Annotated in this window: 50 protein-coding genes, 5 pseudogenes and 1 other annotated feature; of the genes and pseudogenes, 41 read left to right on the forward strand and 14 right to left on the reverse strand. The window is 39.5% G+C overall.

Translation table 11 applies throughout. The features are described 5' to 3' along the window. The first annotated feature begins 710 nt into the window (after window positions 1-710). Both CHI14_RS03220 and CHI14_RS03225 read left to right on the forward strand, forming a co-directional pair. On the forward strand, window positions 711-1,901 hold the full coding sequence (locus tag CHI14_RS03220; RefSeq protein WP_095286990.1) for a glycine C-acetyltransferase: 1,191 nt from the start codon (window positions 711-713) through the stop codon (window positions 1,899-1,901). A 37-nt stretch (window positions 1,902-1,938) separates the two neighbouring features. Then, a complete protein-coding gene (locus CHI14_RS03225; protein WP_095286991.1) occupies window positions 1,939-2,898 on the forward strand; it encodes an L-threonine 3-dehydrogenase in 960 nt (319 codons plus the stop codon). A gap of 552 nt (window positions 2,899-3,450) precedes the next feature. On the opposite strand, the gene CHI14_RS03230 is transcribed toward CHI14_RS03225, so the two are convergent. Further along, complete coding sequence (locus CHI14_RS03230) at window positions 3,451-3,630, reverse strand: H-type small acid-soluble spore protein (RefSeq protein WP_095286992.1); 180 nt, start codon at window positions 3,628-3,630, stop codon at window positions 3,451-3,453. An 11-nt stretch (window positions 3,631-3,641) separates the two neighbouring features. After that, window positions 3,642-3,812, reverse strand: coding sequence for a hypothetical protein (locus CHI14_RS29860; RefSeq protein ID WP_167301697.1), 171 nt, complete (start codon window positions 3,810-3,812; stop codon window positions 3,642-3,644). A gap of 411 nt (window positions 3,813-4,223) precedes the next feature. Between CHI14_RS29860 and CHI14_RS03235 the strand changes: the two genes are divergently transcribed. The 5 genes and pseudogenes from CHI14_RS03235 (at window position 4,224) to CHI14_RS03260 (ending at window position 8,528) form a co-directional block, all read left to right on the forward strand. Beyond that, window positions 4,224-4,913, forward strand: coding sequence for a glycosyltransferase (locus CHI14_RS03235; protein ID WP_095286993.1), 690 nt, complete (start codon window positions 4,224-4,226; stop codon window positions 4,911-4,913). Window positions 4,914-5,011: 98 nt separating this feature from the next. Then, the gene (locus CHI14_RS03240) at window positions 5,012-5,776 is read left to right on the forward strand and encodes a glycosyltransferase (protein WP_095286994.1); all 765 of its coding nucleotides are present in this window, start codon (window positions 5,012-5,014) and stop codon (window positions 5,774-5,776) included. A 487-nt stretch (window positions 5,777-6,263) separates the two neighbouring features. Beyond that, window positions 6,264-7,010 carry an SDR family NAD(P)-dependent oxidoreductase gene (locus CHI14_RS03250; RefSeq protein WP_095286995.1) on the forward strand — a complete coding sequence of 249 codons (747 nt, stop codon included), beginning with the start codon at window positions 6,264-6,266 and terminating at the stop codon, window positions 7,008-7,010. A gap of 135 nt (window positions 7,011-7,145) precedes the next feature. Beyond that, a pseudogene (locus tag CHI14_RS03255) lies at window positions 7,146-7,364 on the forward strand (winged helix-turn-helix transcriptional regulator); the annotation flags it as partial. 765 nt (window positions 7,365-8,129) lie between these two features. After that, complete coding sequence (locus CHI14_RS03260) at window positions 8,130-8,528, forward strand: hypothetical protein (protein ID WP_095286996.1); 399 nt, start codon at window positions 8,130-8,132, stop codon at window positions 8,526-8,528. 298 nt (window positions 8,529-8,826) lie between these two features. On the opposite strand, the gene CHI14_RS03265 is transcribed toward CHI14_RS03260, so the two are convergent. Together CHI14_RS03265 and CHI14_RS03270 are read right to left on the reverse strand one after the other, a co-directional pair. After that, window positions 8,827-9,492 (reverse strand): outer membrane protein assembly factor BamD, encoded by a 666-nt coding sequence (locus tag CHI14_RS03265; RefSeq protein ID WP_095286997.1) that lies wholly within the window; start codon window positions 9,490-9,492, stop codon window positions 8,827-8,829. A gap of 16 nt (window positions 9,493-9,508) precedes the next feature. Next, window positions 9,509-9,970, reverse strand: a pseudogene (locus tag CHI14_RS03270) (zinc-dependent metalloprotease family protein); the annotation flags it as partial. A 1,031-nt stretch (window positions 9,971-11,001) separates the two neighbouring features. Between CHI14_RS03270 and CHI14_RS03275 the strand changes: the two are divergent. Both CHI14_RS03275 and CHI14_RS03280 read left to right on the forward strand, forming a co-directional pair. Continuing rightward, window positions 11,002-12,027: a leucine-rich repeat domain-containing protein gene (locus tag CHI14_RS03275; protein WP_095286999.1), complete on the forward strand. Its 1,026-nt coding sequence runs from the start codon at window positions 11,002-11,004 to the stop codon at window positions 12,025-12,027. A 129-nt stretch (window positions 12,028-12,156) separates the two neighbouring features. Then, window positions 12,157-12,741, forward strand: coding sequence for a hypothetical protein (locus tag CHI14_RS03280; protein WP_095287000.1), 585 nt, complete (start codon window positions 12,157-12,159; stop codon window positions 12,739-12,741). 193 nt (window positions 12,742-12,934) lie between these two features. Here the strand turns inward: CHI14_RS03280 and CHI14_RS03285 are convergent, their stop codons facing one another. After that, complete coding sequence (locus CHI14_RS03285; RefSeq protein ID WP_170948006.1) at window positions 12,935-13,465, reverse strand: SUKH-4 family immunity protein; 531 nt, start codon at window positions 13,463-13,465, stop codon at window positions 12,935-12,937. A 681-nt stretch (window positions 13,466-14,146) separates the two neighbouring features. On the opposite strand from CHI14_RS03285, the gene CHI14_RS03290 reads away from it, so the two are divergent. From CHI14_RS03290 to CHI14_RS03300, 3 genes and pseudogenes are all read left to right on the forward strand, one after another. Continuing rightward, the gene (locus tag CHI14_RS03290; protein ID WP_170948007.1) at window positions 14,147-16,216 is read left to right on the forward strand and encodes a winged helix-turn-helix domain-containing protein; all 2,070 of its coding nucleotides are present in this window, start codon (window positions 14,147-14,149) and stop codon (window positions 16,214-16,216) included. Window positions 16,217-16,281: 65 nt separating this feature from the next. Further along, a complete protein-coding gene (locus CHI14_RS03295; RefSeq protein WP_095287003.1) occupies window positions 16,282-16,947 on the forward strand; it encodes a DUF4386 domain-containing protein in 666 nt (221 codons plus the stop codon). 64 nt (window positions 16,948-17,011) lie between these two features. Continuing rightward, window positions 17,012-17,224: pseudogene (locus tag CHI14_RS03300) on the forward strand (TraB/GumN family protein); the annotation flags it as partial. A 347-nt stretch (window positions 17,225-17,571) separates the two neighbouring features. Here CHI14_RS03300 and CHI14_RS03305 read toward each other — a convergent pair. The 4 genes from CHI14_RS03305 to CHI14_RS03320 form a co-directional block, all read right to left on the reverse strand. After that, window positions 17,572-20,097, reverse strand: a complete 2,526-nt coding sequence (locus CHI14_RS03305; protein ID WP_170948008.1) for an FtsX-like permease family protein — start codon at window positions 20,095-20,097, stop codon at window positions 17,572-17,574. Then, window positions 20,090-20,794 carry an ABC transporter ATP-binding protein gene (locus CHI14_RS03310; protein WP_095287005.1) on the reverse strand — a complete coding sequence of 235 codons (705 nt, stop codon included), beginning with the start codon at window positions 20,792-20,794 and terminating at the stop codon, window positions 20,090-20,092. Before CHI14_RS03310 ends, CHI14_RS03305 begins: the two co-directional genes overlap by 8 nt. Before the next feature lie 104 nt (window positions 20,795-20,898). Then, window positions 20,899-21,933: a sensor histidine kinase gene (locus tag CHI14_RS03315; RefSeq protein WP_095287006.1), complete on the reverse strand. Its 1,035-nt coding sequence runs from the start codon at window positions 21,931-21,933 to the stop codon at window positions 20,899-20,901. A gap of 2 nt (window positions 21,934-21,935) precedes the next feature. Beyond that, window positions 21,936-22,616, reverse strand: coding sequence for a response regulator transcription factor (locus CHI14_RS03320; protein ID WP_095287007.1), 681 nt, complete (start codon window positions 22,614-22,616; stop codon window positions 21,936-21,938). A gap of 400 nt (window positions 22,617-23,016) precedes the next feature. On the opposite strand from CHI14_RS03320, the gene CHI14_RS03325 reads away from it, so the two are divergent. The 9 genes from CHI14_RS03325 (at window position 23,017) to CHI14_RS03365 (ending at window position 31,687) form a co-directional block, all read left to right on the forward strand. Next, entirely contained in the window at window positions 23,017-24,300 is a 1,284-nt protein-coding gene (locus tag CHI14_RS03325) for a radical SAM/SPASM domain-containing protein (protein WP_095287008.1), read from the forward strand. After that, window positions 24,301-25,347, forward strand: a complete 1,047-nt coding sequence (locus CHI14_RS03330; protein ID WP_095287009.1) for a radical SAM/SPASM domain-containing protein — start codon at window positions 24,301-24,303, stop codon at window positions 25,345-25,347. Further along, window positions 25,348-25,605: a hypothetical protein gene (locus CHI14_RS03335; RefSeq protein WP_212676973.1), complete on the forward strand. Its 258-nt coding sequence runs from the start codon at window positions 25,348-25,350 to the stop codon at window positions 25,603-25,605. It begins immediately after the preceding gene. Between the two features lie 112 nt (window positions 25,606-25,717). Continuing rightward, window positions 25,718-26,743 carry a S8 family serine peptidase gene (locus tag CHI14_RS03340; RefSeq protein WP_095287011.1) on the forward strand — a complete coding sequence of 342 codons (1,026 nt, stop codon included), beginning with the start codon at window positions 25,718-25,720 and terminating at the stop codon, window positions 26,741-26,743. Continuing rightward, the gene (locus CHI14_RS03345) at window positions 26,740-28,473 is read left to right on the forward strand and encodes an ABC transporter ATP-binding protein (protein WP_095287012.1); all 1,734 of its coding nucleotides are present in this window, start codon (window positions 26,740-26,742) and stop codon (window positions 28,471-28,473) included. Before CHI14_RS03340 ends, CHI14_RS03345 begins: the two co-directional genes overlap by 4 nt. A 298-nt stretch (window positions 28,474-28,771) precedes the next feature. Continuing rightward, window positions 28,772-28,960, forward strand: coding sequence for a hypothetical protein (locus CHI14_RS03350; protein WP_095287013.1), 189 nt, complete (start codon window positions 28,772-28,774; stop codon window positions 28,958-28,960). A gap of 232 nt (window positions 28,961-29,192) precedes the next feature. Then, on the forward strand, window positions 29,193-29,540 hold the full coding sequence (locus tag CHI14_RS03355; RefSeq protein ID WP_095287014.1) for a cupin domain-containing protein: 348 nt from the start codon (window positions 29,193-29,195) through the stop codon (window positions 29,538-29,540). Window positions 29,541-30,281: 741 nt separating this feature from the next. After that, window positions 30,282-30,659, forward strand: coding sequence for a MerR family transcriptional regulator (locus CHI14_RS03360; protein ID WP_095287015.1), 378 nt, complete (start codon window positions 30,282-30,284; stop codon window positions 30,657-30,659). A gap of 284 nt (window positions 30,660-30,943) precedes the next feature. Further along, window positions 30,944-31,687, forward strand: coding sequence for an SDR family oxidoreductase (locus CHI14_RS03365; protein ID WP_095287016.1), 744 nt, complete (start codon window positions 30,944-30,946; stop codon window positions 31,685-31,687). Between the two features lie 90 nt (window positions 31,688-31,777). On the opposite strand, the gene CHI14_RS03370 is transcribed toward CHI14_RS03365, so the two are convergent. After that, the gene (locus CHI14_RS03370; protein WP_095287017.1) at window positions 31,778-32,101 is read right to left on the reverse strand and encodes a hypothetical protein; all 324 of its coding nucleotides are present in this window, start codon (window positions 32,099-32,101) and stop codon (window positions 31,778-31,780) included. 13 nt (window positions 32,102-32,114) lie between these two features. On the opposite strand from CHI14_RS03370, the gene CHI14_RS03375 reads away from it, so the two are divergent. The 4 genes from CHI14_RS03375 (at window position 32,115) to CHI14_RS03400 (ending at window position 36,788) form a co-directional block, all read left to right on the forward strand. Further along, entirely contained in the window at window positions 32,115-32,687 is a 573-nt protein-coding gene (locus CHI14_RS03375) for a TetR/AcrR family transcriptional regulator (protein WP_095287018.1), read from the forward strand. Between the two features lie 81 nt (window positions 32,688-32,768). After that, on the forward strand, window positions 32,769-33,791 hold the full coding sequence (locus tag CHI14_RS03380; protein ID WP_095287019.1) for an MBL fold metallo-hydrolase: 1,023 nt from the start codon (window positions 32,769-32,771) through the stop codon (window positions 33,789-33,791). A gap of 106 nt (window positions 33,792-33,897) precedes the next feature. Beyond that, window positions 33,898-34,947 (forward strand): aldo/keto reductase, encoded by a 1,050-nt coding sequence (locus CHI14_RS03385; protein WP_095287020.1) that lies wholly within the window; start codon window positions 33,898-33,900, stop codon window positions 34,945-34,947. A gap of 1,469 nt (window positions 34,948-36,416) precedes the next feature. Then, window positions 36,417-36,788: a VOC family protein gene (locus CHI14_RS03400; protein ID WP_095287022.1), complete on the forward strand. Its 372-nt coding sequence runs from the start codon at window positions 36,417-36,419 to the stop codon at window positions 36,786-36,788. 101 nt (window positions 36,789-36,889) lie between these two features. On the opposite strand, the gene CHI14_RS03405 is transcribed toward CHI14_RS03400, so the two are convergent. Continuing rightward, entirely contained in the window at window positions 36,890-37,777 is an 888-nt protein-coding gene (locus tag CHI14_RS03405) for an NAD-dependent epimerase/dehydratase family protein (protein WP_095287023.1), read from the reverse strand. A gap of 1,072 nt (window positions 37,778-38,849) precedes the next feature. Between CHI14_RS03405 and CHI14_RS03410 the strand changes: the two genes are divergently transcribed. The 6 genes and pseudogenes from CHI14_RS03410 to CHI14_RS03435 all read left to right on the forward strand — a co-directional run bounded on the left by CHI14_RS03410 (window position 38,850) and on the right by CHI14_RS03435 (window position 43,262). Then, complete coding sequence (locus CHI14_RS03410) at window positions 38,850-39,047, forward strand: hypothetical protein (RefSeq protein ID WP_095287024.1); 198 nt, start codon at window positions 38,850-38,852, stop codon at window positions 39,045-39,047. A 180-nt stretch (window positions 39,048-39,227) separates the two neighbouring features. Next, entirely contained in the window at window positions 39,228-39,719 is a 492-nt protein-coding gene (locus CHI14_RS03415) for a hypothetical protein (protein ID WP_095287025.1), read from the forward strand. A gap of 784 nt (window positions 39,720-40,503) precedes the next feature. Continuing rightward, window positions 40,504-40,920, forward strand: a complete 417-nt coding sequence (locus tag CHI14_RS03420) for a nucleoside 2-deoxyribosyltransferase (protein WP_095287026.1) — start codon at window positions 40,504-40,506, stop codon at window positions 40,918-40,920. Window positions 40,921-40,939: 19 nt separating this feature from the next. Beyond that, entirely contained in the window at window positions 40,940-41,215 is a 276-nt protein-coding gene (locus CHI14_RS03425; protein ID WP_249280989.1) for a GNAT family N-acetyltransferase, read from the forward strand. A gap of 708 nt (window positions 41,216-41,923) precedes the next feature. After that, a complete protein-coding gene (locus CHI14_RS03430; protein ID WP_095287028.1) occupies window positions 41,924-42,511 on the forward strand; it encodes a GNAT family N-acetyltransferase in 588 nt (195 codons plus the stop codon). 254 nt (window positions 42,512-42,765) lie between these two features. Beyond that, window positions 42,766-43,262: pseudogene (locus CHI14_RS03435) on the forward strand (N-acetyltransferase family protein). Between the two features lie 401 nt (window positions 43,263-43,663). Here CHI14_RS03435 and CHI14_RS03440 read toward each other — a convergent pair. Further along, window positions 43,664-45,007: a DUF2252 domain-containing protein gene (locus tag CHI14_RS03440; protein ID WP_095287029.1), complete on the reverse strand. Its 1,344-nt coding sequence runs from the start codon at window positions 45,005-45,007 to the stop codon at window positions 43,664-43,666. A 751-nt stretch (window positions 45,008-45,758) separates the two neighbouring features. Between CHI14_RS03440 and CHI14_RS03445 the strand changes: the two genes are divergently transcribed. Together CHI14_RS03445 and CHI14_RS29865 are read left to right on the forward strand one after the other, a co-directional pair. Continuing rightward, a complete protein-coding gene (locus CHI14_RS03445) occupies window positions 45,759-46,193 on the forward strand; it encodes a GNAT family N-acetyltransferase (RefSeq protein ID WP_095287030.1) in 435 nt (144 codons plus the stop codon). A 596-nt stretch (window positions 46,194-46,789) separates the two neighbouring features. Continuing rightward, window positions 46,790-46,945, forward strand: a complete 156-nt coding sequence (locus CHI14_RS29865) for a hypothetical protein (protein WP_170948009.1) — start codon at window positions 46,790-46,792, stop codon at window positions 46,943-46,945. A 17-nt stretch (window positions 46,946-46,962) separates the two neighbouring features. Here CHI14_RS29865 and CHI14_RS03450 read toward each other — a convergent pair whose 3' ends face one another. Then, window positions 46,963-47,775, reverse strand: coding sequence for a PaaX family transcriptional regulator C-terminal domain-containing protein (locus CHI14_RS03450; RefSeq protein ID WP_095287031.1), 813 nt, complete (start codon window positions 47,773-47,775; stop codon window positions 46,963-46,965). A gap of 136 nt (window positions 47,776-47,911) precedes the next feature. Here CHI14_RS03450 and CHI14_RS03455 point away from each other — a divergent pair, with 136 nt between their 5' ends. Then, the gene (locus CHI14_RS03455; protein WP_170948010.1) at window positions 47,912-48,889 is read left to right on the forward strand and encodes a YbhB/YbcL family Raf kinase inhibitor-like protein; all 978 of its coding nucleotides are present in this window, start codon (window positions 47,912-47,914) and stop codon (window positions 48,887-48,889) included. A 23-nt stretch (window positions 48,890-48,912) separates the two neighbouring features. Next, complete coding sequence (locus CHI14_RS03460) at window positions 48,913-49,830, forward strand: AEC family transporter (RefSeq protein ID WP_095287033.1); 918 nt, start codon at window positions 48,913-48,915, stop codon at window positions 49,828-49,830. A 691-nt stretch (window positions 49,831-50,521) separates the two neighbouring features. Here CHI14_RS03460 and CHI14_RS03465 read toward each other — a convergent pair. Continuing rightward, window positions 50,522-51,067 (reverse strand): annotated as a pseudogene (locus CHI14_RS03465) (TetR/AcrR family transcriptional regulator); the annotation flags it as partial. A 109-nt stretch (window positions 51,068-51,176) separates the two neighbouring features. On the opposite strand from CHI14_RS03465, the gene CHI14_RS03470 reads away from it, so the two are divergent. The 6 genes from CHI14_RS03470 to CHI14_RS03495 all read left to right on the forward strand — a co-directional run bounded on the left by CHI14_RS03470 (window position 51,177) and on the right by CHI14_RS03495 (window position 56,342). After that, window positions 51,177-51,503 (forward strand): DUF2513 domain-containing protein, encoded by a 327-nt coding sequence (locus CHI14_RS03470; protein ID WP_141236632.1) that lies wholly within the window; start codon window positions 51,177-51,179, stop codon window positions 51,501-51,503. 541 nt (window positions 51,504-52,044) lie between these two features. Further along, the gene (locus tag CHI14_RS03475) at window positions 52,045-52,971 is read left to right on the forward strand and encodes a hypothetical protein (protein ID WP_095287036.1); all 927 of its coding nucleotides are present in this window, start codon (window positions 52,045-52,047) and stop codon (window positions 52,969-52,971) included. Window positions 52,972-53,028: 57 nt separating this feature from the next. Continuing rightward, window positions 53,029-53,436 carry a hypothetical protein gene (locus CHI14_RS03480; protein ID WP_095287037.1) on the forward strand — a complete coding sequence of 136 codons (408 nt, stop codon included), beginning with the start codon at window positions 53,029-53,031 and terminating at the stop codon, window positions 53,434-53,436. A 287-nt stretch (window positions 53,437-53,723) separates the two neighbouring features. After that, a complete protein-coding gene (locus tag CHI14_RS03485) occupies window positions 53,724-54,449 on the forward strand; it encodes a hypothetical protein (RefSeq protein WP_095287038.1) in 726 nt (241 codons plus the stop codon). Window positions 54,450-54,835: 386 nt separating this feature from the next. Beyond that, window positions 54,836-55,066, forward strand: a binding site (T-box leader). Window positions 55,067-55,361: 295 nt separating this feature from the next. Continuing rightward, entirely contained in the window at window positions 55,362-55,790 is a 429-nt protein-coding gene (locus tag CHI14_RS03490; protein ID WP_095287039.1) for a class I SAM-dependent methyltransferase, read from the forward strand. A gap of 207 nt (window positions 55,791-55,997) precedes the next feature. Next, window positions 55,998-56,342: a hypothetical protein gene (locus tag CHI14_RS03495; RefSeq protein ID WP_095287040.1), complete on the forward strand. Its 345-nt coding sequence runs from the start codon at window positions 55,998-56,000 to the stop codon at window positions 56,340-56,342. Window positions 56,343-56,611: the final 269 nt, after the last annotated feature.

A 56,611-nucleotide genomic window follows, 5' to 3' on the forward strand; every position in this document is an offset into this window, starting at 1 on the left:
TATTATGTAGAGATCCGAAACTTCTAAACTTTATATTCGTATGAATAGGAATATCATGAAAAATTTCCGATAAAAGGAGAAAGGGCGAAGAAATGAAGAGAGTATTAACCATTATATTATATCCGTTTATTATGGTGTTAGGAGCGCTTAACGGGGCTTCGTTTGGGGGGGATTCCAGTAATGGTGTCCGGTTCATAAGGGATGTTGTTACGGATCGCAGGTATGACGGGCAAGATCTTTATGAAAAAATAGAACATAGAAGTACATAGATACATTCTACAATAATTATGATACTATAGTCGCTGATAATTCAGGTAAAGTAATCAAGTAAATCACAGAGTAATTTCATTGGATTAAGTTAATATAGAAACGATAACTCAATATAACCAAGAAAGCAGCCATCTTCAATGATCGGCTGCTTTTGTTAAACTAAGGGGAAGTTTTTGTTTTATTGGTACAAGTTCTTGTCCCGAATCGAGGACAAGAACATAGTCCGATTACCGATTAGATAACCATTTAAATTGCTTCCGGGGATGAGGGATTAATCACTATGTATATTTGCGTATTTTTTTGATTTTTGTCCTCCGTATGTGTACAAAGAATAAAAAAGATGCTACATTAAAATCAGCATAACCCCCTTTATAACAAGGTTTTTCGAAGATTGGAATGTCTCCTGTATGAGGACGATCGTATATCGAGGAGGGAATCGAATGTCAAGTCAAGTATTGGACCAATTTTTAAGTTCGAACATCGAAGATCTAAAGAATAAAGGTCTATATAACTTCATCGATACACTGCAGGGGGCAAATGGTCCTGTTATTCGTATTGACGGAAAGTCCTTAATCAATTTGTCTTCTAATAACTATTTGGGCTTGGCAACAGATTACCGCCTGATTGATGCTTCAGTTAAGGCGGCGCAGACATACGGGGCAGGGGCAGGGGCTGTGAGAACAATTAATGGTACGATGGATCTTCATATTGAGCTTGAAGAAAAACTGGCCCGTTTCAAAAAAACGGAAGCCGTTATCGTGTATCAATCGGGATTCAACTGTAATATGGCTGCTATATCCGCAGTAATGGACCAGCATGATGCGATTTTATCCGATGAGCTGAACCACGCTTCAATTATTGATGGCTGCCGACTGTCGAGAGCCAAGGTGATTCGCTTTAAGCATTCGGATATGAATGATTTAAGACAGCAGGCGAAAGAGGCCAAGGAATCCGGTCAGTACCATAAAATTATGGTCATCACCGACGGGGTTTTCTCCATGGATGGTGATATCGCAAAGCTGCCCGAAATCGTGAAAATAGCAGAAGAATTCGATCTGATTACTTATGTGGATGATGCCCACGGTTCGGGCGTTCTCGGAGCAGGTGCGGGAACCGTGAAACATTTTGGATTGTCCGACCGCATTGACTTTCAAATTGGTACTCTTTCCAAGGCGATCGGCGTTGTCGGCGGTTATGTGGCGGGTAAAAAACAACTGATCGAATGGTTGAAGCTGAGAAGCCGTCCGTTTCTGTTCTCAACATCGCTGCCTCCGGCTGTAATCGCTTCTTGTAGTGCTTCTGTCGACATTTTGATGAATGACAAAGAGCTGATTGAGAAGCTGTGGGAGAACGGCAATCATTTGAAAAATGGTTTGACCAGGCTTGGATATAATATTGGCCACAGTGAAACGCCGATCACACCTTGTATCATTGGCGATGAAGTAACCACCCAACAGTTCAGCAAACGGCTCTATGAAGAAGGCGTTTACGCCAAGGCAATCCTGTTTCCTACGGTCCCGAAAGGAACCGGAAGAATACGTAACATGCCGACAGCTGCCCATACCAAGGAGATGCTGGGTCAAGTGATTTCCGTTTATGAGAAAGTTGGCAAGGAAATGAAGCTGATTTAGCTGCATTCGCGGGAGTATATTTCGGGAGGAATGTCTTATGAAAAAGATATTGGTGACCGGAGCACTGGGCCAAATCGGTTCTGAGTTAGTTGTTAAATTACGTGAAAATTATGGTGAGGACCACGTCGTTGCGACGGATCTCAGGTCATCATCCCACGAAATTACCCGATCCGGGCCATTTGAGCTGCTGGACGTGACGAATGCTAAGGCGATGTTCGAAATCGCCAAGCGATACGAAGTGGATACCGTCATTCATTTGGCTGCGCTGCTGTCAGCTACCGCAGAGGAGAAACCCCTGCTTGCCTGGAATTTAAATATGGGCGGATTGATGAACGCACTTGAAGTATCCAGGGAGCTCAGTTGCCAATTTTTCACTCCAAGCTCGATTGGATCTTTTGGCCCTTCGACTCCGAGAGACAATACCCCGCAGGATACGATCCAGAGGCCCAACACGATGTACGGCGTGAACAAGGTGTCCGGCGAACTGCTTTGTGATTATTATTTTCACAAATACGGTCTGGATACTAGGGGGTTACGATTCCCCGGTTTGATATCTTATATGACGCCTCCCGGCGGAGGAACGACGGATTACGCGGTGGAGATTTACTATGCAGCTGTGACGACTGGCCGGTATACATCTTATATCGCCAAAAACTCTAACATGGACATGATGTATATGCCAGATGCCTTGAATGCTATCATTGATTTAATGGAAGCGGATTCTTCCCGGTTGATACACCGAAACTCTTTTAATGTCACCGCAATGAGCGTGGATCCGGAGGCGATCGCTGCAGCAATTCGGGAAGAGATTCCCGGCTTTATCCTCGAGTATGATGTTGATCCGAAGAGACAGGCAATTGCCGATAGCTGGCCCCATTCCATTGATGCGACGGCAGCAAAAACAGAATGGGGATTTCATGCCCGCTACGACTTGAAGGCCATGACGAAGGATATGCTGTCACAGCTAAGCGAGAGACAAATGCTTCGGAAAGCTTAAACTTAATATAAATTCACTGTGCAAAGCGAGTAGAAATACAAAAGAATCTGCACCAAGAGGAGGTTTGGCGTTACCCGGATAAAATGAAGGGAAGAACAACGTCAATCGTCAATGGGGTACAAGAACATTGTTCCAATCAAAGTCGCTATTATAGCGGCTTTTTTTATCGGTACAAGTTCTTATCCCAAGGCAAGGACAAGAACTTGTACCGATTGCCGAAATGGACAAGAATATGTTCCTATTCCCGATTAGTCGTATATCTAATCGTTAGTTGCCGTTAATTCATTAAGCTAACGGGCAGGATAGTTTAAGATCATTCACGGTGAACCGTATCATAAATAAGGGCAGTTAAACGCAAAGAAAGAGTAAGTTCTTCTTAAAATAGACTATAAATAGCACAATATAAAAATCGATGCCTTCACATTCATTTTAATTATGAAATAAATTTATCTGATGTTTTGTAAACCGGAGCTTAAACGCTCCGGTTTTATTGTACACCAATAAGTTTTAAGGGTGTGTTGAAAGGTGATAGCGTTCCTAATCCGTCGCATTCTAAGGATACTCAGTCAGACTGGACAAAGGAACGGTCATTTCCTGCTCCGAGTTTCCGATCGGATAGATTCGAGCCGTTTCATCCTCATTCACATGCTGGATTACGATAGGGGTATCCTGGTAAGTTACATTTTTCATAATGGCCGATTCCGAAATTTCAATCGCTCTTTGTTTGTTCATGAGAATTCTCCTTATTCTGAAAGCTTGTTCGATTGATCAAGATGTCGGTGCGTGGCTTTTTTAATTTCTTGGTCAAGTTTCGATTGTCCTTGAATTTCTGCAGCCGCCTCCATCTGATGATTCAGCTGCTGTTCGATCTGTCCGATTCCATGCGCCTCTTGTTGCTGTTTGCTCTTAGTCAAAACGATCCCTCCCTGGTTGTAATAAGATCTTTATAATCTCTGTATCACTACATTGCACCAAACAGTAGGAGCTTATGCAAAAGTTATTCATGTACTGTGATTTAAATACCATGTTGTTACATTGGATATGAGAATCTTCCTAACATGTACAGAAAGAGAGAGCCGATTGGAAAGTAGGTGCATATAGTGACCCATTTCGATTTTAGTGCTGTAAAATTCGAAGCTTTCATGCAATTTTTTACACTCGGTCTAAACTTGTGGGGTATTTACCCCATACCTTCATCAAGATCAGTTCAAGTGTCCGTTACGTCTTGTTTAGTTTTTCATAACTTATAGAGTGGCAGAATTGGATGAAGACAGTAAGTTCGTTTAGACAGGAAGGGTTGCAAGATTTTAAGAGGAGGCGGAAATATGACAAGAAAAGTTGTGATTGAGATTAACTTCAACAACTACGGTTTTGACCCGCAGCGTCTGACGAGGGAATGGTTGGAGCGGAGAATGGACATTTTTCGCAGATATACGCTGAACTGTCTCAAGGCCCAGACGAATCAGGATTTCCTGACCGTAGTAAAACTCTCAAAGGAATCAGGAGAGTTGATGCAGGAAATTTTGGCAGAGCAGGAGCCATTGCCGGCCAATATCCGTTTCGGTACGCATATCGAGAGTGTTCGCGCCATACTCTCCTTTGCTGAAGGACATGAAGATATCTATATTGCCAGACTGGATTCGGATGACCTGTACCACAGAACGTTTGTCCAGCAGCTTTATAGCGTGCAGCCAAAGCCAGAGACGATAGCACTAATCAACCAGAACGGATATCTGTGGGACAGCGTCAATAATGAGATGGCACCGACGTTCCATCGTTCACCGCAGTTCTATGTGTATCTGTATAAAACGGAGCAATATGCCTCAGGATACCGCATCAAGTTACCGGGCAGAGGCACTCATGGGAATGTCATCGATCTGCCACATGAGTTGCTGGCTCCTCGCAATTATATCAATGTCGTTCATTCCAGTAATACCTCGGTAAAAAAGGTTCCACTGAAAGATCGGCTGAATGGAAGCGAGATTGATCAGGTATTACGGGAATTCATGGTCTGACCAAAGGAGTGCTGATTAAAATTCAAAGAGAGCGGAAATATCCGCTCTCCACATCCTAGATCATTCCTGAACATCAAAGGAGGGCTAAGCGCGTGTCTATGGAAAAAAAACTCATTGTAGAAATGCTCTTTAATAACTGGGGAGCGACAGCGGATCGACTAACCATGCGATGGATAGAATACAGAATAAATTTATTCATGACATATACACTCAAAAGCCTACTCCTTCAATCTTCTCAGGATTTTACCTGCTATGTGCTGTATGATCCGAAGTCTGAGAATCTTATAAATGAGATACTAAAAAAGTATCCTTCCCTGCCTACCAATATCTGCTTTGTAACACCTAAAGATTACCAGTCTCATATTATCCGAGATATTGAAAAGTTCAAGTATTTGTACCGCGTGTATCTGTCCAGTGACGATATGTATCACCAAGATTTTATCAAAAAGCTGCACGCCTATAAACCTCACAAAGATACTGTTGCCTTAATACCGCAATACGGTTACATCTACGACTCGGTACAAAAGCGGCTGGGAAAATTTTTTTTCTGGCTTCCCAGCTACGGTGTAACTATTATCAAAGTGGATGAGTATTTGAGAGGACAAGCGGCCCGCTATACCTGGCGCGATGCATTTAAGGTTCCCAGAGAATTCATTCATATCAACGAACCAATATGGATTAATCATATTCATGGACAGAACACAGGTACAACTTTTGCCAATGCACTGACCTGGAAAATAGCACATGTTCATGATGCTTGTACGTTGGAGCCTTGGAATAACAATAAACAACCTAAAGCTGCTTTCGGTCCTGAGATCACAGAGCCAAATGAGATCGAACAGATCCTGAACCGCTTTTTCTAACTGTGCGCTCCATAATTTCCTTGACCGTTCGGTTGTCTAGGTCTTTTATAAATGGAAATTGATTAGTATTGTTGGGAGATGGAAACCAATTGCTTATCAAAGACCCATCGAATGTTCGTAATCACGAATGGTATCACTCACACGAAGCAGTCTGGGCTATATAAGTTTTTCGAGGTTATCTTTGATTCGCAAAGCGTTGGTTATCAAAAACCGAACACCTGTTGGGTCAACAGAACCGGACAAATAAGTCCGGCAGAAATTAAAAGCACATATACAATCTCAAACTTAATGGAGCTCACTTCCATCTGTTAGGCTGTAAAAACAAACGCTTGTGCCGCCTTAATTATCACTTTTTGGTGACTATATCACAAAAAAGTGGGTACTGTTTTTCTTGTAACTTTTCCCCCATACTATCGTTCATAGGAGGTTCATGAGGGAGACAGAGCATCCTATACCATATAAATCATTATAAAAGGAGTGTAATAGAATGGGGAAATTTGACGGGAAGGTGGCAGTTGTAACCGGAGGTACAAGCGGCATCGGTCTCGCGTCGGCACAACAGTTCGTACAAGAAGGGGCTTACGTTTTTATCACGGGACGCAGACAACGTGAACTGGATGAAGCAGTGAAGCAGATTGGAAAGAATGTTACAGGTGTCCGAGGTGACATATCTAAATCGGAAGATCTAGATATATTATTCGAAACAGTTAAGCGAGAAAAGGGACACTTGGACATTCTCTTTGCAAATGCCGGACTAGGGTCATTTCTTCCATTAGGAGAAATTACAGAAGCACAATACTACAAGACTTTCGATGTCAACGTGAAAGGAACCATCTTTACAGTACAAAAGGCATTAGCTTTGTTTCCAAATAAAAGAGGTTCGATTATTCTAACGGGATCCACTGCTGGCTCGACGGGAATGCCAGCGTTTAGTATCTATGGTGCATCCAAGGCAGCGATCAGACAGCTCGTCCGCAGCTGGATTCTTGATATGAAAGGGACCGAAATTCGTATAAACATCCTTAGTCCGGGAACAATCGTAACGCCGGCGTACGATGAGTTATTTGGCTCTGAACTAGATCATTTGCTGGAACAGGCAAAAAATGATATTCCGCTCGGCAGAGTGGGGCAGGTTGAAGAGATCTCCAATGCTGTCATGTTCCTAGCCTCTAATGAAAGCAGCTATATGAACGGCGTTGAATTATTCGTAGATGGCGGAGCAGCTCAAGTTTAACCAAGACATAATAATTTTCAAACGACAAAGATTGTTAAATCAACTTATATGCTTGTATTCTCCCCTCCATGTAACGTTCAATTTTTCCTTCAGTGATCCTTGAAGGATCAAGCGATACATGAAGGGGATATTCTTAGGACGGGAGAGCTTAAGCGACTCGTTCATAATATATCTCAAAAGATGCTGATTCAAACTCTTCTGGAACTGGAAACAGACGGATTAATTCACAGAAAGATGTACAATCAGGTATTGCCTAAGGTGGAATATTCAACGACGGAACTGGGTCAATCACTTGAACCCATTTTGAGATCGCTTTGTGATTGGGGGGGGATGACGCAGAGCAATCCTGAATAGGGCCGAATTCAGTTTTCGAAGCGGTACGGGTAGTAAGTAAAGCAATAAACGATATTTATAAACCCGATGGAATTACCGTAATTCAAAATGGAGGAGTATTTAATAGTTTAGGACATTTTCACATGCATATGTTTCCGAGATATAAAGGTGATGGATTCGGCTGGATAGAACCTACAAATGATGCAAGTAAAAATCTTAACGAAACATGTAGAAAGATAAGAACCTATATAAAGGACATTGTTTAGTAACGCTTCGAAGGCATATCCATCACATAACACCATATTCGCGCTGCGTCGCCTGACGGCTCCTTGATCTGCCAAGAGTGAATTCGAGGAAGCTGATTCTGGCAGATAGCCCTACGAGGCTACCTCTGGCGACACGGCTAGGCGATTGCTTTGCTTAATCGCAGTGGCAGCTTAAGCCTCTCGGGTTGCATTTTTACGATGAACAGTGGATATATACTGAACGTTTCTCATTACAGTACTTATTTTTTCATTTATGGGGATAAGGCTTGTTTTGAACCCGTTATATTTAGGGGAAACATAATACTGTTAAGAGTTGCTATTTAGCGGCTTTTTTCGTGGTTATGGAAGGCGCATGATCTAGATAATCATTTAACGGAATGATTTTTTTCTCTAATCGCTTTCTGGGTACCGCCCCAGGGAAACTGTTCCCCCCGTACTCAACGACATCTGGGAGAGAACGAGAAGCCATCATCAAATTAAATTGTTCACCGAGTTGACCCTGAGTTGGAGGATTGTTCGCTTGTATTCACCAATCAATAGGATAAAAAACGAAATGGGTAGGAATAGATTTTTTGCTTTTAGTAGAAGGCTAAATAGAGAGGTTAGACTATACAACTCACTTCAATATGATCATTGGGTTCTAACGGAATCTAATATTTTAGTAATGAACTACTGTGAAAGACCGTTAAAGATAAAAGTATCTGTTGCTGGCAAAGTTGTTGAAACAGTTTTTGATATGTGGATTAAATCAGAAAGTGAAGAAAAGTTTGTGTTTATACGTTACTCCTATGAAATTGATCCGGATAACAAACGTTCAAGTGAACAAGCGATTGAGGAAATGTATGCACAAAAAATATGGTGCGCAGAGAATAATAAGACACAGCAGGTTAAAGTAAAGAGTTTGAAGAATACAGAATGAACATCATATTTTAATCTGGAGGTGCTCATTTGATTAACTGTCCTTATTGCAATATTATTGATGACCTGAGTCATGAAGTAATCATTAGCAATGAAAAATGCATATATACTTTGCTCAAAGAACAAGAAATAAAAGGCGCTGGTATAATTGTGCCGAAAATAAACGATGAGAGGTTAAACCCGTTGGCCAGTTATTAGAAAGGAGAAATACTCAATAAAATAAAAAAGCCGCTAAAATAGCGACTCCAGTTGGTACTAGTTTATGTCAAGGAACAACAATTTGTCCCCTTACATAAACTCTATTTATTCCAAAGTTCTTTAACCTGATCTATTAGATTATTTAATGTTTTTCCATCTGTTTGTTCTGTAAAACTTCTCATTTCATCGCTTTCTCCTTGATAGGCAGAAAGTACAAAATCTTCATCAACAACATAATAGGTGGCATATCTAGTAAAAGAGTAACTTCCTTGCTGTTCAGGTGCAGTTCCCTTTTTTACAGAAGCAACTATTTTCATCCCAGGTTTTAAATCAGGTTCAGTTCCAACGAAATCCGCATTATAAAACAGGTTAGTAGTTTCCTCTACATCTTCTCCAACGATAACTTCATCCACTTTGACTTGATACGAAACAAAAGTTGGCTTATAGGGCTCTATACCTCGAGCTTTGTCCTTCTCGGCAGCATCACCTTCGGGTGTACCTGGTTTTGCAGTTAAGGTAGATTTAAAATTAGGATTTTGCTTGATAACTTCAGCAATAATCACGGAATCTGACATTTCTAAAATCTGCTCAAAAGGAACATCTACCGTTTGTGCTAGACTAGGGTTCCCTTCAGAAAGTGGGTATTCTTTTCGAAGTTCAGCAATTCTTTCATTTGAAAGACTAGAGGCATTTTGTTTATCACTTGAGCAACCAAATACAATCAGTGCTAAACTGAACAACAATATTGTTAAGGTAATTCTTTTCAACGTTTTTTCCTCCCTATCAGTACTTATTATTTATATCATTTAAGTCATGTTGTCTAGGTACATAATAACCTTCATATTTTCCACCAGTTCGCATGATTGATTCTACACTTGTAGGATAATAGTTAGCATTAGGATGAACAAGGCCTAAAACATGCCCCATTTCATGAACAATAGTAGCAACTTTATGATTCCCTGGGTTAGTACTACTATAATTAGCAACATATGGAGTCATATATATTTGGGCATACGAAATCCTTTTCGAAGACTGTTGTACAGTTGAAGAATCTATAACGATTCCGTCAGTTGTTTTAAGATCTGCAATACCTAATGTCCCTGCTCCTCCCACTCCGAATCTATCTGACCAGTACGCTTTTGTAGCAGAAGCTATATCAACATTTGAAGAACCATAACCGACTTTATCAATTACAACTTTTTGAGAATAAGTTGACCAAAGAGTAGCAGCCGTTGAGTAAGCGCTTGTGTAGTCGGAGCTTAATCGGTCACCATATAAGGTTTTCCGTTAGTTAAATTACTCCATTTTACTGGAATTGCTGTCCAATTTGGAGCTGAACCAGAATAATACATCTCGTGTGCACTCAAAGTTGGACTAAAAGAGAATATGGAGATGACAGCAATTAAAAAATAAGCAACATATTTTTTTTGAAATTCAAAACCTTACACCTCTCTTTTCTGGAATAAGTTACTAATTATCAAAGGATAACGGCACTATAAAAAGATTAATATGTCAAATTTAATCATATTTTTACATAATACATAGCATATAATCTAAATGTATATTAGTACGAATAGTAGTACAGGCATAAATTCTCTAATAACTTTGAAATTTGGAAAAAGTAATGTTAATGTTTACCGCGGAGAAATTCATTTAAAGTAAAAACTAACGAGGTGAAGATTGACAAGAAAACAGGACTAATAAAAACAATACATGGAGTATCTTTAGATGTTAACCCGAGCACTGTTTCAAAATTTGTTGGGGCTTATCGAATTTGACATCCTGCCTGAGGGTCTGAAGAAAATCCAAAGGCGGAGTAGACTGGAACATTTTTGAAATAGTTCCGGCGTATGATATGTCAGAATGACATAAAGTCGCCAACCAAGAAGCTCCTAATTAATCAAGGTTTTTTTAATTTTTAGTAGGGAACTTTGTCGAGGGACAAGAACATGTTCCCATTGAATTCGCTATTTTAGCGGCTTTTTTATTTTATCGGTACAAGTTCTTGTCCCGAGCCGAGGACAAGAACTTGTACCGATTACCGTATTGGACAAAAACTTGTTCCTAATGCCGATTAGGCGTATATCTAATAAGAGAGAGAATAACCGAAGAATGGATGCTCTAAAGAACCAATAAAATCATGAACTTGCTCCCATATTGATTCCCTGTAAAATGCAGTAAAATTAAAACTATCTCAGATAGAGGTTCTGATAGCTTGATTAACAATCATTTTTAGATAGACTATGGGTAGCAAAAAAAGAATTGGGGGAATGAATATGGGAGAAGTATGGACAAGCTCTATGCATGGTGCACCTTGGACTAAAGGGAAAATGAATAAAGCGATTAAGCAACTGGGACATCGGGCGCTTATTTCATTTGTAATTGATATAGATAAGCTCGAAGATTTAGAAGAGTTAGATAAGCATGTATTTGCTAAACGCCCGGATTTAGTATTATCTGTTCGTCAAATTGATATGAAAGGATGTTACACAGAAGAATTATTACAGATTATAGCTGATTTAAAGCATATAACAGCTTTACAGTTAAACCTGCTTCACCATATTGATCTGAGTATGCTTGGTAAACTGGAGCGATTGCAGTTTTTATCAATTACAAGTACCAAGCCGGTTAACATTAACTTTATTTCAAACTTTAGAAATCTTCAATATCTCTCATTAAATGGAAAATTTGCAGACTTAACGCCGATAGGCGATGCAACTGAACTTGATACACTCATTTTGAGTACTACTATTCATGAAGTTGATTTTGTTCTTCGATTAACCCAATTGGAGTGTCTATTTATACATGATTGTACCTTGAAAGGATCCCTTGCAGCACTTGCGAATTCTACTATTAAAATGCTTAGCTTAGCTAATATACGTAACTTAACGAACCTGGATGATATAGCTTCAATGCATAATCTTTCTTATTTACGATTATCTTTGTCTAAGGTGGAAGCTTTATGTGATTTCTCAAAAATGCATAACCTTAGACAGCTGGAACTGGATAATATGAAAGCGTTAAAACATATAGATTCGTTGTGGTCAGCACAACTTCTTGAAATGTTAGAACTAAGGCAGATTTCCACAAGTATTAAAGCCAAGGATTTAGAGGCTTTAGTTGAAATGGAGTACTTACAACAACTGGATTTTCGGTTTATTGATTTTAATAAAGGAAGGATTACAGCATTATACAACTGGTTTAATCAAGCAGGGAAGGAGCATATCCTCTATGAGAATATTGCTAAAGACAAGCGAATGAAGTCCATGTGTCTATTACATTTACAAAATCATATAGGCTAAAATAAATTGCGAAAATCTACACGTGGTGCACAAGACTAGGCATGTCTTCAACTTTCCGAAGACGATGTACTAGTAGAAAAGGATCTCTTCTACAATTACAAAAATGGATCAAAGGGGGCGTGAGACATTATGTTAAATCGATTCAGCTGGAAAGAAAATGATGTTTATTTTGTACCTGTGACAGACTCAGTTTCAACAGTTGTTCAATTACTCCAAAAGCCTTATATTATCATGTTTAATATCTTTTTGGAGAATTCAATCTCTGCCTGGGATGAGATTGAATTACAGGATATCCAAGAAATTCGAGTTATTCGTGTGTTGAAGTCAGCTGTTAAGTTGGTAGCAAAGCAAAAATTGAAGGATACAGCAATAATCCCTAAAACAGATGTGGAACTACCCAAACATTATATTAGCCAGGATTTTGGGAATCGTCGATTCAATCTGGTGTGCATAGATCCCAAAATTGGAGATTTGGGAATGGGAAATCCCATCGTGGAAACGGATATCTATCCCGCGAATTCACTTGAACGTTTAGAGCGTTATGAACTAACCGCATTACATACGGCTAAAGATCTGATGCATAGGCTTTACTCGTCATACTCTGTAAATTTCGGATTGGATAAGTATAAGGAGTATTATATGAATTGCATTACTCCGGTTCCAGTACACGAATGGAACCAGGAGTACTTAAATGCTGGAGGATACTCTTTCTAAAAGTAATCATGAATTAGACAAGACGAGTCACTTAAGAAGGGGATATAAACTATTAGGTATGAAGGAATAAGTAATAAATGCCCGCTGCTTTCGGTATTGAAAAGAATATTTACAATAAACAAAAACGAAAATACGACATTTTAGCAACCGTCACGGGAAAACGATTTACGGAACGGGTACGTACTCATTTCGTTTAGTCAAGGATTGATTGGTAAAAGTTTATACGCAGATTATTGAGCGGAAACAGGTCGTCGGAAAGCTCGTACAAACGCATCGGCCAAAAGGACTCGTCGTTCTCCATGGCTTGAGAATCATACCGTCTGAACTCTGTTTCCAGGGCTTCGACCGCTTGTTGCGGATCGCTGCCAGATTCAATTCGCCGCTGGACCTGCGTTATAAACAAGTTGTGAAATTGCAAAAAAGAATCAAAGCTGGAATTGCAATATTGCAGCCGGTAAATGGTGTCTTCCTGATGGATATATGTCACAGTGCCACTCTCAAGATCGAGGGCGTAATAACCACCGAGTTCGTGTCCAAAAATCGCAAGCGTTCGTTCTTCAAAACGTAAGAGATATAAAGGGCAGTCGAATTCGATAGCGAAGTTCGGGTAGGGGATCAGCCGAAGTCTTTCGCTTGTTAGATTAGACAGGTATTCGGATTGCTCCATTTCGGAGGGATTCAGACTTTCAAAACGGGATTTAAGTTCTCGAATAACAGGCTCCATAGCTGCACCTCGCTGAAAATTATCGACTGGTCGGCAAAATAAAAATAAACGAAAATAGGATATTATAATCATACCATTAATTGATCATGTCGAGGAATTCGGATTCGTTTGCGAAGATGTCGAGGGACAAGAACATGTTATCCCAGTTTTGTGAGATATAAATGTAACTAACATGGAGTTGATAGCGTTATCCATAACGAGGAACGTCTTAAAGGTTCTAAAATAACTAATAAAGAGAGGGATAAAAATTGTATATACTTATACAGGGCTACAAGTAAGTCATGTCTCAGAATGGTACAGTGCCGTTCAACACATGTTTGATTTGGATAATACATTTAATGTGGGGTATAATTGGTAATGGATAATTTCCAAAAAATCGTATCTGTATTACTGGTGCTAATAACTGTCTTATTAAGTCTTATTTATTTCGAAATGAGGCATAACAATAAAGTTCAAGACGGCATTCATAATTATTTGTACAATGCAGATTAATCTTCTTGATTTCGTGAAATGTAGAGACCTCCTTTAATGGAGGTTTTACTTACTGATCAAGCTCTACATCCTATTCCATTCATTGATGGTAGGAAATTCAAATGATAAAATATAATTATGTCTAAGAATATTCTATCGACTAAATTCAATATACCTCCGCTTCGGCACAATACGGTTCTCCGTTCACACATGATAGAAAAATTACAATATGGCTTGTACCGTAAATTAACCTTAATCTCTGCGCCTGCTGGGTATGGAAAAACGACACTGGTTGGCAAATGGATTCCTCAATGCGGTCGATTTGTTGCATGGCTAACACTGGAGGAAGGAGATAAAGAACTTACACGCTTTTTAACTTGTATTATTTCAGCACTGCAAACGATCAGCGAGAAAATCGGAAGTGGCATACTTGAAGTGCTTCAATCTCCTGTGCCGCCCCCTCTAGAGTCCATGATAGAGGTACTACTTAAGGAAGCTGCTCTTATGCCACCTTCCATTCTTGTCTTGGATGATTACCACGAGGCGAAATCGCAGCCTGTTGATGAAGCCATCTCTTTCCTCGTTAATCATCTCCCCTCACATATACATCTAGTTATGATTACACGCGAGGATCCCTTTTTTCCAGTAGCTCGGTTAAGAGCACAGGACCAAATAACCGAATTACATGAAGCAGACCTGAGATTTACGACTCTAGAAATTGAAGACTTTCTTAACGAAGTCATGCGACTTAACCTACCGAAAGACAAACTTGATGAGTTGGCATTACGAACCGAAGGTTGGATTACCGGTTTACAGTTGGCCGCACTTTCCATACAAGGCGATCATGGTACTGATCGATTCCTTCAGTCTATTACGGGTAGTCATCATTTTGTGTTGGATTATTTAATAGAAGAGGTCCTAGAACGGCAACCAGAGGATGTTCAGTCCTTCTTAATCCAAACTTCCATCCTCGACCGCATGTGTGGTTCTCTTTGCGATGCTATTTTGCTCGATCCCGAGGTTCCTGGCAGGCAGCGGTTGCTTGATTTGGAGCGCCAAAACCTGTTCGTTATTCCATTGGACCATGAACGAAAGTGGTATCGTTACCACCAATTGTTTGCCCAGTCGTTGCAAAGACGTTTAGAGGATTCTCAAAGTGATACCCGTATTGCTGAACTACATCAACGAGCAAGTGTTTGGTATGAGAACCACGGTCTTGAAATCGAAGCATTTCGTCATTCAACGAATTTAGGTGATATCGATCGCGCTGCACGTCTATTGGAAGGCGACAAGATGCCACTTCATCTTCGCGGGGCAGCAAGTATTTCGCTGAAATGGTTGGAGTCGCTGCCTGCTTCGGATTTGGACGCCAGACCTGCACTATGGGTGATGTATGGTTCTGTTTTGCTCATAACAGGTAAGCCGTCGCAAGTCGAACTCAAGCTGAAAGCAGCAGAGGCAGCGCTTGAAGGCATCGAACAAGACGATCGTGTAAGAAACTTGATCGGCCTTATTGCTGCAACTCGGGCTGCAGTGAATTCATTAATGATCACGATAACTCCCCATTGGACCAACCAAAAATTACAGGCAGCTGAACAGTTTATGCAGAGGACGGAGCAGGATGACAAAAGTGAAAACCTTATTGAACTTATTGCCCCTGAAAGGGATGTTTTAGGAAGTACAATACATGAGACAGATCAAGTTATTTACGAGTCACGCCGGGCTCTAGAGTACCTTCGTCAGGATAATCTTCCCGTTCGCACATCCGCGGCATGGATGCTTGGCGTCTCAAGCCAGCGGAGGGGAGACTATACGGAAGCTCGAAAAGCCTATAACGAGGTTATTTCATACAGTCATGTGATGGGACATAAACTGATGGCAATCATGTCCCTTATCGGACTCGGCCAGCTACATGAGGCAGAACACGAACCCAACTTGGCAGGAGAATGTTACGAAGAAGCTATTCATCTAGCCGGTGATCTACCGCTTCCGTCACTGCGTGAAGCGCAAACAGGTCTTGAGCGAATAAAGACACTCCTCCAATCTGGAATGAAGAGCAATCTGATTGAGCCGCTCAGTCCGCGTGAACTGGAGGTGCTAACGCTCATTGCCAAGGGGCTTTCTAACCGAGACATCGGTGAAAAACTCTTTTTAGCTATGGACACGGTTAAAGGTCACAATCGGAGGATTTTTGAAAAGCTTCAAGTGCGAAGACGCACTGAAGCGATTGCCCGTGCTCAGGAGCTAAATTTAATTCCCAATCTTCACAAACCACACTAAAGTGTCTATGGGTCCCCAAACCTCTACGTTATGATTTTTATAACATGAGCGAAGGGGAGATAGACATGTACAAATGGACTGCAAGGGTAGCAGGGTTACTGTTTCTGGTGTCGACGTGTGCTTATTTGTTAGGGAGTGGGTTACTGAATCCTATTTTCGAGCGGCCCGAACTTCTAGCAGACTTAACGTTGGATCAATCCACCATTGTCACAGGATTGTTTTTGGAGTTAATCAACGCAATAGCAGTTGTGGGGATTGCGATGCTAATGTATCCAGTGCTAAAAAAACATAACGAGGCATTCACGTTAGGATATTTCGCTTCCAGAGTGATCGAGTCAGCAATTCTGATTATCAGTTTAATCTTTCCGATTCTACTCATCATGTTGAGCGAAGAATTTAGAGATACGGAAACCTCAGGTCGCCCATACGTGCAGATGCTAGCAAAGGTAGCGGTAGAGTCTCACTTGATCCTCTTTGATCTAGCCATGATTGTCCTGAGCTTGGGTAGCCTTTTATTTTGTTATGTACTCTACAGATCTAGGTTGGTTCCTCAAGTTTTGAGCATTATCGGCTTTATCGGGTATGTTGGGTTATTAACAAGCAGTTGTCTAGCGATTGCTGGTCTTGAAGTCGGAGCCGTTCTTTACATTCCAGGAGCCATCTTTGAAATTGTTCTGCCATTGTGGCTCATAGTGAAGGGATTCAATCTACGCACCGAAAACTCCAGATGATCAATATACGGAGAAAAAATAGCTTATACTCCGAAAGCAACCAGTCTAAAGACGGGTTGCAGCTGAAGCGGATTACTTGGGCGTAGAACTGGACGTTAGTAAAGCAGCAGACGAAGCACAACAACAGTTAATCCTGGATCTGGGATCCTATCAAGATGGAACGACACTGAAGGTTCATGTTTCCAGCGAGACCTATGCCAAGCTAGGGGAGATTTTGAAGAAAAACGGATTAGAACCTGATGTGCTGGATAAAGGATACACGGTGGAACGGAAATAGTTCTACTTCCGGAGTGAAACAAGAACTTTTTTTGTCTCAACTGATAGAATATAGATTTACTATAGTAGAGGTCGAGATTATACATCTCGACCTTTTTTGTTTTTACTTTTTACCTTTTTACATGTGTAGCGTACTTTTAAATCGAGTGAAACTGAAATTAAGTAGTTTCTATAGACAGTTCTTATCTAATACTACTTACACCAAAATTATCCGTATAAACTCATTTCTTTAGCTACCGCTGATTGAATCCTATTCAAAGCTAATCCTAAAATAGCTGGGTAAAGTTAGAGCATACGGTACATTAAGAGACTACTAAATTTAATTACGGGAAACCTTTGAAGAGTCATTCACTGGATTGATTCTCTTAGTCTTTCTACTATAGTTACTTTAGTTAGTGTTTTATAGGCTAACAAAGTCACTGTATAAGAGATGATCATCAGGACAGGGAGTGTAAAAATAAAAGGAAAATAACTCATTTGAAACACTGTAAAGGAAATGCTCTCTGTAATGCTTTTTGAAACTGCATAGGTAATTAGGACTCCGATGGTTGATGTAAAGAGGATGGTTAAAAGCACGATATAAAAACCTTCATAAACCAAAACTTTCTTCGCTTGCTTTTTAGTCATGCCGATACTTTCTAGTATGGCAAATTCATTTCTTCTTGAGATTACGCCTGTAAGAACAGTGTTAATATAATTTAGTATCCCGATCATAGCAATGACTATACTAAGGCTATAACCAATGGTTTGGAAAACACGAATAAATCCACCAAGTTCTTTTTTATAATCTTCCCTGGATTTAATAGATAGCTCCTCACTAAGGTCTATCATAGCCCTTATTGTGTGTTCCACTTTATCAAGCTTATCCGGTTCAACATGCAGATTAGCAGAAATAATCATGGACGAATCGTCGCCCTTAGTCAGTTCTGATACAGGAAGAAATGCGTTATAGCCGTTTACACTGTAACTTTTTGTTGTCGCGGCATATAGAGCATCCTGCTTCAAGACTGCCATCACTTCATAACTTCTCCCTTCAGTCGAAAAAGAAATCATTTCTCCAGGCTGATAATAAGATTTTGCACTTGAGTCATTTGGAAGATTTGCTTCGGTAACCAACACATATTTCCCGGTTTCGAATTTCTCTTTATCAAATTCGCCTTTTACAACATCCTTATACAAGAGTTCATACCAACCTGTATCCACACCATAAAGATTTACCGAAATCTTTCCTTGGTTTAAAGTCCAGGGTATAGAGGGATCTGGATCAGGCTTAGCAGAGAACGGTTCTAGTACAGATCGAATAATATGATCTATTGGAATAGATTCAACTCTATAATACACTTGATCCACACGGTTAACCCCATCTATTTGACTCAATCTTCTAATAAGCTCAGGTGATAATTTATAGGGATCTCCACTACGCTGCGTTCTATAATCAACTAATACTTCATTTTGAATAACAAAATCACCCGATATATGCGAACTCAAATATTTAGCCACATCTAAAGAAGATATGATTGTAAAGATCGTAGAGAACAAGACAATACTGAGCGTGAGGGAAGAGAGCACCAAAAATAACTTTTTCTTATTACGAAATATATTGGATAAAGCCATATTATGAAGCTTTGCTCCGTGTTTTGTTTTTCTAATTTTTTTCTGTGCAATGCGACGGATTCCAGAATACCTGACCGCTTCTATTGGAGAGATTTGAGAAGCTATCCGCCCTGGTTTTGTTGAAGCAATCCGTACCGTTATATACGAGAATAGTGCAGCCCCCAAAAAAATCCACGGGCTAGCAGAATACGAAGTTTCTAAAGAATGATTAGAAAATGAATTAGCCAAAGGAGTCACAAGGAGGCCAAGTACATAGCCGAGACCTAATCCAAAAGGTAGGGCGATAATATACAACGAACGGGCGTGAATGGTGATGATTCTTTTTAATTGTCTTGGTGTTGTACCAATGGTTTTTAGCAACCCGTAAAACTTCACATCCTGCAGAACAGCAATATAAAAAATATTGTAAATCAGTAAATATCCACTGATCATCGTAATCAAAATAACGACTGCATAAGGAACAAGGTTCAAAAGATCTTGAGATAACGATACACTAGAGTAAGCCGGGTTCACTCCATATTCTACTTCTAATCCCGTATCAGCTAGAATGGTTTTTAATTTATTTTCGATGACAAATGAGTTTTTAAATAGCACGAGCAGTTGAGAGGTGTTTACATATAAGCCATTTAATTCGGAGTCAACCGGATTGATTTGAGAGATATGTTTATCAGTAAAGGCTTTTGAAACAAATGCTAAACCAGACATTGACAAATTCTTGTCTGCTTTATAGTATCCCGAAATTTTGAAGTCTTGGCTGATAACTTTTTGTCCAATATTGATATCGAGCCTTACCTTTTGACCCAACTGCGGTTTTACTCCCAGTAAATCGAGTACCCAGGTGTTAAGAACAATATCATTTTCGTGGGTAGGAAGACCACCCTCTATGAAGTCGATAAATGAATGTTCGGCATAACTTTCATCGACATGTAAAGTCTCTACATGATTATTCTTAAGAGAGCTTCCTTGTAATTTGCCTACGCTAAGCGATGTACCCGATTCCTTGATTGAGGGGTGATTCTTTAGTTTCTCCACCTCAGATGGAGTTAAGTACTTAAAACTGCCATGGTAGTCTCCACCGGTAGTCTTCATTATGGCACGTTCCATTGACGCGTTAATATTTATCCCCATCGTGAAGACAGCCGTAATGAGAAGTGTTGTTAACACTATGGCACATATTATAATAAGATTGTGAGTGCGGTTTGCTTTCAGATTTTTGATAGCCAGATTAAATATGGTCTTACTCTGGGTACGATTAATCATGGTGGTCCACCCCAAAACGGTCAGATTGGCTACAGGCGATGATGCCATCTTCTATACGGATAATTCGGTCTGCGGTTAGAGCTATTTCTTCGTTATGTGTAATCATGACTATGGTTTGGTTAAACTTCTGACTCATCTTCTTTAGTAAGATAAGTACTTCCTGGCTTGTTTTACTATCTAGATTCCCTGTCGGTTCATCAGCTAGAATAATAGCGGGTTTGGTAGCTAAAGCTCTGGCAATTGCCACTCGCTGTTGCTGTCCGCCGGAAAGATTTGAAGGCAGATTATCTACTTTACTATGCAATCCTAAATTACGGATTACTAGATTAATATGTGTTTCGTCTATATCGCCTCCATCTAGCTCAATAGGTAATATAATATTTTCACGCACATTTAAGATAGGGACTAAGTTGTAGTTCTGAAAGACAAAACCCACAGATCTGCGCCGGAAAATAGTCAACTTTTCATCATTCATTTCAAAAATATCTATTCCGTTTACGAAAACCTTTCCTTCTGTAGGATGATCTAGCCCTCCTAACATATGTAGGAGCGTACTTTTTCCGCTGCCACTTGTACCAACAATAGCAATAAACTCTCCTTGATGTACTGATAAGGACAGTCCATTTAGAGCCTTAACAATAGTCGATCCATTCCCATAGTGTTTCTTCAAATTCTCGACTTTTAATATCGCTTCCATTAGTATTTTCCTCCAATGAGATTTACTATTCCACCGTATCCATGGTATCAAATCAATCTAACTGAAGTGTGTCTGGAATCTAACGGTTATGTCATATTTCGATATTATATTTGAGGCAGAAAAAATGAAAAAGTCGTTCCCTTGTTGATCTCCGAGGTAACTTTAATGTAGCCTCCTTGCTCTGTAATAATCTCATGTGCAAGAAATAAACCGATCCCCACACCTTCCGCTTCTCGTGCTTGCTGCCCCCGATAAAACCGCTTAAAGATATGGGGCAAGTCCCCTCTCGTGATTCCAATTCCATTATCTGAAATATCTACACGTGTGAACATTTCATTACTAACCACATCGATCTGAATGTTTCCATCGGGTTCGGTATACTTTACAGCATTCTCCAACACATTAAAAAAAGCTTCACTAGTCCATTTATCATCATGATGAACAGTTATATTTGTCTCACAGTCCACTTTTATATCAATATGTTTAGTCTCTGCCTGAGCATACACTTGAGCAAGCGCTGTATTGATGGTTTGAAGGATCGGATTATTCTTAGTCTGAAGGGAGATCATTCCAGTTTCTAGTCTTGAACATTTAATGAGTGAACGAATAAGCCAATCTAGTTTTTTCGATTGTGATTTGATGTTTTGCACATACTGTTCCAATTCGTCACTTATAACAGGCATTTCCTCTATTAACTGACTGTATAAAATGACATTAGAGAGAGGTGTCTTAGTCTGATGGGATATATCCGAAATGAGTGTATTGATCATGTTCTTTTCGGTTTGAATTTTATATTCATTGGATTTGACAGAAGTTATGTATCTTAAGAGTTTATGTTCCAAAGAGGAAAAGGCATTCTCTTCATAGGAGATAATGGGATTTTGGTCATGAATTGCCTTCTCAATGGTCTTATCCAATTTGCTAATATACACAGCTATTTTAAAATTCAATAAGCGAGCCCATGAAAATCCTATAACTATAATACAAATAACGAAAATGATAGAGAATAGATAAAAAACAGAATTTACCTCGTTAAATAACAGGACCATTCCCATATACGTTACGGATAAAGAGATGAATACGATAGAAAAAATGAGATTTACATATTTCAGGAACGAGTAAGGTCTATTTTCATTCATGCTTAGTCCCCTTCTTTCCACATATAACCTAAGCCGTATATCGTTTTAATGTACTTAGGAGAAGAGGGTTCGTCTTCAAGTTTTGCTCGGAGTCGTTTAATAGCCACAGTTAATGCATTTTCATCTACAAAGTCAGCATCATTAGACCACGTTTTATCGATTAGTTGCTCTCTTGTCAAAATGAGCCCTGAATTGACAACCAACACTTTCAATAATTTTTGTTCTGTTTTGCTAAGAATTAAAGGATGGCTATGCTTGTAGTACTCCATTTTTTCGAAGTTTAGAGAAAACGGACCTCGCACAACAACATTTTGATAAAGCGAATCGGTACGCTTCATTACTGCTTTTACTCTCGCTCGGAGGACCATTAAGCTAAAAGGCTTGGTGATGTAATCGTCTCCTCCAAGTTGAAAACCAGTCACAATATCAGATTCCATATCATTCGCAGTTACAAAAATGATGGGTATTTGAGAGGTTTTACGAAGTTGCTCACAGTAATCTAGACCACTTCCATCCGGTAGATTGATATCTAGCACAATGAGATCTATTTTTTGTTCTTTAATATACTGTTCTGCTTCTGCTAAATCATAAGCTTGGAGAATTAGTAAGTCATTCTGGGCAAGAGAGAGAGACATTCCTTTGTTCAAACTGCGGTCATCTTCAACGATTAATAAAGTTTTCATATAGAGATCCTCCGCATTCTTTTTGAAATAATTATACACATTTGAATGATTGTTAGAGTTAAAAAGCTCACGCGTACGATACGTGGTTAGGCTGGATATCGAGAGTGGAAAGATACAAAAAAAGAAAGATATCTATAAATGAAATATTATGTAATATAATCCCAAATGAAAAATATAACTCTAAAAAATGAAAAAGTAAATGAGATAATTTATATGAAGGCGTTACAATTATGGATTATTATGGTTCGTATAGAAGAGAATATAAATATTGAAAGCGGTTCTGTTAGTTAAAGTAACCATCAAAAAAAGAGAGAGAGCTGATTGCGAGCTAGTAAGATGGCACATATAGGAGGGATAACACAATTCATTATTAAGACTAACATAAGGCGGTGATGTTCAGATGAATAGTGAAGCATATACATTTAGCAGGAATTGTAAAGTGGTACAGAATGCAAATCGGATAATCCTAGGTAATGAGAGAACGGGTGAATGGATAAAAATATCGAAACAATGCTTTGATATTCTGAACTTGGGTATTGAAAATTCCATGAGCCCCACTCAGCTAGTAGATTGTTTGGAAGATAGGGAAGATAAACTATATTTCCAAGAGCTGTTTGACAAGCTCCAACATGCGGTTCTCTTAGAACAAAAAGACGGGGGGAACCTTCCCGGCCAGACTATACATGAGATCTATTTTGCACTGACTAACAAATGTAACTTACATTGTGCCCACTGCTGCTATAACGCAGAATACACATCTTTATGTTCGCCAGAGGAAGCACGTTCTACTGGGGAAATGATTACCGTTATTGATAAAATTATAGCCGCAAATCCGAAGAATATCGTTTTTTCTGGTGGAGAACCTATGCTCAGAAGTGACTTTTTCGAAATTATAAAATACACATCTAAAGAGTTTAATGGAAGCATCTCACTTTCAACAAACGCCACTTTTATAACATCAAGTAATGTTGAAGATTTAATTCGTTATGTAGACAGTTTTGATATCAGTTTGGATGGCGTTGATGATAAATCATGTTCATTACTTCGTGGTCGTGGTGTTTTTGATAAAGTGATGGATAGTATTCAACTTCTTCAAAAGTTCGGAGCCCAAAAGATTGCATTGTCTATGGTAGTTACCGATAGAAACGCTCATTTGGAGGATGAATTCAGAGAATTAAATAAGAGACTCGGTACTAAAGCGGTAGTTCGACAATTCAATCCCATAGGAAGAGGGAAAAAACTCAAAAACTCAAGATATAAAGAAAAACCAATCGATGTAAAACTTTCCGATGAGCAGATAAAACAATTTTCTGATCTCACCAAGATGAGTACATGCGCTGCCGGAAGAAAGACCCTCTTAATCGATTATGATGGATCCATTTACCCTTGTGGGCTATTGATCTCAGATAATTATAAACTTGCACAAATAGATGAGTTGGATCATTTAGATCAGTTACAAGAAGATCCGTTAATTGAAACGAGTATTGGATTTCAATCGCTGAATAATTTAAAACCTGATCGATACCACAAGTGTAAAGATTGTTCTGTAAATCTCTTCTGTTGGAATTGTATTCAGAGAGTAGAGGGTTATGAAGGATATGATGAGTTATTTGAGGAACGTTGTGCAGCACAGAAAAAGTTCTTAGAACGAGTCATTTGGGGTATTGAAGAGGTGAGTGTATAAGTGCTTGCGAATATTTGGGTAACGACCAGCTGTAATCTTAATTGTTCCTATTGTTATGAAGGAAACAATAAAGCACACCACAGAATGACTAAAATCACAGCCCAAGCGGTGGTTCAATTTGTAATCAATCATTACTATACATTGGGGGATTTCAATAAAAGCTTAATTATCAATTACCATGGCGGCGAACCGTTATTGGAATTTGATACAATACGCTGGTTTACAGAAACGTTCAAAACTCAATGTGCATTAAGAAACATTACAGTCAAGTTTGGGACAACAACAAATGCTACTTTATTAAACGATAGAATGATCGATTACTTAAGCCAAAATTTTAACTATTCAATTTCCATTAGTATAGATGGTGCTGCTAAGACTCATGATCGTTACCGAACCCGAATAGGTGGACAAGGCACTTATCATAAAATACTCGAAGTGGTACCAAAGTTCTTACTAAGGCGTCCGGATCTTCGTGCTAGAATGACCTTTAACTCTATCACTGTTAATACCTTATTTGAAAATATAAAACATATCGTTGATTTAGGTTTTAATACGATCGTACCTATCCCAGATTATTTTGATCCAGGTTGGGACAAGAATCATATGGAGATTCTTTATGAACAACTAGAAAAGACAACTCAACTTTATCAGAGTGAAAAACAGAAAAACAACAGTTTGCTTATTGGAATGGTAGATGGTTTCAAAAGGAAAGAGATGGGCGATTGTGATGGAGGCATTACAACTATAAACATTAGTTCTAAGGGGGACATTTTCCCTTGTACCTATCTTGAGGGACAACCCGAGTTCATCACCGGTCATGTAGATACAGGCATTGACGATTATAAACTCAACAATTTCCATCAACCTACTACTGTAAAAAATGAGGTTTGCTCAGGATGTACTCATTATAAAAGATGTGCAGGCGGAAGATGCAAAGCTCTAAATAAACTACTCACTGGAAATTACTTTGTACCATCCGCTGCGTTATGCGGGATAGAGAATGTACAAAATCAAATTAATCGGAAATGCTATGTACACTCGAATTAGGTGGTTCGAGTTAAAGACCAAAACAAATCGGGAGAAAGTAATTGTATGAATTCTCTACTTATACGGCAAGGCAAAGAAAAATATACTGTGATGGAGGTTGATAAAATGTTAGTTATCGAAAAAATCACTGATAAAGTTGAAGAACTAGATGTAAAAGGTCAAGGTTGTGATGATGATTGTAAATATTACGAAGGATATAGTTTCGAAAGTGGCACATGCGAATATAAGGAAACCGCATTCTTTAGTACCTGGTTCTAAAATTTACTTTGCCCCGTTAAGTTTATAATAAGTTTGGTCTTTAACTCTCCATATATCAAAAACCGGCTTACATAAGCCGGTTTTTTAAAATTATAAGAATTTAGGTGACTGTATGAGGTCAAAGGAAAATAAGAGAAATAATCCTGCGGTAGCCATAGTCGACAGTGGTTTATGTTCTTTTAATAAAAACGTAAGTTCTAATGTGATCGGAGGAATAAACCTCGTAAAAGGGGAAGGAAGTGAATACCTTTATGAAGATACGCATGGGCATGGTACATTATGTGCCTCAATTGTTAGACGAATGGAGCCCACTGCACCAATTTATGTAGTGAAAATATTAGATCATAATGCGGCTGCTACTTCTCGAATGTTGCTCAGAGCACTGCTGTATCTGTTAACCATAGATGTACGAGTAATAAATTTAAGCATCGCAACTGCTAATATGAGATATTCGGATCAGTTAAATGAAGTCTGTAAAAGGCTTAACTCTCAGGGGAAATTAATCATTTGTTCGCTAGGTAACCGCTGTTTATCAAGCATACCAGCTATTTTTGATTCAGTAATAGGCGTACAAAGTGCGAATTTCAATAATACCAGAACGTTTTGGTTCAACCCATCCTATGAGATCAATTGTATCGCCGATGGTACACCCATACTTGCTCAAGGATTACAAGGGAAATGGGGAATGTTCGGTGGAAATAGTAAGGCCGCTGCAGTATGTAGTGGATTAATTATGCAAATGCTCAAACAAGACCCTAACTTTACAAAGGATCAGTTAATCGAACAACTTTTTGAATCAGCTGTGATTAATACCTGGGAGAGGGACAAGTATTTAAATCATATGGAGTTTAATGAATTAAAAGATGCCTCTTCTATGGAATACCCTTGTGATGCAGTTAAACAGATGGTCTCCATTGTTTCAGACATTTTGAATTTAACTGAACAACAGCAAGAGTTACTATATCAATACAAATTAACGTATCCTGAGTTTCATTTTAATCCAGAAAAAAGTGTTTTGATTCTTCAAGAGATAGAGGATCGTTATACTATAAAGCTAAATTATGAGAAGATTAATTATTTTGACTTTCAATCGATCTATTCTCTCCTAGATCTTGTTAATGGAGATGATGGGGAATGACGAAAAAATCAAATAAAACAAACTTATTAAGATTGCTTAAAATTATTTTCAGTTATAGAAAACTTCACTTTGTGGCCTCAATTTTCATGATAGGAAATTCAATATCATTGCTTATACTCCCTTATTTAACGATGAAAATAATAGACAAGGCTATTGAAGAAAGAAGTCCCACTCAACTAGTTCAACTAATCGTATTATACTTATCAATCAGTTTAGTGCAAGGTGGATGTAAACTATTATCCGATTACATTTATGCAATTATTGGAAAAAAGGTCGTGTTTGATTTGAGATTGAAAATGATCAGACACCTACAGAAGTTAACGGGGAAATTTCATTCTAATTCAAAATCCGGCGAAATAATAGCCACTATAAATAACGATACTGCATTGGTCGAGGATCTATCAACCTCTATGATTTTTTCTACGATCTCTGAGATGCTAACAGTAATCGGAATTTTTATATTCTTAATTTATATTCAGCCGGAACTTTTACTTTTGACAATTGTGCTCTTGCCTATATTTTTTCTCTCTCAACGTTGGTTCAATAGAAAAATAGTCAACTTAAATCGTGAATTTCGAGATATCCTTGGAAGGTTTGTCATTCATATTCAGGAATTCATCCCCTCAGTTATCCACATTACTCTTCTAAAGGGGAAAAAATATTATTTAAAACGATATATCCAAATAGGAAGAGAGATGTTAAGAAAAGGGATTAAACTTGAAGTCGTGTCTTCATCAAACATGGTTGTTACAAGTTTGTTAAGTACAATTACCACTGTACTCATTTTAGGATATGGTGGATTTAAAGTCATTAATGGAGCGTTGACGATTGGAGGGTTAATTGCCTTTCTTCAATACTCTCAAAAGTTACTTGGTCCCATTATTAAAATGGTGCATATTAATATGAGGTACCAGCAATCAGTCGTCTCAATCGATCGAATTTTTAGATTGTTAGACGAACCTACTGATATTACACACAATAGTAGGGGTTGTACTGCAAAAGTTAAAGGGGAAATTGAATTCAAGAACGTATCTTTTTCTTATGAAGAAGATCAAAGAGTCATTCAGGAATTAAATCTCACCTTTGAGAAAGGCTGTGTGAATGCACTTGTAGGCGAGAGCGGATCAGGTAAAAGTACGATAATTCATCTGTTAACGAGAATCTGGGAAACGGATAAAGGAGATATATTAATAGATGGAATCAACATAAGAGAATACAACTTGACCTTTTTAAGAAAGTCAATCACTGTCGTCTCTCAGGATACATTCCTATTCAACGATACCATTTTCAACAACATAGTATTAGGTACGACTAGGATTACGGAAGAGGAAGTCATGAAAGCCACCCAGATTGCAGATATTTATGAATATATTGTATCTTTACCGGACGGTTTTAATACCAAGATAGGGGATAGAGGTGTAAAACTGTCAGGAGGCCAGAAACAAAGAATTGCACTGGCCCGGGCTATTCTTCAGAATACTCCAATTATTATATTAGACGAAGCAACTTCTGCTTTGGACAATTTAACTGAATCCTTAATCACAGAAAACTTAAAGTTAGTTTTGTCAAATAAAACTGTAATTATCATCGCGCACCGTTTATCTACCGTAGAGAAAGCAGACACGATATTTGTTTTAAGAGAAGGTCGTTTAACAGAGTGTGGTACACATGCTGATTTGCTCCATTCTAAAGATTATTATTATAGCTTATATAATACTAATGTAGGATAAGGTTTAGTTAAATTTTCAATTAGTTATATCAATTATTCGTCAATTATAATATATGATTGATTTAGTCGAATCGTAATTTATACGAAGTAAGGGAAGGTTGTGCTGTGAATTTTTCCCGTTAATAAAGAGTGAAAGACCTTTTAAAAAAAATTCGCCTTATTAAAGAGGCCCGTTAGGACCCCAACCTGGAGTATAGTATTCTTCTGTCGCTGGCTCTCCAATTTGATCAGTACGAGCACTATCACTATAAACATATACCGTTTTCCTATCAGCAAATTGCGTAAGAGGAGAGCTCAATATGAATGGTTTTGTCGAGGGACAAGAACATGGTCCCATTGAAAGTCACTATTTTAGCTGCTTTTTTGTCGATTCCATATTTGGTATATTATATGAAGTAAGTGAAAAGACGGGACGAACAGTTACAGAAGGAAGAGTGAGAAAGGAGCGAAAAGGGGAGGATGTATTCAAATTAAGAAAAATGATGTGATTTTGTTAAAAGCATCTAGAGGGATTCAGATTGATTCAATTATTCCTTCCTTAATGAAGTAATCATTCAAATAAGGGATTCATGTAGCAGTCAGTTTACTAAAGGGGAATGTTTTTAAACTAACGGGAAACGTTAGTTGAATGAATACATGAAAGCAATCGTTATGACCGGCTGTTAATTCTAAGTCAGCTATATAATATACAATATCACTCTCAAAAAGGGGTCTTAAGAAATGAAAGAAGGACATCTTGAAAAAATTAATTTATATGACATTACTAAGGAGATATCCGAATATAGAAACTGGATAGTGAATGAAGTAAATGATCATGCCCTACGTATTGCTGTTATTAATGGTGAATATCATTGGCATAAGCATGAAGATTGTGATGAGTTGTTCATGGTTCTTGAAGGAGAACTTTTCATTGATTTGGAAGATAGGACGATATCACTTAAACCTGGAGAAATTTTTACGATTCCACGTAATGTTATGCATCGTACTAGGTCTATTGAAAGAACAGTTAATTTATGTTTTGAAAAATCCTCTAACGATATATCTGGAAAAACAGCAGAAAGTCTATAAAGCTAACTGGCAGGTTAGTACAAGGATATATTATCCTTAATCATTACCTGTACCTAATCAACCGCTGGCCTGGTCATTAGTGGATAGGCAGATAGACAACTTAATCTCGTGAAACGCGCTTAGGAATTAAAAATAAGATTAAGCTAACGGGAAACGATAGAGTTATAAAACAAAGAAAGCAGCTGATCAATATGATCGGCTGCTTTTGCTCAACTAACGGGCAGGATTGCTTCAACAATTGTCGAACCTTATCGGTACAAGTTCTTGTCCCGAGCCAAGGACAAGAACTTGTACCGATTGCCGGAATGGACAAGAACATAGTCCGATTACCGATTAGATACACATCTAAATTAATAACACATACAGACAAGTCTTTATTAGTACAAAAATACACTACACAGTTTTCTTGGGATGGATCCTTAGTTAAAGAGACGAAGATTCCACCTTTTTTCAGAACAGCCCACCTCTATTAGAATCAAATTTAAGTTAACTCTGCCCATATAGGAGGTTTTAATACGATTTTAAGAGAGCTTTGGAGGTAGATATATGTTGTAGACACAATACCTTCTGCGAATTTTGTATTGAATACATCTAAATCCATACAGTAAACTCTAAGTTAAAAGCTTGTTCAATTCGCCATTAAACTAGGATATCCCCTTAATAGTTGGTTGCTAATTCCAGAAATATGGAAATGAATGAAGGATAAAGTAGAGTTTACTTTGATGACTGGAGGAGAATGTGATGTCCACGATTAAAGAAATTTCGGAGAAAACCGGAATTACCCCATATACTCTTCGATTTTACGAACGGGAAGGGATCCTGCCATATGTCAAGCGCGATTCGAGTGGCAATCGAGTGTATGACGAAGAGAGTATGGATTGGTTGAATTTTATTTTGGCGCTGCGAGCGACGGGCATGCCACTAGCCGAGATCAGGAAATATGTGGATCTATACCAAGAAGGCGAGAACACCCTAGAATTACGTAAACAAATGATGCTTATCCACAAGGAAAAAGTGGAGAAGGACCTCTCGGAAACAATTAAATATTTGGAGCAAATCAATTACAAACTGGCACTTTATGACATGCAGGAAAAAGGATTGGCCAAGATGCTGCCCTAGATGTTGGTTTGCAACATTTCATTCTAAAATGGAGTGCGTTTCCCGGATGGAGACGCATCTTTTTTTGGTGCTTATATTAGAGTAAACTCTAATATATTTTCCGCTGTTATTTTCCGATTATTTCCATTTATTGTCCTGCATCATCAAAAACCCCACGAATTTGTGGGGATTTCGACAATGCAAATTATTTGATATTTGAGACTTGACTTATATTAAACTCTAATTGATAACCTTGAATCAAGCCGACGATGAGTGGCTAATACAAGGACAAAGGGGAAGTACACATGAAGACAAAAGTAGCAATCATCACAGGTGCAAGCAGCGGAATGGGAGCGGCCACGGCGAAACTTCTCGCACAACACAACATTAAAGTCATGCTTGCCGCTCGCCGGGAAGACCGATTGCAGCAGCTGCAAGAAGAAATCCGTAAAGCTGGAGGTGAAGCCAGCTACAAGGTTACTGACGTTACTTCGCGTGTTGATCTGGAAGCATTGGCGGATAAAACGATTAAAGTCTATGGACAAATCGACATTTTGATTAATAATGCTGGGATCATGCCTCTTTCGTTCTTCAAAAATTTGAAAGTCGACGAATGGGAGAGAATGATCGATGTGAACATTAAGGGCGTCCTCTATGGGATGGCGGCAGTGTACAAACATATGGAAGAACGTAATGAGGGGCATATCATTAATTTCTCGTCCATTGCGGGACATATCATCTTCCCTTCAAGCTCTATTTATAGTGCGACCAAGCATGCTGTACGGATTTTAACAGAAGGTATGCGAACCGAATTGGGATCCACACAAAATATTCGGACAACACTCATCTCCCCTGGTGCGGTGGAGACCGAGCTGTACGATACCATTACCGATAACTCCATTTATCCGGCATTGGAGAAATTGGGCAGCCAGGAATGGAGTCAACTTGACCCAAGCGACATTGCCAGAACGATACTATTTGCAATCCAGCAGCCGACTAACGTAACCATTAACGAACTGATTGTCCGCCCAACGTCTCAAAGCTTATAACATTGTCTCCGCCAAAAGGGCATGTAGTTCAAGCTCCCCCAGGAAGGACTTTACTAAAAACCGGTAAGTTTTTTGAAGACTGATCCCTCTTTATGAGACTGGGATCAAAACACCTTGAAAGTTAAAAGCAGCCAGTCGTCGATAATCAATCGGTGACTGGTTGTTTAGTTTTGTTTGAATGGAAGTTTCACTGATAATATCTATACCAATTTTTAATACAATATCATCAAAGACTCTACTGGTTCCGAAAAACATGACGTTGTAGAAATTGACTAACACCACTAGGTAGCTAAGCCCCCAATTTTCGCTACCTTTGACGATACTGTCTGGCAGACGTTTAGGCCAATTCTCTCCTATCTCACTATATATTTGTTTGACCTTATCGCTGATATTTGACTTTAATTGAACGATCATTTATTATTCAACCATGAGATATAAGGACAAAAACAAAAATGAAGCTATTGTTCAAGCAACCATACAGCTTTTGAACGAGATCGGCTTCTCTGAAATTTCCATGTCTAAAATTGCCAAACGGGCTAAGGTATCACCAGGAACGATCTATGTTTACTTCGAAAACAAGGAGGACATGCTGAGGAAGCTGTTTATGAATGTCGAGCAGAAGATTAGTTCGAGTATGTTCCAGGGTGTCCATCATCCAATGCCGGTCAAGGAAAGATTTGAATTGATTATGAGCAACTATATTGAATTCATTCTTAACCATAAAGATGAATTCCTCTTTTATGAACAATTTTGCAATTCACCGCTTGTCGAGAATTTGTATCTTGAAGATTCCAGTATGATGTTCCAGCCTTTTTATAAATTGATTGAGGAAGGCAAAGAACAGAAGCTGCTTAAAGATTACGATACCACGCTGCTGTTGGTTTTGATTTATGCTCCTGTGACCGAGCTGGCTAAGCAACATTACAGAAGAGAATTTGAATTTACTAATAAAAATGTGAAGGACTTGATTCAATCAAGCTGGGACGCTGTCAAAGCATAAGGAGTCCTTTTTTTTAAACTCTATAATGAATGAACGTTCAATTAAAATAGATTTTAATAAACAATTTGAGAGTTGGTACCTATGTCCAGAAAGAGAAGCACGGAATATCAAACATCCCAAAACTTCGTAAACGGGAGGTTTAAATATCCTGTTGAATCACCTGTCGATTACAGTCTGAAGGCTTTACTCCCAATCTTGCGGCAATATATCAAAGGCAATCCCAGGGCACGGCCAGAAGAAACACTGCCGGTTCAACGAATTGTGACACCTTTATCAAAGAAAGATGTTAATAAAGCGGCCGTTACATGGCTCGGGCACTCTACTTCGTTCATTCAACTGGAGGGGCGGCTATTCCTGTTAGATCCGATATTCGAGCCCTATTCCTCTCCTTTCAGGTTTGGCGGCAGACGTTATAGCGAACAACTGCCCATTGAAATCGAAGATCTGCCACAGATTGATGCGGTGCTCATCTCACATGATCACTATGATCATCTGGATTATCGGTCTATCCGGAGATTAAAGGATAAAGTCAGAACATTTTATGTTCCCCTCGGAGTTGGCAGCCATCTGGAAAAATGGGGTGTTGCTCCTGAGAAGATTGTGGAGCTTGATTGGTGGAAGGAAGTCGGGTTTGAAGGCCTGAAGTTTCGCTGTACACCGGCAAAACATTCCTCGGGACGAGGTTTTTCTAAGCAAAATACCACATTGTGGTGTTCGTGGATTATCGAAGGAAAACATACAAAAATCTTTTACAGCGGGGATAGCGGCTATGGTCCTCACTTTAAAGAGATTGGTAATCATTATGGCCCTTTTGATCTGACGTTAATCGAGGCCGGGCAATACGACAACAGTGGCTGGTGGCCGCTGCATATGCTGCCCGAGGAGACGGTTCAAGCCCATATTGAACTTCAAGGTAACATCTTGCTTCCGGTTCATTGGGGAGCATTTACACTCGCCTTCCATGACTGGGATGAACCGATCAAACGTGTTCTCAAGGCTGCGGCTGAGAGAAACGTCGTCATCGCGACACCTCGCATAGGCGAAAGTGTTGAAATTGGTTCTTCTGAAATGCCATCGGTTCCATGGTGGAGAGATATTAATTAAAGGGGGTGATTCATGTAAAAAGCGGCGTATCTATCTAACGATGATTAGAGAAAATGAAAGATTTCCAGTTTTGAAAAATCGAATAATTATTATTAGGGAGGCATATATGAAATATTATTTCTTAGGTAAAAGCGGATTACGCGTCTCGGAGCTTGCTCTTGGCACCATGACTTTCGGTACAGATTGGGGGTGGGGCGCAGGCACGGATGAAGCCCAGAACATGCTGGACATTTATCTCGACCGGGGCGGAAATTTTGTCGATACAGCAAGTGGATACACGAACGGAAGCTCGGAAAAAATGTTGGGTGAAATTCTGGGCGAGCGTCGTAATCGCATCGTGCTTGCCACGAAATATACGATGAATACGCATCAAGGGGACCCGAATGCAGGCGGCAATCACAGAAAGAGCATGATCCGCTCGGTTGAAGCAAGTTTGTCGCGAATGAAAACAGATCATATCGACCTGCTGTATTTGCACTCTTGGGACAACACGACGCCGGTAGAGGAAGTGCTGCGCGCTATGGATGATCTTGTACGAGCCGGCAAGGTGCTTTATGTAGGGATATCGGATACGCCGGCCTGGCAGATTTCGCGGATGCAGATGATCGCCGACCTGAGAGGGTGGTCTCCTCTGGTTGCCCTGCAAAATGAACACAGTCTGATCGAGCGAACGTCGGAAAGAGAGCTCACTCCGATGGCTCAGGAGATGGGGCTTGGGGTTGTTGTCTGGTCGCCTCTGGCTAACGGTCTACTGACCGGAAAATATTCAAGGGAGGAGCTGCAGCAGCATAGCAAGGATTCCGAAGGCTGGAGCTCGCGGGTAACCATGATGGCTAATCATGGTATGCTGAATGAGCGCGTATTTAATATTGTGGATGAAGTCAAAAAAGTAGCAGATGAAGTGAATGCTCCGGCAGCGCATGTTGCGCTGGCATGGCTTAGAGCACAAAAGTCCGTTACATCCATTTTGCTGGGGGCAAGCAAAGTCGGACAGCTTGAAAGCAATTTGGATATGCTTGATATGCAGCTTACGGAGGAACAACTGCAAAGGCTCGACACGGTAAGCGCGATTGAGCTGGGGTTTCCACATAAGTACTTAAATGACCCTACAAACCTGTGGGGAGTCTTTGGGGGCGTAGCCGTCGAGCGCCGCTAAGATATACCAAACACCTTCAAGTGATGGTTACCTTGTCGTTAGATATAGTAATTAACTTGGAGGTGTTTTTTTAGTAGGGAACTTTATGTCAAATATTAAAACCGTTCTAAACACGTAATTAGGATCGCAGTTAAGACGGGCAAGATCTTTATGAAAAAATAGAACATCGAAGTACATAAATACATTCTATAATAATCATGATTACTATAGTCGCTGATAAATCAGCTAAAGTAATCAAGTAAATCACGGAGTATTTCATTGGTTTAAGTTAAATAATTAATCTGAATATTTATACAAAAGTACTCTTCTTCTATAATTAATCAGTAAAAATAGGAGGTGCAATATAATGTTTGTTAAAGTTTATCAGTACCAAATTCAGCCTGATAGAATAGATGAGTACTTAGAGATTCAAAAAAATCAGCGGAGATTTATGCGTCTTACATAGACTTTCAATCTTTCTGTATAAATAGTAATCAAGAAAAAAGTAAGTGGATTGAAATATCAAAATATAAGAACGAAAATGAATATAGAAAAAGTATTGATCTAATTAATGCTAATACTGAGATTAAACAACTTTTCGAAAAATTTTCATCTCTTTTGATAAATGGTGAGACTGAATTAGTTGAAGAGGATTATATAATGAAGTTTAGTTTTAATGATACATAGCATTAAGCTAACGGGAAACGATAGCGTAACAGAACTAAGAAAGCATCTGATCAATGTGAGCGGCTGCTTTTGTTCCACTAACCGGGAGATTAGTTCAATGGCTAACCTTCACATCGAAAAATATATGCAACACTTTCCCTTGAATAATCGTTCCTAATATGTTGGAGGGTGTTGCGCGTTGAGGTATAAAATAGTGATAATTTGTTTATTTTTATTATTCTTTCGGGATGTTTAGATGGGAGAGACATAAAAGAAGATCTGACGATGGGAAATGTAACGCAGTCTATTAAAGGACAAAGTATCAAACTAAGTGAGAAGGGAACGGGTATAGGATCGGGAATAGCGTCAATAATGAAGAATCGGTAAATTTGCTAGTTTATGTGTTCCAGTCGGAAAAGGCACGAGGGAAAGCACGTGAATCTTTCAACGAGCGTTTGCAAAACGCAAATCTAATAACTTATCCAAATATATATGAGAAAAAGAACATTATGAAAGTTTACTTCAACGAATCAGAAGTAGATCGGTCGTTCGATGGACAGCTGAAAAAAACAATTCAAAATATGTGACATTCCACATTTTCTTAATATAGGGGAAGTAATCTATACTGAGTTAAGAATGCTATATTAAGAATTCCCTATTGAACTAACGGGAAACGATAGCATAATAAAACTAAGAAAGCAGCTGATCGAAGTGATCGGCTGCTTTTGTTCAACAAACGGACAAGTTAATTCAATAATCGGAAGGAAAAGGTGTATCTAAAGGGAACTATAGGATATACCGGATTAAATAAAGGAGAGAAGACAATGAGTAAATCATTTATTGAACAAGTACATTATATTAGAATTCCTGTAAAAGATTTAGAACTGTCTACACAATGGTATAGAGATGTATTAGGGCTGCATTTACTAAACAAAACTGAGGAACTTACAATTTTAAAAGTAAATGAAGGACCTTTCTTACTTATCTTAGTTCCTACCGAAGATGAAGCATTTGCACATTTTACAATTGATAATAAACAAGAGTTTAGCATTGGCTTTACCAGTCCAGAATTATCTAAATTTCATCAACACTTAATTGATAATCAAGTTAAGGTAGAGGATATAAAAGAAGATAATGGTCATGCCTTTTTCCACTTTTATGACCCAAATGGTAATAAATTTCAAGTACACTGGTAATGAATAAGACCGTGACGTCCAAATCAAACGTTCCCATACTTTTCGCCTCGGCCTCAATCTTGGTCGTCTTCCTTCTACCTCCCTGATCAATATCACAACCCTCAAAGGCTATTAGCAAGCCAAGTTTGCACGGATTCGGCTTCAGGCTTCCAGCCAAGCAAGTTTCGAGCATGCACAGAACGAATTCGGCAATTCGTCGCAAGTGTATATTGAGCCAGAAGGCCAAATTCAGAAACCGATTCTTCCAGAGACCAGCTTACCGTACGTCCCTCATATCCAAGCGCCTCACTCACGTAACGGCTTAGATCACGGAACGATTCCTCGCCATTTTCTGCGAAAAAGTAAGAGGAGGATGGCGCTTTGTCTAGCGCAAGAAGATACAATTGGGCCAAGTCACGAATATGGACGTTCGACCATCTGTTCAGACCTTTGCCAATATAGACTCCGGCCTTCATTTCTTTCGATTTCTGTACAATCATTGGAAGTTGAACGCTGTCTCTTGGAAGTCCGAGAGACGTTCCATATACCATGGAAGGTACGATGACAATGCCTCGCACTCCTTGATCGACCCCAGCTTTACGCACCAGCTCATTGACTCGAATCGATTCCAAGTCCCTTGTTAAAGGTGTTTCTTCGTTATAGATTTGCTCGCTCTGGAATTCGCCCTTGGCATCATCCGCAACATTGCCTGAACCGGATGTGTGAATCAACGGCTTACCTGTACCGCGCAAAGCGCTAATAAACGTTTCAATAGCCTTGCGGTGAGCAACGTCAGCTGTATGGATCACTCCATCGCTCCGTTTTGCGTAATCAGCCAGTATTTCCGTATCTTCAAGTGTGCCCACGACAGGCTCGACTCCAAGCTCTTTCAGCTCGTTTATTTGGCTGGTGCTCCGGGTCAGACCATAAATAGAATGCCCCGCATCGAGCAATACTTTAGCCACAGAACTTCCAATATATCCGGTAACGCCTGTCATAAATATTTTCATCGTTCGTCATCTCCCTAATCTAGGTTCTAAAAGTAAAGTGATACAATTTGTCACTGCCTCCTATTTATCAATATTTAGATATTATAGATATCCTATATCTATAATTGGAACAAAAAAAGGTGCGTGATTCAGCTAGCATTCATACAAAGAACCAGCTCCTTTAGTCGAATGGACATGAAGTGCATATCGAGTTAAAAATATTATTCATTTGCACTCCTATTATCGACTCATTGAGTCCATAATCGACTGACTTAGCTCATTTTAGGGCTACGGATTACATATGTCAAGTACCTGGCTCGCCTAAACCGACACAAACCATTGTCATCTTAGACTAGTTGCTCTTAGCATCCCGTTTGAGACGGATTGCATAGTAGCGTATTCCACATGATAGAACTGCCAAGCGTACCTTAAGAATGGAAATATATAGTAATATATTCTGTCGAAATCAAATGGCAGCACTTAAATAATTCAAAATTTTAAAAACAAGCAATTATCTCAGCTCGGCCTGAATCTATCAACATTAGGATATCTTCTGCATATTATTTAAATAAATTTCTACTTCGGTTTCCTTTTGAAAAAATGAACGATTGCTGATCTCCTAGCAGTAAAGGTTATTAAACTAGCGGGAAACGTTAGTACAATAATAAAAGAAGCAGCTAATCAAAGTGATCGGCTGCTTTTGTTCTATTACGAGCAGGTTAAGGTATCTGATGCAAGAAAAAATCAGCATTATGGGAGAAGGAGTAGCAATATATTTCTTGAATATATTGTAATTGGGAATTACTGAGATGGGATGTGTAGGTGGATACCATTACGAAAACCTTCTGCTAACTTTTGGAGAAGAGGAAAAGACTAGAGATGACGGTACTTTTCCTATCAGTGCTATTATTATTGATGCAGATGGTTCAGGAGCTCCAAGTCGGAACCAATAAGCTGAATGAAAAAGACTGTCTGGACAAATTAGTGAGAAAGATTTCTTGAGAATGGCATTTAGCACAGTTAAACTTGAAAAATGTTCAGCCCATAATAGTGAAACTTTTACGTACAATTATTTAAGGAGGGTATCTTTCACATGAAACGTATTGCAATTTCTGAATTGAATGAAATTTTAGTAAAAGCAACACTCTCGGCCAGACAAGAGGCCAAAAGCAATGGTGTGCCCATTGTATATGAAGAAAATGAAAAAATGATCAAGGAATATCCGGATGGCAGAAAAACAGAGATCATATATGAAAAAAGTGGTACCAAAAAGGAAATTGAATACCCATGAGCTGAAAATAAAAGGCAGCTAACGGGAAACTATAGCGTGATAGAACTAAAAAAGCAGTTGGTCAAAGTGATTGGCTGCTTTTGTTCAACTGACAGGAAGGTTAACGCAACTTTCTATTATCTGGTTCGTATGTGATTTTTATCAGTTTAATCCTAACTCATCAAATGAGAGGGGAGTTATATGAAGCTAAAGCAAATTACATATCTCTTGATCTTAATGATCATTATGACAGGTTGCTCTAAGGAGTCTAATCTGATTTACACTGCCCCAACCAACGAACAGATTGTGGGATATATCTCAGAAAATGAATTAGCTACTCTTGATACCATATGGGTAGAGGGCAGTGCTATTATTTTGATGAAAAATTCATTAATTACACTGTATTCGGATCAGCATGGAAAGCTACATGATCACAATCTATCTTGGGGATCAAATAATCAAGATGTAATAACTATTGGCGATGGAGTATCATATATTGCAATCATTATACCTAATGATCTATTGGATAAAGGATCTAAAAGTATTACCTTAATATATTCGGATGGCACTGTTGAATCAAGGGGAATCAATGAAAATAAGGGCTTGTTAGTATCAAGCATTGGTCACGCAAAAGTAAAAAATATTTCAATTAGTAATTCCTTAGGTGAAGAAATATACAATGAATCTAGATGAAAGAAAGGTTAGATTTGAACAAACGCGATTTAAGCTAAGGGAAACAACAGCTCATCCAAAGACGGCAGATTAAAGAATTTATTTGCTAAATGGACAGCTAAAACTACATCAAAAGAGTTGATTTAATGTTCACGATTACTGTAGAAATTAACTTAGTGCAATCAATACTCATTTTGGTGCCTGATACGGTCATGAATACACGTTTTGTGAGTATGAAGATGGTCTGCCTTTGGAGCAATTAGCAAAACAGTACAATAAGGGAAGCAATCTGAAAAACCATGATAACGTACTTTTTGAGGTTAGTACAACTGTGAACAACCCAAGCGAATACAAGTCGAATGGCAAGGAGAATTAGTAGAATCCATTTTTGACATGTGGATTCAGCGAATGAACGGAACAGAGTGCTTCTTGGAGGTAAAATATGCTTCTGAAAGAGCTTGCCTCGATACATGGGATCGGCGAATGTATCGGAAGACAAGAACTTAACCAATTGGACCCACGAATATCGCGGCTTTTTGTATTTATGAGATCAAGTTCTTGTCAAAACCAAATGACAAGAACTTGATCTCATTCCCGCGAAAAGCTTGAAAAGCGCAGAAATGAAGGCAACAAGCCAGAAAATGACCAAGTGAACTTCGTTAAGCTAACGGGAAACATTAGTTCAATACAATTAAGAAGCAGCTGATCCATGAGATCGGCTGCTTTTGTTCAACTAACGGGCAGGACACTTCCAATATGTGCTACTATATAACTGCATGCTTAGAAGGCCGAATGGGGGAACGAAATGAAATTTTACATAGCGTCCAGTCTCAAAAACATAGAAAACGTGCGGCAAGTCGCTGAGAATTTGAAAGCGCGTGGTTTTCAACAAACATATGATTGGACAACACATTCGAACATAGACTCTATCTCCAAACTCCGTAAAATTGGCCAAAAAGAGGTTTCAGGGGTTTTGGCTGCAGATGTAGTAATTGTAATGATCCCAGCTGGGAAAGGGAGTCATGTTGAGTTAGGAATTGCTCTGGGAGCAGGAAAGAAAATTTATTTATACTCTTCAACAAATGAACTGAATGAAATCGGAAACACATGTACGTTTTATCATGTAGATTCAGTTGAACAGAGGATTGGCTCCTTAGATGACTTAATAAGTTCAGTCTGTTTGAATACCAGCATCATTGGGGTTCGGTCTCTTAAAACTTAATAGTAACTTATCGCCCAAATTGTGTGATCTATATGTAAATGAAAATTATCGTGGAAATGGTATTGGTTCGAGTTTAATTAGACATCGTGAAAAACTTGCAAGGAAACTCGGCTATTCTGAAATATTCGTTAGTGTTGACCCAATTGGGAATCCGAAAATGATAAAGCTTATAACCAAGCTTGGATATAAAAGAATTAATGAACCATACTCAAGAACAGCTTTATTCCATAATGAAGACGGGACAACATATGAGCAAACTTATACAAGGGTTGATTTAAAGGAGTCATTGAACTAACGGGAAACGTTAATTCAAATCAGCAAGGAGCAGTTTACCGATTGGCAACTGCTTCTTGTTTCTTTAAGTAAACGGCCTGGATAGATTTTGTAACTAATGGGACGAGTATTCGTAAAGTAGTATTATAATGTCAGAAAAATAGTTGATTATAGGAGGAACTTCATTGATGAAAAGGAAAGATTCAAAAGGGGTAACAGCCTTTATAGTGTTAACTGCTGCTACAATTGGAGCTATCATAGGGATAGTTTTTTATGTTAATGACTGGATATAGATTTAAAGATTATATTATTGAACCAACGGGTAACTTTAAATGAATAAACGACGAAAGTGAGGCTGCCTTTGTTGACCGACAGCTTCATTGCGTTAACGGGCAGGTTAGTTGAATTTAACAAGGGCATAATATTAAAATCACCTCAGTATCATTGGGTATAACTCGGAAGCTTCTCAGGCAGGGTATGAATGTGGAACAACTCGCGAATTCCTACTGTCTATCCCATGACAGCATGAAGAAGATTGTTTATAAAACGCAGGCATAACAAAAGGCTCATGTTGGATAAAACCAACACGGGCCTTTTGTTATGTAAAAAATGAATATATAAATACTCTGCCTATAAAGGATGCGATATTCACCTTATACTGATGCTAGGAAAGAATTATGGTATCAGTGATATTGTTGATTGAGAGTATCGGAATCGGAGGAGTTGCAAAATGGATTGCGTTAATCATGAAGTAAATAAGTTAAATGTTACCGCTAGACTATGCGGTATGGAGGAGAAGTTCATTATCAATAATATTTATCCTCTTTATCTGCATGATTTGTCTGAAGTATGGGAACACAAGTCCAATCGTTATGGGGTGTTTGAGAATGATGATACCCGAACTTTGATGGAACAGAATCGCGTGTTTGATATTTGGTGGGAACACCCGAACATATTATTCCCTTATCTTATCACAGTGGATGATATACCAGCGGGGCTTGCTTTTGTGGCTACTTCCCCTTTCATACCATGTCCTCACTATATCGATTATTACATGAATGAGTTCTTCCTATTACGTAATTATCGAGGAAAGGGTGTTGGAGAAGAAGCAGTGCGACAGATTATTGGAAAGATGCCAGGGCAATGGGAATTGCAAACAAATCCCACCGAACGAAACGAACGTGCGAAACGTTTCTGGCGTAGAACACTTAACACATGTACTAACGGGAAATACTCCGAAGAACTTGGTCATCATCCTGAAGATGGAGAAAAGCTAGTCTTTCGCTTCAGCACGAGTTCTGAAAAAGTGAGTAATTAGAGAGGTTGTTCCTTATTCATAGGTTTAGGTATAAACAAGGTTATCCGATATTCGTTGAACTAAAGGGTAGATTACACATATTTTTGAGTAGGCAACCACAGCTTGCTCTTTCTATTGAACTAACGGAAAAACGTTAGAGTAATAGAACTAAGAAAGCAGCCGGTCAAAGTGATCAGCTGATTTTGTTCAACTAACGGGCATGTTAGTTCAATAACATGTATAATATTGGATATGTATATTTATGGGGGGATTCAATGTTTATCAGAGAGATAGAACCTGAGGATGCTGAAAGTTTTGATTTGCTAATGAAGGAAGTTGAAACCGAGGCTTATTTTATGCTTATGGAACCAGGAGAAAGAAAAAGTCTTCTGAACAACAACGTAAATGGTTGGAACGAGTAAACAAAGAGAGTAATTCAACAGTACTTGTTGCAGAACAAGCTGGAAAGTTAGTAGGGTGTCTAGCAGTCATTGGCGGAGACACAAGAAGAACAAAGCATTCAGCCTACCTAGTTATAGGTATTTTAGAAGAGTACACAGGGCGTGGTATAGGAACAAATCTATTTCAAAGGTTAGAAGAATGGGCAAGAGCTCATAATATTTTACGATTAGAACTTACAGTGGTCATTCAAAATGAAGCAGGAGTATCTCTATATAAAAAAATGGGATTTGAGATAGAAGGAATAAAAAGAAACTCACTATTGATAAATGACAAACTTTTCGACCAGTATTTTATGTCTAAATTATTATAGGGGTTTGTTAAACTAACGGGAAACGTTAGCTCAATACAATTAAGAAGCAGCTGGTCAAGTATCGGCTGCTTTTGTTCATGTCGGGGGACAAGAACATTGTCCAATTGAAAGTCGCTATTTTAGCGGCTTTTTTATTTTATCTGTACAAGTTCTTGTCCCAAGCCAAGGACAAGAACTTGTACAGATTACCGGAATGGACAAGAACATATTCCTATTGCCGATTACGCCGATTAGCGGTAGTAGCGATTTAAGGAACTGGTTAAGCGCGGGTTGGGTGTACGACAGCGTAGAACTGTTGAATTAAGGACAAAGCAGATTCATTCATGTCAGTCAGATGGTTTCCAACAAGAACAGGCCGTAAAAAGGGATCCCCTTTTGCGGCCTGTTCTTTGTGCAGCGCATTATGCATGTTCGCCGAAACGATCCTGGTACCAATCCGTGAAGAGAGCGTAATCTCGTTCTACCTGATCGGAATATAGATAGCTCCAGTCCGCGACATAGCGAGCAAAACTGTGTACATCGCAACCTATAGCTCGGGCAATTTCTTGCTCACTATGATACGAAAGGATACCGTTCGCGACATCAATATCGGCACGGGCATGCATTTTGGCTGTCAGTTTACCCATCGCTTGCAGAACCTGGCGCATGTCGTCCATGCTCTGGATGTTCTGTGGCTTGAGCCGTTTCTTGTATGGAGAACGCTCCCTGACGTAGAAGTCCCGATCCTCAATCGTGATATAGCCGAGATAGGCATCCGCCTGATGATGCATGGCTTGTTGAGTCGTTACTACCCGTTTGCCCTGATGACCGAAATGGTTCCAGAAGGATTCGGAATAGGGCAGGAAATAGGCAGGTACAGGGACACGGACCTCTTTGGCTTCCAGAATGGTGTCGTCCTCATCGTTCAGGCACATCCCGCCTTCAATGAGCAGGTAATACCGATCAAGTCCGATCGAAGCGGTACCTGAGCCGTGTTTGATGGCGATATCCTTGATCGCGTAATGGGTGTCGTCCAGGTGTCGTTCTGCGACGGTATCCAGATAGTCCGTCCATGCTTGCTCCAATTGGCGCTGTTCAGCTTCTTCTGGCACGACCAGTTCAGAGTTCTCCAGAAATGAGCGGCCATGCTGCATCTGAGCGGTAACCTTTTCAAGGAAATGGGCCTGCTTGCGTTTTTCAAGCTTGCGTAACAACTTCCGGATCGGTCCTTTTGCCGTCTGCTCATTCATTATGAAGCGGGCAGGATCATCCTTCCCTTTGCAGAAACGGTGAATTTGCTTGGCGTAAGCGCGAAGGTAGGCTTGAATGAGCTCTTTCTGTTCAGCTTCAGCATAACCGAATTGTCGACCGACCAGAGCGATACTGCTAGACATGCGGAGAACATCATACAGATAGCTGCCGAGGTATCCTTCGTCGAAATCGTTCACATCGTAGACGATCTGCCTGCCTTGAATGTGAAAAGCACCGAAGTTCTCGAAGTGCAGGTCCCCCTGAATCCAGGTGGGGCGCTCTGGCGGTGTATGATAGGGGAAATACTGGCGTGTGGCATCAAAATAGAACAAATAGGAGCTTCCCCGAAAGAATGAAAACGGAGACAGCGACATCTTGCGATATTTCTCTTCCCGCTTGACTGCGGAGAGATGCATAATGCTCTCGTCAAACTCGTCAAACACCGAAACTAGCAAATCTTTGCGCAGTTTGTTCCGCGTGCGCATAACACCTTCTGTAATCGTTTCTTGGACCATCTTCATCGCTCCCTTATGTAATTGAACCTCTGAAATGATAATTGCATGACTATCCCTTCCATCATACCGTGCTTTTGAATGCAGTGAAACCAAGAGTATGCATGAAGTGGAAATATATTTCAGGAAATTTTACAAAATCTGTTCACATTATTTTTTGGTAGGGAACTTCTTGTCAATTTTTAAGGGTGCGATTAACAGACTGTCGCGGGACAAGAACATTGTACCATTGTCGAAAAGGACAAGAACATTGTGTCATTTCGGATTAGACAGTTATCTAAAAGCTTCTAATTGGAACTATTGGGGCTGATAAAAGCAAGGTAATAAAAAATTTGCCGTTTGATAACGTGTTTTTGTATTAAAAAACCAGATTTTTTTCTGGCTAAGGCAAGAGCTCGTTACATGCGGAAAGATTAAGTATATGGCACCAAGTTATCTGTTTCTTTAAGCTAACGGAAAGGTTAGTTTAATAAGAATTGCGATAGTTGTCACCTACCATGTATTTATCTTGACAGTAATTGGCTCTAACTCGTAATGTTTGAATAGGAGTTGTAGGAAAGGGGACTCGCCGGACAATGTGGACTACCTATAATGGTTATCTAAACTGGATAGCTCGACTTGGTGTTGTAATAACTACGCCTCGTTTGTTATGTCGATCTGCAATCATTCAAGGGACGTGTGAGGGCCAAACAATTGGTAAACGTCGGCTCCAGGTAACAACTAAATTGATACAGAAGAATGGGGGATTGATCGGATGATCATTAGGGAAGCCAATATTACAGACTATCCGCAATTGAGACAAATTTATTTGGATTCCCGGCGGGCGAGCTTTCACTGGGCTAATGCCGCTGAGATGAGACTTGACGATTTTGACCGGGATACTTCGGAAGAACAAATTCTTTTGGCAGAGGAAAACGATGAAGTACTTGGTTTTGCGTCACTATATGTACCTGACCGCTTTATTCATAATTTGTTTGTGCACCCGAGTGCAGCCGGCAAAGGGGTAGGAAAGCAGTTACTCCAGCAATCCGTGGCCGAATTGGGAACACCAGTTACATTAAAATGTGTCTCTGAAAATTATAAAGCACTCACATTTTATAAAAAGCAAGGCTGGAAGGCTGTCGTAGAAGAAGGCGAGCCTGGAGCAAGATATTGGGTTCTTCAATATAAGAAATTAGGTAAGACATGATATTAGAAAAATATACGAAAATGGAGCATCCGTTGCTTACGTTTACGAGTAATGAAAAATTAATCACGATTTATGAAAGTAACAAGGGGAACGATATATTCTTCGTGACATGTCGCGGGACAAAAACATACTCCCATTGAAGTCGCTATTTTAGCGGCATTTTATGTTATCGGTACAAGTTCTTGTCCCAAGCCACGGACAAGAACTTGTACCGATTGCCGTAAAGGACAAGAACATAATCCGATTACCGATTAGATGAACATCTAAATAAGAAGCGCATGCAGATAAAGCCCTCATTAGTATCAAGATATGTTTGTTTATCAGCCTGACGATCAAGGACATCAATGCTTCACAAGCTCATCAAAAATGCTTGCCCTAAGCCCGTCTCCATGTTCAGTTATGAGAAAGAAACGTAGAGCTGCTTATCGACGGCGATAACGACCGCTCGGTTTACAAAGACAATTACTGTCGCACCGACATGAGTAACAGCTAGGCGTCCTTGAGCGTTTCGGTGGAAGAATACAAGAGGGAAGGCGAAGACGGATACAATGATCTGTTCGAAACGGAGGAGGCTTTAGATTTCTCTGACATCGACAATGACGAATACCTCGAGAAAAAGAGCTCATTCCATCGATTATGCCCCTAACGAAGAGGACCCGGAAGCTCACTGGTATTCATGGGACAAGGGCCAATCCCGCAAAGGATGGCCCTTGTCGGACATGCCAGTCTGCTCTTGTTTTGTTGCTGCGTAAGTTGGATTTGTTCTATTTCACTTTACAAACCTCGCATAAGCGGAGTCAGGAGGGATGGCTTCGATTATTTTGGCGAGGTTCTCTGTCAATCGCTGGAGGATGGATCGTCCGCTCCAATTCGCCGGAAGTAATTCAGGCGGCAGCATAGGATCTAACAGGTAAAGCTCGTTAATCGTTTCCCCCAGCGTCAAAAACAGGACAAACAGTTCCAGCGCATGACTCTCCGATGCTTTAGCGGAAGAGAAATGTTCCAATGAAGAAGTAAACAAGGGTTCAAAATATTCCTCGAACCAGAGCTGTTTCTCGTTGTAGATCCGCGTCAAATCACCCAAAGACCAAATTTCCTCAACCTGATCCTCCGTCATTTCCCCATGCTCCATTTTCCCGGAAAATACAGTTACGAATGGACCGGCATCATGCTTCTGAATGAGCTCCGATAGCTCCTCCCGGTATGGCCATGGTGAAATATACATCCCGCTATATAGCAGTCCAAATCCCGTTTGCAGTAGATCCGCTCGCAAACGGTCGCGTCGTTTACGCTCCGATTCTGGAAATGAAATCAAGACAAGATGCCAGGAGCGATCCCAATCGGTGTTATAAAGCTCCGGTTTACGATTGATCGAGCGAATAAACTCCCTTCCGGCAGCTGTAATACGGTAGGTCGAACGGGAAGGGGTATCGACATAGCTCTCCTTTTTCAGCCGTGATAAACCATTGCGTATATAAGGGGGCGAGTATCCCCGTTGCTCATAAATTCGAATAATCTCCTGCGATTGAAGCTCATCTGCCTTGGATAACAGAAAGAGCATTTGCTTTTCTACTGACAGCATCAGGATTCACGCTCCTATTGACAACTCTGCACAAGTAAATATAACATAAATATCGTCGACAACGCAAAATTATGTTACAAAACAGTACTGTAATTTCATTGTACCTCAATTTCAATTCAAAGGAGACATGATTTTTATGACAAAAGCGAAACTAATAACCGGAAAACTTACAATGATTCTTGGGCTTCTATTTACCGTGTCCATGCCTATCACCGCTGCTGCAGAGGACAATTCCCCGACGTCATCAACGGCTCCAAAGGATGTCGCTAGCAATGTGGCAAGCTACAGTAAATGGAATACGCCATTTAACCTGACGGTAAATGGGAAGAAAATCGAAGCTAAAGGTGAAATGGTGAATACGCGCATGCTGATCCCACTTCGCGCTGTGTTCGAGGCTGCCGGTGCGATTGTCAAATGGGATGCCGCTAAGCAGTCCTGGTTTGCTGAAGGTGAAGGCTTCACAGCATCACAGAAGCTCGGGGAATCTCAAGTTAATGTAAATGGTGTTAGATATGAGCTGGATCATGAGGTTGTTCTTGAAAATGGCAGCGTAATGGTATCCTCCCGATTAATTGAGGTTGCCCTCGGGCTGGAACTGCGCTGGGATTCAGCAAACCGCATGTTAAACGCGTCTTCTGTGTCAACGGCATCGGGATTCCAAGCATGGTCAGATGCATTCGCGGCTTACGGCAACATCCCGGTCAAATACGCCCACGACGGTATGCCGTCCGGACAAAATATCAGTCTGCCAGTCAGTTGGAAAAACACGCCTGAAGGTACGAAATCCATTGCCGTGGTCATGTATGATGTTCACCCGATTGCAGATAACTTCATTCATTGGAGCGTACTTAACATTCCGGTAACGGCACAGGGATTAACGGTAGGCGCCTCGGGTCACTTCTCGGACGGCTCTGTAGAATTAAACAGCTATTACGGCGCAGAGCCTCCCCGTTATTCTGGCGATCATCTGTACCGTTTGGCCGTCTATGCGATTGACACCGACAAGCTGGAACTGCCAGCAATAGCACCGGTATTCTTCGAACAATTGGAACCGCTGCTTCTTGCGCACTCACTTGGCTATTCCAAACAAGACGGCTTTGTTCATCAAAATTAGTTTGACTGAAGGGAATCCTTGTCATGAATAGTTATATCTCTTTGTTTGGGACGGTAAGCGTACCCATTCTGCTGGCTTGTCTACTTGGATATCTGTATCAGAAGTACAAGTCGCCTGATGCGACGGTGCTGGCGGACTTGAGCTTGTTCGTTCTTTCACCCTGCCTTATCGTGAGCGCTGTTTCGGGCAGCGGCTTGAATAGCTCGGCCTTTGCTCATATTGCGTTATTTACTGTCATTCAGACGGTTCTCTGTTGGGGGGCATCCCTTGCTGTAGGGAAATTATTTCGATTTGATACGCCTTCATCTCGGGCGATGGAACTCACGACCATATTCGCTAACTCCAATAATTACGGGTTGCCTTTGCTGCTTCTTGCATTCGGAAATGCCGGCTTCGCCATTGGAGTCACGAATGTAGTCCTTCATATCGTACTCGTGAATACGCTTGGATTATATATTGCCTCTCGCAGTTCCTTCAGTCCACGGCAAGCCGCCGCGAAAATGGTACGGAACCCTCTGATCTATGCTGCGGTTGTTGGCCTGATCCTGTATTTGTTCCAAATCCCGTTGCCGACAAGCTTAAATTCGGGTCTCGAGCTTATTGGCGGAGCTTATGCTGCTATCGTTCTGCTCATGCTGGGTATGCAACTCAGAAAAACAAACTGGCGTGCCAGCATGCGCCGCGAACTGTGGATTTCTATTGTCATGCGAATTGTGGGCGTGCCGCTTCTGTCTTTGCTGACCATTCGCCTGCTTGGACTTCATGGTCTTGAAGCATCGGTATTGTTTGTACAATCTTCAATGCCTTCTGCTATTAATTCCGTGGTGCTAATGGAGAAGTATGGGGGAGACAAGGAACTCGTTTCGGTTAACGTTGCGATGACGACGACTGCAAGCTTTCTTTATCTCCCCATTCTGATTTATTGGTCAGGCTGGTTCTAGTTTCGGCATGTGGTACGTCGGCTTACGTCAATTGGGCCGCCAGGAAGTGATTCTGGCGGCCTTTTGATTTTGCTTTATTGATGTTACGGTAAACAGCATCGCAAGGGACGGCGAAAAATAACCTTGGTGGAGTTTATCGATGTCCGTCTGACGCTGCCGGGCGTGGGTGATAGAGACGGGCAACCGCAGGAGTGTGATGGCGGACCAGAACGCCTAAACAAAAAATACCCGAATGCGGGTTGAGGGATGAAGGGTTTAACCACCGTGACCATTCCAATACAATTGAGATGTTCAGAAATGGTCATTCATGGCAACCAAGAGCTACAGCCTAGCTCATAAAAATAAAATTTAAGTAAGGCATGACCAGAATAGGGAGAGAACTATGCCTAATATAATTGTGCAAAAAGAGTCCTAGTGTCGAGGGACAAGAACATTGTGTCATTGCGGCGGCGAGGTATCCAAGTAGCTTAACATCAAATTTTTGCGTTAGTTGTTTATAGGATAGGCTTTGAAACCTTAAATTTTAATGATTTTAAGGAGCTCTTGAGAGACAAGAACTTGTAACGTTTACCGGAATGGACAAGAGCACAGTCTAATTGATGTCTATATAATACAATTTTTCCACTTTATTGATATCAATAACCGTGACAGATTCGGCTTTAGTTCTCCGTAACGTTGTTGAACTATTCAGGTTCCTGTCTAACAATGCTCCCGTTTGTTCTGCCATGTCTTGAGCGGTCAGAGGCATTCCATTCTTAAACCACCATTCCACTACTCCTACAATAGCCGAAGCAAAAAATTGAAGAATAACCTCTTCACTTAATGCTTGGTTTATTCCTTCAGATGTATCTACTTCAGGTCTATACTCTTGTACGACCAATTCAAGAAAACGACTTCGAAAATATGGGGCACCTTTACTGATTAACATTGTTGAAAAGAATAAATAATTACGCTCAAAGTACTCAAACCAAACATAATTTCCTTCTTTAAAAGTCATTTCAGATACCGATGCCGATTGGCAAAGTTCCCGAAGATTGTCTATATGTTCCTTAATCATCTTATCCAGCAGATCATATTTGTCCATGTAATGGTGATAAATAGTTCTTCGCCCGACATTTGCTTTATTGGAAATGTCCTGAATTGTAATTCGATCAAAGTTCTTTTCAGCCATCAGCTTAATAAAAGCGCTTTTAATCGCTTCTTGCGATTTGAGTACTCTTCTATCCGTCGAAGACATTGTAAGCCCACCAATCTTTTGAAAATAATGACACACATTTTATTGACTTGTGCCAAAACCGGTCTTTTTTCCATTGATTGAATTCGCTAACTAATAACGGCTTTATTACTTGAAGGAGCCTGAGCTAAAAGAGCATCCTTTTATTATGGAATCTGGACAGATGGATAACGCATTGGTTCAATATAATGTTGGACTAGCGGTAGACCACGGGTTGATTAAAGCCTCCTCCACGACACTTGATAACGTTCCCACTTTTTTGATTACTGGAATAACATGGTCTGGCCATGAATTTTTGGATACTGTCCGAAATGATGGTGTATTAACCCAGGCTAAATCCATGGCAAAAGAAAAAGGTAGCAAGCTCTTTGATATACCATTTGAAGTGGTTAAAGCATTGGTGACGAAGGCTGCTCAATCGTACTTTTTAGGGTCATAAAAAGGTAGGGCATCTAGAACTTACATACCTTATTACAAGTGTGTCATGGTACACTGCACCTTTATAATCCAGGACAAGCTTATCAAAGGGAAAAATGATGAGGTGGATGCCTTCTAGAAACTGATGGAATTCAATTGATCTTACATTGTGAAAACCTAACAGAGAAGACAATGGAAAATCTAACTCACGATTCTAAACTCCTGGAAGCGCTATATAATCAGATTACTAAATAATATGGGCGTTCAACGGCTAATAATGCGATTTCTAATCCGGAGTTTATATCTACAGATACCATACCCGTAGAGAAATGAAAATACCTTTACCTCCTAAAGAGGGAGAGAGACTATCTATAATTAGATAGGTAAAATTACCTATTTTTGTTAGAGGTATTTATGAAGTATCACACACATAGCAGTATCTAAGCGTAAATATATAATAGGTTAATAATATGGTATATTCGACCTAATTTACCCAAAAGATATAATTATTGCAAATCAATATGGTAGAATGGATTTACATTTTTTAGGGAGGTAATAATAATATGTTTGGTTTCAAAAAATTGGGGTTGCTGTTATCTATAGCATCTCTATTCGTCCTAGGCTTTGGTGACACTTCTTTTGCGGAAGAACAGCAAATCAGTTCAGAACAAAGACAAACTATCAAAGAGGTGTACAAATTATCGGATAGTATGATGAATGATCTAAGTGATGAAGATCTAAGAGAGTATTTGATTGATATCGATAAGGTTAAAGTAGAAAAGAAAGAACAATACTTTAAGTACGACTACACTTCTACAGATAACAACGTGGGAACTATGAGCAAGTTTAACATTAATTCTAGTGACTCCCCAAAACCAATAGTTACAGAAGTAACAAAAGAAGAAGTATATTCTTCATTAACTCCAGAAATATCTATAGCTGCAACAGGTAGCTGTGGTATTTCTAATGGTTACGATTGTTACAGCGAAGTAAATTTTGTTAAACTAGAAACATGGATTACTAAAACATCTTCTTCTGGTGGTAAAGTTAGTGCACGTTTTGAATGGTTGAAGACTACTCCCTTTTATCAACATGAAGATGTTTTTGCAATCGGATTAAATTCAAATTTTTCTCCAGTACCTGGAACAGAAAAAGGTACATTGAAAAAGGAATTATGGAACAATGATACGAGTTCTTGGTACACAGTAACTGAAAATTTCGCTACTGCAACTAAACGTGATACTGGTGGATATGGCTACATCATGGATTTGAAACACATAGGAAGAAATTATAGAGGATATATGGAGTACCAGTATAAAAAGAATGTAACTAACGTCACTCTAGCTGATGCCTATTCTCACTACGCACATCAAGAAAGAACTTTTTCCATTACTCCTTCTTTTAATATCCCTCTAGGTGGAGGCTTGAGCTTAAATACTGCCACATCATTTGATATTATTAATGGACATGCTCAATTTAAACCTTGGTAAATAATTCGCAATCAAAAGCTTCATAAGCTTCTTGATTGAACGACTTGGAGTGAACTTATGAAGCGCATTGGATTCATTATCATAATCGCTATTCTAGCCATTTTAAACGTTTATCAATATCTGATTTCTATGGAGCAACTCGACAGGAAAGATATAGACGGTAAATTCAGTTCAACAATAAATAAGATAGCTACGGATATTTCAACTGAATCAAGTATAGCTGTTTTAGAAGATCTTGTTGAACTCAATACTCTAAGTAAATACACTTCTTATGCCGTAACAGATGGAGGATTTATTGTTGACTATCCTTCTATACTTCTAACAGAGTATAGAAATTTGGTTAACTTTAATAAAGCACTTTCAAATCAGCCTCAGTTAGTTCAAAGTTTAAGAGAACTCTCTAAAGATCCCAATAATAAACTTATAAGCGAAAAAGTTATATCCCTCTTAAAGGAAAATTTATAATTCAATCTCTCAAGCACTCGTTACACGAGTGCTTTTTTAGTCGTATGATATTGTTGCTGTTGTTTGAACTCATTTAATTCTTGAACATTACCTTTAATAGTTTTTACTTGTTCTTTTTTGGGCCAAATCAATACCTTGAAATTCCAGTCAATTTTATAAGGTTCTGAGCAGCGTTTACATCTCGATCATGATGGTGATTCTGCATCTTGTTTTTTATGCTAAAGTCTACCATAACAATGATTTGATCCTCGTTAATCATCTTGAAATAGAGATCACATGAACCTGCATTGAGCGACATCGAACGAACGGACGCAATTTTGTTTAATGAATTGGATGCCTACGTAATTAATACCCTACCTTCCTCAGGTTATCCGTGTGTCCATGGTGATCCCGATACGCATAATATTCTCGTCGAAGCACGCCGTTTAAGCAACAATGCTCCTCGTGAGCATTTTATGATACAGAAACGTGAGCAGAGTTCAGATAGACAGATCCGTCAGCAGTTATGGGTCAATAACTTGAGACGAATTGGTATCGAGTGCCTTTTGGTAAATAATTATTCTGATATCCAACGTATCCTTTTCGAAATTGCAAGGAGATCTCGAGGCCCATCAATCTATATTACAGGTTCACATTTAATGGAAGAAGAATCTGATTTTCAAATACAGGTGGGACAATTACTCGCTGAAAAAACAAATTCCATAGTTTTGGATGGTCAATACACGGGAGCAAGTCGCCAGGTTATTAGTTCTTTCATGGAGAAGATACTTCAGCGTAAAGAGGATGCATATGCCAGAATTAAGACATATCCTAATCCATATGCTGCAAATCCAAAGCTGTCTAACGATCGGGAACTGTTACCTGTTTTGCGTCAATGGAGAGCCGATCCATTAAAGGCAGCACAGATAGTCTTGGCTTTTGATGGGGGAATGGGTACAAAATTGGAAATTGAAACGGCAATTAGCTTAGGATGTTTTATAATTTGTCGAGGGACAAGAACATGGTCCCATTGAAGTCGCTATTTTAGCGACTTTTTTATTTTATCGGTACAAGTTCATGTCCCAAGCCAAGGACAAGAACTTGTACCGATTACTGAAATGGACAAGAACATGAGCCGATTACCGGTTAGATAAACATCTAACTATGTTTTCATTCATTTTCATTATGTTAATGGGTGGGGAAAACAGCCAATTAACTGTTAGATATGTCTCTTAGTCATAAATTTGTTTCGTTTGAAAAATTGCAGCTGCCTCAGGTGTTGCATGGTTGCAGCTATAATTTGTCCGGGATGCGCCCTGAAAGCCACGATTACGTTCCCTTATCTTTCAAAAATTTTCTTGCATCTAGGTTGACAAACTGTTTTCAGATGCCATAGAATAACAAATAATTAATTCGATAATTAAATGTTTCGATTAGAAATAGTAGAAGTGATACGAGCTTTCAGAGAGCCGCTGGTTGGTGCGAAGCGGCAGCGTCATTCATTTCGAACTCGTCTATGAACAGCTGCCTGACAATGTAGGGTAAGCCGGAACTCCACCGGTACAGGGATAGATGGTGATAGCCATCGAATTGAGTTCATTTCACATGAAATGAATTAGAGTGGTACCGCGGGTCTAACCTCGTCTCTAACATAGAGACGAGGTTTTTTTGTTGGTTAAAGACCGGGTTTAATCAACCCCGTTTGACATAGATGACACGTTATCCGATCGAAACCATTCGAGCAGGATATCGCATGAGTCGTAAAATTCATCCGTATTGGACACAAATTTGCGTGATGAAGAAGACGTACATCAAAAAAACGAGTTCATGTTTTAGCTGAAAAGCCTGAATGTGGATGTTGATTGAGCCCGTTTTAAGAGCAGACTTATTTTTGCATTTGTTAGGGAAAACTGAAATCTACAATTATGTACGGAGGGGTTTAATTAATGTCATCAAATCAAGAGAAAATTCGTGTAAACTACAAAGATGCTCTAATAGAAGATGAAAGATTTTTTCGTGACAAGGCTAGCCTAATGGAGTCTTTCTACACTAAAAAATATATCGATGAGTATATTTCCTCAGAAAAGACTGTAATTGAAATTGGCTGTGGAACAGGTCACTATGGATTGTATTTTGCCGAGAAATGTAATTCTTATTTAGGAATTGACATTACGCCCGAAAACATCGCAATGTTTAACGATAAAATATCAAACAGCGGCTTAAAAAATATTAGAGCTCAAGTGGGTGATGCAACAAAACTTGAAGGCATTTCAGATAAAAGCTATGATCTTGTATTAATTTTAGGCCCGATGTATCACTTACCACCAGAGGAACGCAATTTAGTAATACAAGAAAGTAAACGGTTTTTTGTTTAACCCGGACCGGATAAAATGAAAAGGGGAACGTATACGACAATAGGTACAAGTTCTTGTCCTATAACGCTTGTCCCAGTCGGACAAAATTCAGAACATCTCATCTTACTAGTAACAACTAAATAACTAAGCTAACGGGCAGTTTAACAGAACAACTCCTTTATACATAAAACTCATCCATATGAGGAATAATCATGGTGAGGTGATTGTATGAGAAAAATTTTGATGTCTATTCTAGTCCTTTCTATTGGGGCTATATTATCCATTCCGTCAGTAAGTGCAGCTCATCCACATGATGAAGCGACTAAAGGTAAGGATTCCATTGAATGGGTTGCATTATGGAGATTCCCACAAACTAGAGAAGAACAATTGGAGCGTATGTTAACGACTGAATTACAAAGGAAGACACTATTTGCGCTCCAAGAAAAACAATACTTAAAGACAGGGAAAGAAAATGTTTATAGCATTGACCCGTTTCAAGTGGCGAATATGAGAACGGTAGATGGTGGACTTTATGTATTGGATGTAATAGCAAGTGTTCTAACAATGAGGTAGACAAGAAAGTAGAAAAATATCAAATAACTTTCCGCCACAGTTACGATTTAGGATTTGTCGTCATGAATGTAGTAAAAAAATAAACCACCATAAGTTGTTAAACTAACGGCCAACATATGTACAAAATACGAGTTTTGTGAAATAGTATGGAACTTACAAACCTAAATTCATCAATCCCAATCCTCAAACTCATTTTTTCATGGATTTTTGTTTCTTTTCGTTTCTATAACCCTCGAGTTTTTTTTAATATCATATGGATAAATGTGTGA

This window comes from Paenibacillus sp. 7516, from assembly GCF_002272715.1.
Classification (GTDB): Bacteria; Bacillota; Bacilli; order Paenibacillales; family Paenibacillaceae; genus Paenibacillus; species Paenibacillus illinoisensis_A.

What these genes read in the sequence shown, in the direction of transcription:
- CHI14_RS03220 (WP_095286990.1), top strand. Translation starts at nt 711, where the DNA reads ATGTCAAGTCAAGTATTGGACCAATTTTTAAGTTCGAACATCGAAGAT.
- CHI14_RS03225 (WP_095286991.1), top strand. Translation starts at nt 1,939, where the DNA reads ATGAAAAAGATATTGGTGACCGGAGCACTGGGCCAAATCGGTTCTGAG.
- CHI14_RS03230 (WP_095286992.1), bottom strand. Translation starts at nt 3,630, where the DNA reads ATGAACAAACAAAGAGCGATTGAAATTTCGGAATCGGCCATTATGAAA.
- CHI14_RS03235 (WP_095286993.1), top strand. Translation starts at nt 4,224, where the DNA reads ATGACAAGAAAAGTTGTGATTGAGATTAACTTCAACAACTACGGTTTT.
- CHI14_RS03240 (WP_095286994.1), top strand. Translation starts at nt 5,012, where the DNA reads ATGGAAAAAAAACTCATTGTAGAAATGCTCTTTAATAACTGGGGAGCG.
- CHI14_RS03250 (WP_095286995.1), top strand. Translation starts at nt 6,264, where the DNA reads ATGGGGAAATTTGACGGGAAGGTGGCAGTTGTAACCGGAGGTACAAGC.
- CHI14_RS03275 (WP_095286999.1), top strand. Translation starts at nt 11,002, where the DNA reads ATGGGAGAAGTATGGACAAGCTCTATGCATGGTGCACCTTGGACTAAA.
- CHI14_RS03280 (WP_095287000.1), top strand. Translation starts at nt 12,157, where the DNA reads ATGTTAAATCGATTCAGCTGGAAAGAAAATGATGTTTATTTTGTACCT.
- CHI14_RS03285 (WP_170948006.1), bottom strand. Translation starts at nt 13,465, where the DNA reads ATGGAGCCTGTTATTCGAGAACTTAAATCCCGTTTTGAAAGTCTGAAT.
- CHI14_RS03290 (WP_170948007.1), top strand. Translation starts at nt 14,147, where the DNA reads ATGATAGAAAAATTACAATATGGCTTGTACCGTAAATTAACCTTAATC.
- CHI14_RS03295 (WP_095287003.1), top strand. Translation starts at nt 16,282, where the DNA reads ATGTACAAATGGACTGCAAGGGTAGCAGGGTTACTGTTTCTGGTGTCG.
- CHI14_RS03305 (WP_170948008.1), bottom strand. Translation starts at nt 20,097, where the DNA reads ATGATTAATCGTACCCAGAGTAAGACCATATTTAATCTGGCTATCAAA.
- CHI14_RS03310 (WP_095287005.1), bottom strand. Translation starts at nt 20,794, where the DNA reads ATGGAAGCGATATTAAAAGTCGAGAATTTGAAGAAACACTATGGGAAT.
- CHI14_RS03315 (WP_095287006.1), bottom strand. Translation starts at nt 21,933, where the DNA reads ATGAATGAAAATAGACCTTACTCGTTCCTGAAATATGTAAATCTCATT.
- CHI14_RS03320 (WP_095287007.1), bottom strand. Translation starts at nt 22,616, where the DNA reads ATGAAAACTTTATTAATCGTTGAAGATGACCGCAGTTTGAACAAAGGA.
- CHI14_RS03325 (WP_095287008.1), top strand. Translation starts at nt 23,017, where the DNA reads ATGAATAGTGAAGCATATACATTTAGCAGGAATTGTAAAGTGGTACAG.
- CHI14_RS03340 (WP_095287011.1), top strand. Translation starts at nt 25,718, where the DNA reads ATGAGGTCAAAGGAAAATAAGAGAAATAATCCTGCGGTAGCCATAGTC.
- CHI14_RS03345 (WP_095287012.1), top strand. Translation starts at nt 26,740, where the DNA reads ATGACGAAAAAATCAAATAAAACAAACTTATTAAGATTGCTTAAAATT.
- CHI14_RS03350 (WP_095287013.1), top strand. Translation starts at nt 28,772, where the DNA reads ATGAATGGTTTTGTCGAGGGACAAGAACATGGTCCCATTGAAAGTCAC.
- CHI14_RS03355 (WP_095287014.1), top strand. Translation starts at nt 29,193, where the DNA reads ATGAAAGAAGGACATCTTGAAAAAATTAATTTATATGACATTACTAAG.
- CHI14_RS03360 (WP_095287015.1), top strand. Translation starts at nt 30,282, where the DNA reads ATGTCCACGATTAAAGAAATTTCGGAGAAAACCGGAATTACCCCATAT.
- CHI14_RS03365 (WP_095287016.1), top strand. Translation starts at nt 30,944, where the DNA reads ATGAAGACAAAAGTAGCAATCATCACAGGTGCAAGCAGCGGAATGGGA.
- CHI14_RS03370 (WP_095287017.1), bottom strand. Translation starts at nt 32,101, where the DNA reads ATGATCGTTCAATTAAAGTCAAATATCAGCGATAAGGTCAAACAAATA.
- CHI14_RS03375 (WP_095287018.1), top strand. Translation starts at nt 32,115, where the DNA reads ATGAGATATAAGGACAAAAACAAAAATGAAGCTATTGTTCAAGCAACC.
- CHI14_RS03380 (WP_095287019.1), top strand. Translation starts at nt 32,769, where the DNA reads ATGTCCAGAAAGAGAAGCACGGAATATCAAACATCCCAAAACTTCGTA.
- CHI14_RS03385 (WP_095287020.1), top strand. Translation starts at nt 33,898, where the DNA reads ATGAAATATTATTTCTTAGGTAAAAGCGGATTACGCGTCTCGGAGCTT.
- CHI14_RS03400 (WP_095287022.1), top strand. Translation starts at nt 36,417, where the DNA reads ATGAGTAAATCATTTATTGAACAAGTACATTATATTAGAATTCCTGTA.
- CHI14_RS03405 (WP_095287023.1), bottom strand. Translation starts at nt 37,777, where the DNA reads ATGAAAATATTTATGACAGGCGTTACCGGATATATTGGAAGTTCTGTG.
- CHI14_RS03410 (WP_095287024.1), top strand. Translation starts at nt 38,850, where the DNA reads ATGAAACGTATTGCAATTTCTGAATTGAATGAAATTTTAGTAAAAGCA.
- CHI14_RS03415 (WP_095287025.1), top strand. Translation starts at nt 39,228, where the DNA reads ATGAAGCTAAAGCAAATTACATATCTCTTGATCTTAATGATCATTATG.
- CHI14_RS03420 (WP_095287026.1), top strand. Translation starts at nt 40,504, where the DNA reads ATGAAATTTTACATAGCGTCCAGTCTCAAAAACATAGAAAACGTGCGG.
- CHI14_RS03430 (WP_095287028.1), top strand. Translation starts at nt 41,924, where the DNA reads ATGGATTGCGTTAATCATGAAGTAAATAAGTTAAATGTTACCGCTAGA.
- CHI14_RS03440 (WP_095287029.1), bottom strand. Translation starts at nt 45,007, where the DNA reads ATGGTCCAAGAAACGATTACAGAAGGTGTTATGCGCACGCGGAACAAA.
- CHI14_RS03445 (WP_095287030.1), top strand. Translation starts at nt 45,759, where the DNA reads ATGATCATTAGGGAAGCCAATATTACAGACTATCCGCAATTGAGACAA.
- CHI14_RS29865 (WP_170948009.1), top strand. Translation starts at nt 46,790, where the DNA reads ATGACGAATACCTCGAGAAAAAGAGCTCATTCCATCGATTATGCCCCT.
- CHI14_RS03450 (WP_095287031.1), bottom strand. Translation starts at nt 47,775, where the DNA reads ATGCTGTCAGTAGAAAAGCAAATGCTCTTTCTGTTATCCAAGGCAGAT.
- CHI14_RS03455 (WP_170948010.1), top strand. Translation starts at nt 47,912, where the DNA reads ATGACAAAAGCGAAACTAATAACCGGAAAACTTACAATGATTCTTGGG.
- CHI14_RS03460 (WP_095287033.1), top strand. Translation starts at nt 48,913, where the DNA reads ATGAATAGTTATATCTCTTTGTTTGGGACGGTAAGCGTACCCATTCTG.
- CHI14_RS03475 (WP_095287036.1), top strand. Translation starts at nt 52,045, where the DNA reads ATGTTTGGTTTCAAAAAATTGGGGTTGCTGTTATCTATAGCATCTCTA.
- CHI14_RS03480 (WP_095287037.1), top strand. Translation starts at nt 53,029, where the DNA reads ATGAAGCGCATTGGATTCATTATCATAATCGCTATTCTAGCCATTTTA.
- CHI14_RS03490 (WP_095287039.1), top strand. Translation starts at nt 55,362, where the DNA reads ATGTCATCAAATCAAGAGAAAATTCGTGTAAACTACAAAGATGCTCTA.
- CHI14_RS03495 (WP_095287040.1), top strand. Translation starts at nt 55,998, where the DNA reads ATGAGAAAAATTTTGATGTCTATTCTAGTCCTTTCTATTGGGGCTATA.